General features: G+C 67.5%; 54 protein-coding genes and 1 pseudogene (1 of these 55 cut by a window edge). 36 read left to right on the forward strand and 19 right to left on the reverse strand.

The window, feature by feature from the left end:
• The 4 genes and pseudogenes from VSO01S_RS27470 to VSO01S_RS02740 all read left to right on the forward strand — a co-directional run.
• A pseudogene (locus VSO01S_RS27470) lies at positions 1-417 on the forward strand (hypothetical protein); the annotation flags it as partial.
• A 104-nt stretch (positions 418-521) separates the two neighbouring features.
• Positions 522-848, forward strand: coding sequence for a hypothetical protein (locus VSO01S_RS02730; protein WP_068640265.1), 327 nt, complete (start codon positions 522-524; stop codon positions 846-848).
• A 26-nt stretch (positions 849-874) separates the two neighbouring features.
• Positions 875-1,741 carry a polyphosphate kinase 2 gene (gene ppk2 / locus VSO01S_RS02735; protein WP_084241642.1) on the forward strand — a complete coding sequence of 289 codons (867 nt, stop codon included), beginning with the start codon at positions 875-877 and terminating at the stop codon, positions 1,739-1,741.
• A 43-nt stretch (positions 1,742-1,784) separates the two neighbouring features.
• Positions 1,785-2,351 carry a BPSL1445 family SYLF domain-containing lipoprotein gene (locus tag VSO01S_RS02740; protein ID WP_068640266.1) on the forward strand — a complete coding sequence of 189 codons (567 nt, stop codon included), beginning with the start codon at positions 1,785-1,787 and terminating at the stop codon, positions 2,349-2,351.
• A 51-nt stretch (positions 2,352-2,402) separates the two neighbouring features.
• Here VSO01S_RS02740 and VSO01S_RS02745 read toward each other — a convergent pair whose 3' ends face one another.
• Positions 2,403-2,795 (reverse strand): c-type cytochrome, encoded by a 393-nt coding sequence (locus tag VSO01S_RS02745; RefSeq protein WP_174544702.1) that lies wholly within the window; start codon positions 2,793-2,795, stop codon positions 2,403-2,405.
• Between the two features lie 205 nt (positions 2,796-3,000).
• On the opposite strand from VSO01S_RS02745, the gene VSO01S_RS02750 reads away from it, so the two are divergent.
• From VSO01S_RS02750 to VSO01S_RS02760, 3 genes are read left to right on the forward strand one after another with little or no spacing between them, the layout of a single operon-like run.
• On the forward strand, positions 3,001-3,654 hold the full coding sequence (locus VSO01S_RS02750) for a BON domain-containing protein (protein ID WP_068640267.1): 654 nt from the start codon (positions 3,001-3,003) through the stop codon (positions 3,652-3,654).
• Between the two features lie 51 nt (positions 3,655-3,705).
• Positions 3,706-4,227, forward strand: a complete 522-nt coding sequence (locus tag VSO01S_RS02755) for a universal stress protein (protein WP_068640268.1) — start codon at positions 3,706-3,708, stop codon at positions 4,225-4,227.
• A gap of 12 nt (positions 4,228-4,239) precedes the next feature.
• On the forward strand, positions 4,240-5,592 hold the full coding sequence (locus tag VSO01S_RS02760) for an MBL fold metallo-hydrolase (RefSeq protein ID WP_068640269.1): 1,353 nt from the start codon (positions 4,240-4,242) through the stop codon (positions 5,590-5,592).
• A 115-nt stretch (positions 5,593-5,707) separates the two neighbouring features.
• Here the strand turns inward: VSO01S_RS02760 and VSO01S_RS02765 are convergent, their stop codons facing one another.
• Positions 5,708-6,424 (reverse strand): Rossmann-fold NAD(P)-binding domain-containing protein, encoded by a 717-nt coding sequence (locus tag VSO01S_RS02765; protein WP_153305110.1) that lies wholly within the window; start codon positions 6,422-6,424, stop codon positions 5,708-5,710.
• Between the two features lie 189 nt (positions 6,425-6,613).
• On the opposite strand from VSO01S_RS02765, the gene VSO01S_RS02770 reads away from it, so the two are divergent.
• Positions 6,614-7,342, forward strand: a complete 729-nt coding sequence (locus VSO01S_RS02770) for a Crp/Fnr family transcriptional regulator (protein WP_068640271.1) — start codon at positions 6,614-6,616, stop codon at positions 7,340-7,342.
• Here the strand turns inward: VSO01S_RS02770 and VSO01S_RS02775 are convergent.
• Positions 7,332-9,371: a PAS domain S-box protein gene (locus VSO01S_RS02775; RefSeq protein ID WP_068640272.1), complete on the reverse strand. Its 2,040-nt coding sequence runs from the start codon at positions 9,369-9,371 to the stop codon at positions 7,332-7,334. The genes VSO01S_RS02770 and VSO01S_RS02775 overlap by 11 nt on opposite strands.
• Entirely contained in the window at positions 9,371-10,108 is a 738-nt protein-coding gene (locus VSO01S_RS02780) for a winged helix-turn-helix domain-containing protein (protein ID WP_245684087.1), read from the reverse strand. The genes VSO01S_RS02775 and VSO01S_RS02780 overlap by 1 nt, the downstream gene beginning before the upstream one ends.
• A gap of 157 nt (positions 10,109-10,265) precedes the next feature.
• Here VSO01S_RS02780 and VSO01S_RS02785 point away from each other — a divergent pair, with 157 nt between their 5' ends.
• The 3 genes from VSO01S_RS02785 (at position 10,266) to VSO01S_RS02795 (ending at position 12,579) form a co-directional block, all read left to right on the forward strand.
• Positions 10,266-10,463: a hypothetical protein gene (locus VSO01S_RS02785; protein WP_068640273.1), complete on the forward strand. Its 198-nt coding sequence runs from the start codon at positions 10,266-10,268 to the stop codon at positions 10,461-10,463.
• 45 nt (positions 10,464-10,508) lie between these two features.
• Positions 10,509-11,954 (forward strand): trypsin-like peptidase domain-containing protein, encoded by a 1,446-nt coding sequence (locus tag VSO01S_RS02790; protein WP_245684088.1) that lies wholly within the window; start codon positions 10,509-10,511, stop codon positions 11,952-11,954.
• A 97-nt stretch (positions 11,955-12,051) separates the two neighbouring features.
• Complete coding sequence (locus VSO01S_RS02795) at positions 12,052-12,579, forward strand: universal stress protein (protein ID WP_306301702.1); 528 nt, start codon at positions 12,052-12,054, stop codon at positions 12,577-12,579.
• 61 nt (positions 12,580-12,640) lie between these two features.
• Here VSO01S_RS02795 and VSO01S_RS02800 read toward each other — a convergent pair whose 3' ends face one another.
• The 5 genes from VSO01S_RS02800 to VSO01S_RS02820 form a co-directional block, all read right to left on the reverse strand.
• Positions 12,641-13,093, reverse strand: a complete 453-nt coding sequence (locus VSO01S_RS02800) for a universal stress protein (RefSeq protein ID WP_068640274.1) — start codon at positions 13,091-13,093, stop codon at positions 12,641-12,643.
• 18 nt (positions 13,094-13,111) lie between these two features.
• The gene (gene acs / locus VSO01S_RS02805) at positions 13,112-15,088 is read right to left on the reverse strand and encodes an acetate--CoA ligase (RefSeq protein WP_068640275.1); all 1,977 of its coding nucleotides are present in this window, start codon (positions 15,086-15,088) and stop codon (positions 13,112-13,114) included.
• A 147-nt stretch (positions 15,089-15,235) separates the two neighbouring features.
• Positions 15,236-17,803 carry a branched-chain amino acid ABC transporter ATP-binding protein/permease gene (locus VSO01S_RS02810; RefSeq protein WP_068640276.1) on the reverse strand — a complete coding sequence of 856 codons (2,568 nt, stop codon included), beginning with the start codon at positions 17,801-17,803 and terminating at the stop codon, positions 15,236-15,238.
• Between the two features lie 29 nt (positions 17,804-17,832).
• On the reverse strand, positions 17,833-18,711 hold the full coding sequence (locus VSO01S_RS02815) for a branched-chain amino acid ABC transporter permease (RefSeq protein ID WP_068640277.1): 879 nt from the start codon (positions 18,709-18,711) through the stop codon (positions 17,833-17,835).
• 43 nt (positions 18,712-18,754) lie between these two features.
• Positions 18,755-19,945: an ABC transporter substrate-binding protein gene (locus tag VSO01S_RS02820; RefSeq protein ID WP_068640278.1), complete on the reverse strand. Its 1,191-nt coding sequence runs from the start codon at positions 19,943-19,945 to the stop codon at positions 18,755-18,757.
• Between the two features lie 271 nt (positions 19,946-20,216).
• On the opposite strand from VSO01S_RS02820, the gene VSO01S_RS02825 reads away from it, so the two are divergent.
• The 3 genes from VSO01S_RS02825 (at position 20,217) to VSO01S_RS02835 (ending at position 21,960) form a co-directional block, all read left to right on the forward strand.
• Positions 20,217-20,981 (forward strand): GntR family transcriptional regulator, encoded by a 765-nt coding sequence (locus tag VSO01S_RS02825; RefSeq protein ID WP_068640279.1) that lies wholly within the window; start codon positions 20,217-20,219, stop codon positions 20,979-20,981.
• A 57-nt stretch (positions 20,982-21,038) separates the two neighbouring features.
• Positions 21,039-21,443, forward strand: coding sequence for a VOC family protein (locus VSO01S_RS02830; protein ID WP_068640280.1), 405 nt, complete (start codon positions 21,039-21,041; stop codon positions 21,441-21,443).
• Positions 21,444-21,537: 94 nt separating this feature from the next.
• Positions 21,538-21,960 carry a hypothetical protein gene (locus tag VSO01S_RS02835; RefSeq protein ID WP_153305112.1) on the forward strand — a complete coding sequence of 141 codons (423 nt, stop codon included), beginning with the start codon at positions 21,538-21,540 and terminating at the stop codon, positions 21,958-21,960.
• Between the two features lie 709 nt (positions 21,961-22,669).
• Here VSO01S_RS02835 and VSO01S_RS02840 read toward each other — a convergent pair.
• Both VSO01S_RS02840 and VSO01S_RS02845 read right to left on the reverse strand, forming a co-directional pair.
• Positions 22,670-23,371 carry a VOC family protein gene (locus VSO01S_RS02840; RefSeq protein ID WP_068640282.1) on the reverse strand — a complete coding sequence of 234 codons (702 nt, stop codon included), beginning with the start codon at positions 23,369-23,371 and terminating at the stop codon, positions 22,670-22,672.
• A gap of 39 nt (positions 23,372-23,410) precedes the next feature.
• Positions 23,411-24,751, reverse strand: coding sequence for an MFS transporter (locus VSO01S_RS02845; protein WP_084241643.1), 1,341 nt, complete (start codon positions 24,749-24,751; stop codon positions 23,411-23,413).
• A gap of 180 nt (positions 24,752-24,931) precedes the next feature.
• Here VSO01S_RS02845 and VSO01S_RS02850 point away from each other — a divergent pair, with 180 nt between their 5' ends.
• A complete protein-coding gene (locus tag VSO01S_RS02850) occupies positions 24,932-25,825 on the forward strand; it encodes a LysR family transcriptional regulator (RefSeq protein ID WP_068640284.1) in 894 nt (297 codons plus the stop codon).
• Between the two features lie 13 nt (positions 25,826-25,838).
• Here VSO01S_RS02850 and VSO01S_RS02855 read toward each other — a convergent pair whose 3' ends face one another.
• Positions 25,839-26,573 (reverse strand): TetR/AcrR family transcriptional regulator, encoded by a 735-nt coding sequence (locus VSO01S_RS02855; protein ID WP_153305113.1) that lies wholly within the window; start codon positions 26,571-26,573, stop codon positions 25,839-25,841.
• Between the two features lie 230 nt (positions 26,574-26,803).
• On the opposite strand from VSO01S_RS02855, the gene VSO01S_RS02860 reads away from it, so the two are divergent.
• From VSO01S_RS02860 to VSO01S_RS02915, 12 genes are all read left to right on the forward strand, one after another.
• Positions 26,804-28,054: an ABC transporter substrate-binding protein gene (locus VSO01S_RS02860; RefSeq protein WP_068640286.1), complete on the forward strand. Its 1,251-nt coding sequence runs from the start codon at positions 26,804-26,806 to the stop codon at positions 28,052-28,054.
• A gap of 5 nt (positions 28,055-28,059) precedes the next feature.
• Positions 28,060-28,977, forward strand: coding sequence for a branched-chain amino acid ABC transporter permease (locus VSO01S_RS02865; protein ID WP_245684089.1), 918 nt, complete (start codon positions 28,060-28,062; stop codon positions 28,975-28,977).
• Positions 28,974-29,915 (forward strand): branched-chain amino acid ABC transporter permease, encoded by a 942-nt coding sequence (locus VSO01S_RS02870; protein ID WP_068640287.1) that lies wholly within the window; start codon positions 28,974-28,976, stop codon positions 29,913-29,915. Before VSO01S_RS02865 ends, VSO01S_RS02870 begins: the two co-directional genes overlap by 4 nt.
• Positions 29,912-30,652 (forward strand): ABC transporter ATP-binding protein, encoded by a 741-nt coding sequence (locus VSO01S_RS02875; RefSeq protein ID WP_068640288.1) that lies wholly within the window; start codon positions 29,912-29,914, stop codon positions 30,650-30,652. Before VSO01S_RS02870 ends, VSO01S_RS02875 begins: the two co-directional genes overlap by 4 nt.
• Positions 30,642-31,364, forward strand: coding sequence for an ABC transporter ATP-binding protein (locus tag VSO01S_RS02880; protein WP_068640289.1), 723 nt, complete (start codon positions 30,642-30,644; stop codon positions 31,362-31,364). Before VSO01S_RS02875 ends, VSO01S_RS02880 begins: the two co-directional genes overlap by 11 nt.
• A 131-nt stretch (positions 31,365-31,495) precedes the next feature.
• A complete protein-coding gene (locus VSO01S_RS02885) occupies positions 31,496-32,548 on the forward strand; it encodes an amidohydrolase family protein (RefSeq protein WP_068640290.1) in 1,053 nt (350 codons plus the stop codon).
• Between the two features lie 17 nt (positions 32,549-32,565).
• The gene (locus VSO01S_RS02890) at positions 32,566-33,699 is read left to right on the forward strand and encodes an NADH:flavin oxidoreductase/NADH oxidase (protein WP_068640291.1); all 1,134 of its coding nucleotides are present in this window, start codon (positions 32,566-32,568) and stop codon (positions 33,697-33,699) included.
• The gene (locus VSO01S_RS02895) at positions 33,696-34,178 is read left to right on the forward strand and encodes a (2Fe-2S)-binding protein (RefSeq protein WP_068640292.1); all 483 of its coding nucleotides are present in this window, start codon (positions 33,696-33,698) and stop codon (positions 34,176-34,178) included. Before VSO01S_RS02890 ends, VSO01S_RS02895 begins: the two co-directional genes overlap by 4 nt.
• The gene (locus VSO01S_RS02900) at positions 34,175-36,289 is read left to right on the forward strand and encodes a xanthine dehydrogenase family protein molybdopterin-binding subunit (RefSeq protein ID WP_068640293.1); all 2,115 of its coding nucleotides are present in this window, start codon (positions 34,175-34,177) and stop codon (positions 36,287-36,289) included. Before VSO01S_RS02895 ends, VSO01S_RS02900 begins: the two co-directional genes overlap by 4 nt.
• 50 nt (positions 36,290-36,339) lie before the next feature.
• Entirely contained in the window at positions 36,340-36,792 is a 453-nt protein-coding gene (locus VSO01S_RS02905) for a VOC family protein (RefSeq protein WP_068640294.1), read from the forward strand.
• Complete coding sequence (locus VSO01S_RS02910; protein ID WP_068640295.1) at positions 36,789-38,024, forward strand: FAD binding domain-containing protein; 1,236 nt, start codon at positions 36,789-36,791, stop codon at positions 38,022-38,024. Before VSO01S_RS02905 ends, VSO01S_RS02910 begins: the two co-directional genes overlap by 4 nt.
• A gap of 44 nt (positions 38,025-38,068) precedes the next feature.
• A complete protein-coding gene (locus VSO01S_RS02915) occupies positions 38,069-39,058 on the forward strand; it encodes a Bug family tripartite tricarboxylate transporter substrate binding protein (RefSeq protein ID WP_068640296.1) in 990 nt (329 codons plus the stop codon).
• 487 nt (positions 39,059-39,545) lie between these two features.
• Here the strand turns inward: VSO01S_RS02915 and VSO01S_RS02920 are convergent, their stop codons facing one another.
• From VSO01S_RS02920 to VSO01S_RS02950, 7 genes are all read right to left on the reverse strand, one after another.
• A complete protein-coding gene (locus VSO01S_RS02920; protein ID WP_068640297.1) occupies positions 39,546-40,295 on the reverse strand; it encodes a FadR/GntR family transcriptional regulator in 750 nt (249 codons plus the stop codon).
• 7 nt (positions 40,296-40,302) lie between these two features.
• The gene (gene garD, locus VSO01S_RS02925) at positions 40,303-41,892 is read right to left on the reverse strand and encodes a galactarate dehydratase (protein ID WP_068640298.1); all 1,590 of its coding nucleotides are present in this window, start codon (positions 41,890-41,892) and stop codon (positions 40,303-40,305) included.
• 29 nt (positions 41,893-41,921) lie between these two features.
• Positions 41,922-42,899 carry a Bug family tripartite tricarboxylate transporter substrate binding protein gene (locus VSO01S_RS02930; RefSeq protein WP_068640299.1) on the reverse strand — a complete coding sequence of 326 codons (978 nt, stop codon included), beginning with the start codon at positions 42,897-42,899 and terminating at the stop codon, positions 41,922-41,924.
• An 80-nt stretch (positions 42,900-42,979) separates the two neighbouring features.
• Complete coding sequence (locus VSO01S_RS02935) at positions 42,980-43,747, reverse strand: SDR family oxidoreductase (protein WP_068640300.1); 768 nt, start codon at positions 43,745-43,747, stop codon at positions 42,980-42,982.
• Positions 43,748-43,749: 2 nt separating this feature from the next.
• Entirely contained in the window at positions 43,750-44,484 is a 735-nt protein-coding gene (locus VSO01S_RS02940) for a fumarylacetoacetate hydrolase family protein (protein ID WP_068640301.1), read from the reverse strand.
• A gap of 13 nt (positions 44,485-44,497) precedes the next feature.
• Positions 44,498-45,472, reverse strand: a complete 975-nt coding sequence (locus VSO01S_RS02945) for a Bug family tripartite tricarboxylate transporter substrate binding protein (protein WP_084241644.1) — start codon at positions 45,470-45,472, stop codon at positions 44,498-44,500.
• A gap of 58 nt (positions 45,473-45,530) precedes the next feature.
• A complete protein-coding gene (locus tag VSO01S_RS02950; protein WP_068640302.1) occupies positions 45,531-46,484 on the reverse strand; it encodes a 2-hydroxyacid dehydrogenase in 954 nt (317 codons plus the stop codon).
• A 106-nt stretch (positions 46,485-46,590) separates the two neighbouring features.
• Between VSO01S_RS02950 and VSO01S_RS02955 the strand changes: the two genes are divergently transcribed.
• From VSO01S_RS02955 to VSO01S_RS02995, 9 genes are all read left to right on the forward strand, one after another.
• A complete protein-coding gene (locus VSO01S_RS02955; RefSeq protein WP_068640303.1) occupies positions 46,591-47,754 on the forward strand; it encodes a citrate synthase family protein in 1,164 nt (387 codons plus the stop codon).
• A gap of 787 nt (positions 47,755-48,541) precedes the next feature.
• A complete protein-coding gene (locus VSO01S_RS02960; RefSeq protein WP_068640351.1) occupies positions 48,542-49,291 on the forward strand; it encodes a TetR/AcrR family transcriptional regulator in 750 nt (249 codons plus the stop codon).
• A 124-nt stretch (positions 49,292-49,415) separates the two neighbouring features.
• Complete coding sequence (locus VSO01S_RS02965; RefSeq protein ID WP_068640304.1) at positions 49,416-50,699, forward strand: alpha/beta fold hydrolase; 1,284 nt, start codon at positions 49,416-49,418, stop codon at positions 50,697-50,699.
• An 86-nt stretch (positions 50,700-50,785) separates the two neighbouring features.
• Entirely contained in the window at positions 50,786-51,679 is an 894-nt protein-coding gene (locus VSO01S_RS02970) for a VOC family protein (RefSeq protein ID WP_068640305.1), read from the forward strand.
• A 23-nt stretch (positions 51,680-51,702) separates the two neighbouring features.
• The gene (locus VSO01S_RS02975; RefSeq protein WP_068640306.1) at positions 51,703-53,370 is read left to right on the forward strand and encodes an AMP-binding protein; all 1,668 of its coding nucleotides are present in this window, start codon (positions 51,703-51,705) and stop codon (positions 53,368-53,370) included.
• A complete protein-coding gene (locus VSO01S_RS02980) occupies positions 53,367-53,864 on the forward strand; it encodes an acyl-CoA thioesterase (protein WP_068640307.1) in 498 nt (165 codons plus the stop codon). The genes VSO01S_RS02975 and VSO01S_RS02980 overlap by 4 nt, the downstream gene beginning before the upstream one ends.
• Positions 53,861-54,997, forward strand: a complete 1,137-nt coding sequence (locus VSO01S_RS02985; RefSeq protein WP_068640308.1) for an FAD-dependent monooxygenase — start codon at positions 53,861-53,863, stop codon at positions 54,995-54,997. Before VSO01S_RS02980 ends, VSO01S_RS02985 begins: the two co-directional genes overlap by 4 nt.
• A gap of 32 nt (positions 54,998-55,029) precedes the next feature.
• Positions 55,030-56,031, forward strand: coding sequence for a Bug family tripartite tricarboxylate transporter substrate binding protein (locus VSO01S_RS02990; protein ID WP_068640309.1), 1,002 nt, complete (start codon positions 55,030-55,032; stop codon positions 56,029-56,031).
• Positions 56,032-56,054: 23 nt separating this feature from the next.
• On the forward strand, positions 56,055-56,098 hold the beginning of the coding sequence (locus VSO01S_RS02995) for a maleate cis-trans isomerase family protein (protein ID WP_068640310.1). 703 nt of this gene lie beyond the right edge of the window; 44 of the gene's 747 nt are visible here — the first part of the coding sequence; its start codon is at positions 56,055-56,057; its stop codon lies off the right edge, out of view.

A 56,098-nucleotide genomic window follows, 5' to 3' on the forward strand; every position in this document is an offset into this window, starting at 1 on the left:
AAGGCCGCCGCAGCCGCCGCCGCGGCTGCTGAACGCAGCAAGGTCGCCGCCGGGAAGGTCTCGCAGGCCCTGGCCGAAGCCATCCGGCGTGCGGCGAAACAGGCGGCCGACGCAGCCAGGCGCGTCGAGGCATGGGCCACCCTGTCGGCCGCCAAGGCGCTCGACGCCGGGCGGGACACGGCCAATGCCGCCCTGGCAGAAGCAAGGACGGCCTCCGAGGCCAGCCAGGAGGCCTTGCAGCGCGCCAACGAAGCCGTCGAGCAGGCCGCCAAGGCAAGCCGGGAAGACGCCCAGGCGGCCGCCCGCGCCGCGCAGGACGCGCTGGAGAAGGCCGCCGAAGCGGCGCACAAGGCCGCACGAGCGGCACGCGATGCCGTTTCGCAGGCACCGGCAGGCGCCGCCGGGCAGAACAGATGACGACGGCTTGGGCCAAGCACCCGCCGCTTGCTTGATTTGCATCAAGCCCCATCGGCATCCGATGCGATGGAATGGCCTTTTCGAATCGCCGGGGGGCAAGGAATATGAACGACAAGCTCGAAAGCCTGAAGACGTGGACGCATCAGATCGACGACGTGATGCTCGAGATCGTGCGCGAGGCCGCGATCTGCGACGTGAAGCTGCTCGATGCGGGTGTCATCGAAGCCGTGCTGAACAACAACGATTCCGTCTGCGGCCATCAGAACCCCAGGGCGTTCAAGAAGCTGCGGGACCTGCTGATGCTGGGCTTCATCATGCGCGGCAAGGCGTACGAGAAGCTTGGCGTCATCGAGGCGGAAGAACTGATCGCCTGCATACGCGAGAAGCTGCGCACGCGCGTTGGAGGAAAGCTGGGCGGAACCGCCAGCTGAGCAAGGATGAACGAGGAGCAACAGACATGAAATCCAGCCGCAAGAGCGACATCCCCGACGACACCGCCGCCCTGCCCGCCGAAGCGGACACGGCGCCCGCCTTGCACGACGGCAAGCCCGCGCCGTTTTCCAACAAGGACTATGAAAAGGCCCTGCGCAAGCTCCATGTCGAGCTGGTCAAGATGCAGGAATGGGTCGTGCACAAGGGACTGAAGGTCTGCATCGTTTTCGAAGGACGCGACGGGGCCGGCAAGGGGGGCACGATCAAGGCCCTGACCGAACGCGTGAGCCCGCGGATCTTTCGCGTGGTGGCACTGCCCGCCCCCACGGAGCGCGAGAAGACCCAGATGTACCTGCAGCGCTATGTGCCCCACCTGCCCGCGGCCGGCGAAGTCGTCATCTTCGACCGCAGCTGGTACAACCGCGCCGGCGTGGAGCGGGTGATGGGCTTTTGCACCGATGAGCAGGCCGAGAAGTTCCTGGATGCCGTGCCGCTGGTGGAGCAGGCCATCGTGAACTCGGGCGTCATCCTCCTCAAATACTGGCTGGAGGTGAGCCCGGACGAGCAGACAAGCCGCCTGAAGTCGCGCATCCACGATGGCCGCAAGATCTGGAAGCTCTCGCCGATGGACCTGAAGTCCTACGCACGCTGGTACGACTACTCGCGCGCCCGCGATGCCATGTTCGCCGCCACCGACACGAGCTTTGCGCCCTGGTACGTCGCGCCCTCCGACACCAAGAAGAAGGTGCGGCTCAACATCATCAGCCACATCCTCGCCCAGGTGCCCTACAAGGAAGTGCCGCGCGACAGGATCGTTCTTCCCAAGCGCCAGAAGCGCGGCGGCTACCGCGAATCGGCCCATCCCTTCAAGGTCATTCCCCAGAGGTACTGAAGTTTCCAACCAACCAACAACCAATCAACCAAGGAGAAGTGTCATGAGAAAGCGTGAGTTCCTCGCCACCGGTCTTGCCACCGTGTTCGCCGTGGCCTGCACCACCACCGGCTCTTCCGCCAGCGGCGACAGCAGCGCAAAGCGCAGCAGCGTCGACGCGTCCGTCGACAGCGCCCTGTCCAAGCTCTACGGGCAGGTGCCCGGTTCGCGCGAGCTGGCGGCACGGGCCAAGGGCGTGCTGGTGTTTCCCAGTGTGGTGTCGGCCGGGCTGGGCATCGGGGGCTCCTACGGGCAAGGCGCGCTTCGCGTGGGCGGGCGCACCGACGGCTACTACAGCACCACCGCGGCATCCGTCGGCCTGCTGGCCGGCGCGGACTCAAAGGCGGTCTACATCCTGTTCCTGACGCAGGACGCCCTGGACAAGTTCCGCGCAAGCCGCGGATGGACGGCCGGCGCGGACGCATCGGTGACCATGCTCAAGAGCGGCGCATCGGCGGCCATGGACACGCAGACGGCGCAACAGGCGGTCGTCGGCTATGCCCTCAGCAATGCGGGGCTGATGGCCAACCTGAGCCTGGACGGCACCAAGGTCAGCAAGCTCGATCTCTGATTGGCGGCGAAGTACCACTCTTGGCGGGCGCAAGGAAGGCCGCCGGCAGGCTCAACGCGAAGCCGTGGATGACCGGCGCTGGGCCTGCGGCGCCATCACCGGCGTCACGGTCACTTCGGTCGGGGGCCAGAAGTCGTAGTACCGCGTATTCAGATAGCGGGTGACGTTCAGGATGTCCTCCTCGCTCCAGTTCAGGTTGGCCACGGCCTGCCAGCGCCGCACCTGGACGTTCAGGCTCTTCCAGTCGCTGGCCAGCCGCCCGTCGCGCCAATGGACCTGCGCGGTGTGGCATTCGATGCAGTACTGGTTGTAGAGCATGTAGCCGCGCGCCTGTGCACCGGCCACGCCGCTGGCCAACGCGCAGGCCACGAACGCGCACAGCGGCGCCAGGCGGTTGGCAGACCCGATGCCAGCGCGCCGGCGGGACTTGTTGAAGGGGAACATGTGCGACTCCCGTATGGGCTGTAAAGCGATCAAGGAGCCTGCATCCTGCGCCGCTGCGCCTCCTGAACGCTTGCGCTGCATCAAAGCTCGCGTCGCACTGGCAGCCGCCATGCAACGGCACAGGCCGCTTCCTTGATCCAGCGCAACGCCGGGCCGGCGCCGGCTTCCTACAGTGGTGCCACGGTCAACCAACGCGAGGTACATCATGAAGACGGACGCTCAACTTCAGAACGACGTCGAGGCCGAACTGGCCTGGGATCCGCAGGTCACCCACACGAACGTGGGCGTGCTGGTCAAGGACGGCGTGGTCACGCTCACCGGCTATCCGGCGAGCCACTCGGAGAAATACGCCATTGAGCGCGCGACCCAGCGGGTGGCCGGCGTGCGGGCCATTGCGGTGGAGCTGGAGGTCAGGCTGCCGCAGGATGACGTGCGCCCCGATGGCGACATTGCATTGGCAGCCAAGCGGGCTCTCACCTGGAACGCCCTGCTGGCCGACCAGAACATCGGCGTCATGGTGGAGAAAGGCGACGTCATCCTGTCCGGCGAAGTCGAATGGCAGTTCCAGCGGCGCGCCGCCGAAGCCGCCGTGCGTCCCCTGCTGGGCGTGACGGCGGTCACCAACCAGATCGTGGTCAACCCCAGGATCAGCGCGGACAACATCGCCGCGAAGATCGACCACGCCCTCGCCCGCCAGGCGCATCGCGAGGCGCACAACATCCAGGTCATCGTGGACGGCGCATCGGTCACGCTGCGCGGCCAGGTGCATTCGTGGGCGGAGTGGCGGGCGGCACAAGGGGTGGCCTGGTCCGCGCCGGGCATCGCCACCGTCAACAACGACCTGCTGGTGGTGGTCTGACCTGCTGCGCCCACGCATGCAAGGCGGCGAGCGGCATTCGAAGGGGCGGACATGTACCAACGAATTCTCGTTCCGGTCGACGGAAGCGAAACATCCTTCCTGGGCGTGGACGAGGCCATCCGGCTGGCCGGCGTAACCGGCGGCCGCGTGCGCTTCGTGCATGCCATCGACGAGTTGTCCGTGGGGCTCGCCATGGACGCCTATGCCGGCTACATGGGCGACTTGCGCGCCTGCCTTCATGAAAACGCCACCGAGATGCTGGCGGGCGCCAAGGCCGCTGCCGGTGCCGCGGGCGCCGAGGCCGATGCGGTGCTGCACGACAGTTACAACGACAGGATCGCCGACGTCGTTGGGGCGCAGGCACGCCAATGGCCCGCCGACCTCATCGTGGTGGGCACGCACGGACGGCGCGGCGTGCGCCGGCTGGTGCTGGGCAGCGGCGCAGAGAGCATCCTGCGCACGGCGCCCGTGCCGGTCCTGCTGGTGCGGGCGCGACCGCAGCCCGGCACGGACGCATCCGCGCAGGAGCCTGCGCATGTGAGCCTTCCTTCGGCGGCGCTTTCCATGGAATAGGCGCGCACGATCATGCAGATTCAGTTTCTCGGCGCATCGGGCACGGTCACCGGCTCGCGCTACCTGCTCACGCACGACGGACACCGGCTGCTCGTCGACTGCGGCCTCTTCCAGGGCCTGAAGGAGCTGCGGCTTCGCAACTGGCAGCCGCTGCCCGTGGATGCCGCCGATATCGATGCCGTGCTCCTGACTCATGCGCACCTGGACCACAGCGGCTTCGTGCCGCGCCTGGTGTCGCTGGGGTTCAAGGGCCCCGTCTACTGCACGGAAGGCACGCGCCAGCTGTGCGGGCTGCTGCTGCCCGATTCGGGCCATCTGCTCGAGGAGGAGGCGGACTTTGCCAACCGGCATGGGTTCAGCAAGCACAACCCGGCCCTGCCGCTGTACACCGAGGAGGATGCGAAGGCCGCGCTGCGCTCCTTCGAGACCTGCGCTTTCGACGAGCCCTTTTCTCCCTGGACCGGATGGCGCATCCGGCTCACCCGCGCCGGCCACATCATCGGCGCCGCCAGTGCGCGCATCGAATGGGCGGGCGGCAGCATCCTGTTCTCGGGCGACATCGGTCGAAGCGACGACCTGGTGATGCGCCCGCCCCAGGCCTGCGAGCCTGCCAGCCACGTGGTGGTCGAGTCGACCTACGGCGACCGGCTCCACCCCCGGTCCGACGTGCTCGACGAGGTGGCCCAGATCGTCAGCCGCACCGCGGCGCGCGGGGGCATCGTGGTCATACCGTCGTTCGCCGTGGGGCGTGCTCAAACCCTCCTGCACTGCCTGCGCCTGCTCAAGGAGGGCGGCCGCATTCCCGACGTTCGCATCTACCTCAACAGCCCAATGGCGGCAGACACCACCGCCCTGTACCGCCGCCACCTCGACGAGCACCGGCTTGCCGCCCAGGACTGCGCGGCCCTGGGCAAGACGGCGACCATCGTCAACACGGTGGACGAGTCCAAGCGCCTGAACGAGCTGCGCTTCCCGTCCATCATCGTCTCGGCCAGCGGCATGGCCACCGGCGGGCGGGTGCTGCATCACCTGAAGGCCTACGCGCCCGACGAGCGCAACACCATCCTCTTCACGGGCTTCCAGGCGGCGGGCACGCGCGGCGCGGCACTGGTGGCCGGCGCGGCAAGCGTCAAGATCCACGGCAGCTACATCCCCGTGCGGGCCGAGGTCGTGCAGCTGCAGAGCCTGTCGGCGCACGCCGACCGGGAGCAGCTGCTGGCCTGGCTGGCCCCGCTTGCAGGCGCGCGGCGCATCTTCGTGACGCATGGCGAGCCGGTGGCATCCGACGCGCTGCGCCTGGCCATCCAGGAGCGTTACGCAACGCCGGTGACCGTGCCCGGGTACCGGGACACCTACGAGCTATGAGGTGGCGCACCATGAAGCACTCGTACCTGGTCGCATCGATCGTCCTTCTTGTCGCGGCCGTGGCCTGGATCGCCTTCAAGGTCATCCTGGCCATCGTGACCCGCGACTGACTGCTTCAGCGCCCCAGGATCTCCCGCAGCAGCAGCGCCTGGATCAGGCAGGTGCGGTTGTTCAGCCGCAGGGCCTCGCCCACGGGTGTCGAGCCCTTGCGCAGGGTCCAGCGGCAGGGGTCGCTCGCGTCCACGGTGAAGGGCACGGCCGGGGCCTGGGCGCCCTGCCCGTCCGCCTCGATGCCAAAGCCCAGGCGGTCGGCCGCGGCCACGAAAGTGCGGGCCGGCTCGGCCTGTGTGTTGCCGATGAAGCGGATTCGCCGGCCGGCATCGTCCACTGCCTTCTCGATCGTCCAGAGTTCGCCGTATGCCTTGACCGGGTGCTGCTCGCCTCCCAGGTCGCAGAAAACCGGGACACCTGCCTCCTGCGCGATGGACTGCACGGTGGCCCGCTCCAGGTTGGCGCAGTCCACCGCGTCGTAGAGCCGGCCCAGCACCCGGGCCATCGCCGCCACGCCGCGGGTGCCGCGCTGGTCGTCGTGGGCGAATTCGATCGAGACGGCATTCGCCCCCAGGTCGTCGATGGCCTTGTGCAGCAGCGTCTTGCGCCCGCCGGCGCCCGGCGGATGCAGAAGGGCCACGTTGACGCCGCGCAGACGCCCCGCCGCATGCGAAGGCGCCTGGCACAGTGCGGCGCGGCGAAACCAGTCCCGCAGTCCCGCTGCGTGCGGAACCGAGGGGCCCGCCACGGGCGAATCGCAAGGGCATGGATCGATGAGCACGGGCCCAAGGTACTCCGGCCCCGTCGCACGGCATTTGACGCCCGTCAACATTCGGACCGGGCCCGCACGCGCGTCACGATTCATTTACACGCGGTTGACCAAGGGACACCAATCCACCAGCGATGTTGAATCAAATGTCACACGCCCGCGCCTACCCTTGCGCCCACAAGCCAACCCCAGGAGCAGGCGATGACCGGCGAACGCATCCACCCTTCGTGCGACGAATCTTTCGGGCAGCGCATTGCGCAGACGCTGCAGCTGCTTCAGGCCAGCCTGCCGGTTCAGCGGCGCATGGTGCATGCCGGCGACAAGATCTATCGGGTCGGGCAGGAATTTGGATCGCTCCATGTGGTGAGCACCGGCATGGTCAAGGTGGTCAACCTGTCGGCCGACGGGCGCGAACAGGTGGTGGCCCTGCACTTTCGGGGCGACTGGCTCGGGCTGGAGGCCATCGCCACCGGCTCCTACGCCTGCGACGCCGTGGCCATGGACACCGGCGAAGTCTGGTCGGTGCCGTATGCGCAGCTGCTGACCGCCGCCCTGAGCCAACCCCAGTTGCTGCGCGCCCTGCACGACGCCATGAGCCGCCAGCTCGCGCGCGACCATGACTCGCTGCAGTCGCTGTGCGCGCTGCCCACCGACGCGCGGGTGGCCAGCTTCCTGCACTACTGGGCCGATGCCATGGCCAAGCGCGGGCTGCGCACCGACCAGATCTCGCTTCACATGACCCGTGCCGAGATCGGCAACTACCTGGGCATGACGCTGGAGTCCGTCAGCCGTGCGCTGTCGCGCCTGGCGCGCTGCGACATCATCCGCTTCCTGGAAAAGGGGCGGCGCGAGATCCACATCCCGCGCGTGGAGGCGCTCGACAGCTTCGTGCGGCAGGCGGCCGCGCTGCCGGCTGCGATCAGCGATTAGCGGCCAGAACCCGCTGCATGGCCGCTTCCAGCTCTGCGCGCGTGTAGGGCTTGTGCAGCACCAGCCAGTCGCCGCCTTCGCCGGGCAGGTCGCCCGAATAGCCGGAGACCAGCAGCACGGGCAATCCGGGGCTGCGCCGCAGCGCCTCGGCGGCCAGTTCGTTGCCCCGCATGCCGGGGCCCAGCAGCACATCGCTGACGAGCAGGTCGAAAGCTTCCTCGCCCAGCAGGTGCAGCGCGTCCTGCGCATTCGCGCACGGGCGGACCTCGCATTGCAGCGAAGCCAGGAAGCTTCGCGCCACCTCCATGACTTCCGGATCGTCCTCCACCAGCAGCACGCGCAGCCCTGCCGGAATGCCGCCCGACGCCTTGCCGCTGCCCTGCGCGGCGGCGGCATCGGCGCGCACCCGCGGCAGGTACAGGGTCAGGGTCGTGCCCGCACCGGCAGCGCTTTGCAGCCGCACCGCACCGCGCGACTGGCGGGCGAATCCATAGACGGTGGAAAGGCCGAGGCCAGTGCCCCGGCCGCTTTCCTTGGTGGTGAAGAAGGGCTCGAAGGCACGTTCGCACACCGCCTGCGACATGCCGGCACCGGTGTCGGCCATCGAGATCGCCACATAGCCCTGCGCGCCCGATTGGCCGGCCAGCTCCGGCGGCAGGTCGGCGGCGTCGGCAGCGCGGCACTCGAAAACCAGGGTCCCGCCCGCCGGCATCGCGTCCCGCGCATTGATGGCTCCGTTGAGCAGCGACGATTCCAACTGCACCGGGTCGGCCAGGCAATGCAGGCCCGCTTCGAGCTTGAGCTGGATGACGATGCGCGGATCGATAGTGCGTTGCAGCATGCCCGCGAGCGACTGCAGCAGCGCGCCCACATCGATCACCTCCGGCTGCAGCACCTGCCTGCGCGAGAAGGCCAGCAGCTTGGCCGTCAGCTCGGCGCCGCGCTGGGTGGCCCGCAGCGCGGCGCCGATCATCGGGGCCGCCACGGCATCGGCGTTCGCAGCGGCGTTTTCCTGCAGGATCTGCAGGTTGCCTGAAATGACGGTGAGGAGGTTGTTGAAGTCGTGGGCGATGCCCCCGGTAAGCTGGCCCACCGAATCCAGGCGCTGTGCATGCTTGAGCGCTTCTTCGCTGCCCGAGCGCTGCAGCACGGTGGCCACCATGCTCGAGATGGATTCCAGGAACCGCGTCTCGTCATCGGCGAAACGCGCGCGGCCTGTCGCAAACGCGCAGATCATCCCGAGCGTGCGCTCCCGGTCGGTCAGCGGAACGAGCAGTTCGCATGTCGCGCCGGCGTCCAGGTAGCGCGCCGGAATGGCCAGCGCCGCGCCGCCCGCATCCCGATCGATCAGCACCGGCCTGGCTTCGCGCAGCACCTGCTCGGCCCCACCGCCCGGCACGATGTCGACCACCTGGCCGACCGGCTCCTGCGCCAGGCCCAGCGCCGCCGCGATGCGCATCTGCGTGCCGTTGGGCTCCAGCAGGCGCACCTGCACCATCTCGATCTGCAGCGCCTCGGCCACCATGGTGGCCAGCTGCGAAAGCAGCACCTCCAGGTCGCGCGCATCCACCGCCAGGCGGCCGAACCGGGCCAGGCATTCGGCATACCGGGCGCGCTGCAGCGCCTGCTTGACCCGCGGGTACTCGGCCACGCCGCGGATGGCCGCCACCACGTAGGGCAGGCCGTGCTCCTGCAGCGGGCTGAGCGCAATCTCCACCAGCACCTCGCTGCCGTCGCGGCGCTTGGCCACCAGGTCCATCTGCGTTCCCATGGGGCGGCTGCGCGGATGCGCCGCATAGGCTGCGCGGTACGCCGCATGCCGCGGGCGGATGGCATCGGGCACCAGGACGTCCACCGGCAGCCCCTCCAGTTCGTCGGGCGCGTAGCCGAGCAGATCGCAGGCCGCCGGATTGGCAAGGCAGATCGTGCCCTTGAGGTCCACCACCACCAGCGCGTCGGGGTTGGCGGCGAAAAGCGAGCGGAAGACGGCACCGTCGTCGAAGCCCGGCGCACCGGTGGTGGCGGACATCAGCGCCGCTCCACCGGCGAGGCCAGCATGTACCCGGCCCCGCGCACCGACTTGATGAGCTGCGGATTGGCCGGGTCCGCCTCGAGCTTGCGACGCAGCCGGCCGATCTGCACGTCGATGGTCCGGTCGAACGGGCCGGCTTCGCGCCCGCGCGTGAGCTCGAGCAGGAAGTCGCGCGACAGCACGCGCCCCGGATGGGTGGCCAGTGCGCTGAGCAGGTCGAACTCGCCGGCGGTCAGCGGCACTTCCCTGCGCTGCGGGTCGAGCAGGCAGCGCGCCGCGCTGTCGAGCTGCCAGCCCGCGAAGCTCAGCAGGGTGCGGGGTGCAGCGCTGCCCGAGGGTGCCGGCTCCTGCACCTGCGGCGCCACGATGCGGCGCAGGACGGCCTTGATCCGGGCGGCCAGCTCGCGCAGCTCGAAGGGCTTGGTGACGTAGTCGTCGGCGCCCACCTCCAGGCCCGCCACCTTGTCCACCGCGTCGCCCCGCCCCGTGACGATGACCAGCCCGCAGCGCCAGTGCTCGCGCAGCCGGCGCGCAATGGCAAAGCCGTCTTCACCCGGCAGGCCCAGGTCCAGCAGCACGAGGGCGGGTGCGTCGCGGGCCATCAGCTCCATCAAGGCCGGGCCGGAGTGCACCTGGGTCACGCGAAAGCCATGCCCGGCAAGATAGGTCGCGAGCAACTCGGTGATGTCGGGCTCGTCGTCGAGGACGGCCAGGTGGGTGGGCACAGGAATCACGCGCCCGATGGTAGTGCGCGCCCGACGACGCACACAAGGTATTCACCCGGATACGAGTGCGCCCGGCGCGACGGCCCCGCCGGCCATGTCCCTTGAGCCACATCAAGGTGCGGGCCGCCAGGCGCCCCTAGCATTCGAGCGGACAGGAGACACAGCCATGCATGCACATTCCAAATCCCCGCAGCATCCGCCCCGCCTGCCCCATCCGCTGGCGCTGCAGATGTCCCTGGTCCAGTTTCAGCTGAACCAGGCGCTGGCACTCACCCGATGGGCCGCGACCCTGTGGCTGGCCGGGCACAAGCAGTGCTCGCGCTTGTCTGCGCTGCTGGCCGGCGGTGCTCCCATCGACGCTTGACGCCGTGCGCCCGGGCCCCGCGGCCCGGCCGGCAGGTGCCACGCCATGTCTGCCTTCGATCCCTGGACATCGCTGGCGCCGCTCGGCAAGGGCCTTGCGCAGCTGCTGCTTGCATCGCTCGTCGCAGCGCCGCTGCCGGCCGCCGCCGTGTGCCGCCAGCCCCTCACGGAGCCCGGGCCCGCGGCCGTGGTCAGCCGCATCCCCAGCGTGGTGGACATCCGCACGCTGCGCGTTGGCAGAACCGTGGGCGACACCGGCTTCGAGCCGGAGATCCAGCCCGAGGCCGATTTCAGCGACCGCCTCTCCTGGCCCCTGCCCGCCGCCATGCCGCTCGGCCAGCAGCGCGATCTCGCCTCGGGCGTCATCGTGGGCAGCGACGGCCTCGTCATGTCCAGCGCGCATGTCGTATCGGACGTGGACGAAATCCAGGTGCACCTGGCCGACGGGCGCCGCTTTCCCGGCCGGCTGGTGGGCAGCGACCGGCTCACCGACATCGCCCTGGTGAAGATCGAGGCGCACGGCCTGCCGGTGGCCCCGGTGGGCGACTCGTCCGCGTTGCGGCCCGGCGACTGGGTGGCCGCCGTGGGCTCGCCGTTCGGCTTCAGCGGCAGCCTGACCAGCGGCGTGGTCAGCGCCGTCGACCGGTTCATCGGCGGCGCCGGGCAGGTGCCCTTCATACAGACCGACGTGGCCATCAACCCGGGCAGCTCGGGCAGCCCGCTGTTCAATCGCTGCGGCGAAGTCGTGGCAATCAACTCGCTCATCTTTTCAGGCACGGGCGGGTACATGGGGCTTTCCTTTGCAGTGCCCAGCAGCCTGGCCATGCAGACATTGGCGCGGCTGCAGCAGGACGGCGCCGTTCATCGCGCGCGGCTGGGTGCGCAGCTGCAGCAGCTCACACCCGCGCTGGCCGAATCCTTCGGCTTTGCGCAAGCAGGCGGCGCCTTGGTGGCGCATGTCGAACCCGGCACGCCCGCGGCGGCCGCGGGCCTGCAGGTCGGCGACGTGCTCGCCGCCCTGGACAACCACCCTGTGGCCGGGCTGCCGGAACTGCTGCAGCAGATCTCCGGAAGAAGTGCCGGAAGCCTGAGCCGCCTGACCGTCTGGCGACGGGGACAGGCCGCCAACCTCTGGATCACCTGGGCCGATGAGCCGCAGGGCGTTCGCCCTGCCCTCGCGGCAGCGCCAGGCGCCAACGAGTGGAACGACGGGCTCGGATTGCGCCTTGCCGAGCTGGACGCCAAGCTGCAGCGGCAGCTGAAGCTGCAGGACGGCCTGCTGGTGCGCGAGGCCAGCGGCGCCGCGCGCAGCGAGGGCATCCGCCCGGGCGACCTGGTGATGGCGGTGAACGACCAGCGCGTGGCGCGCGTAAAAGAGTTCCGCGCGGCGGTGCAGGGGCTGCCGCGCGACCGGTCGGCCGCCCTGCTGATCATGCGCAACCTGCGCCTGATCTACGTGCCCGTGGCCACCGTCGGCGCGCCCAGGCCGTAGCCGGCCCGGCGCGCCGGCGTGCACACGGCTTGCGCCATATCAAGATGCACGCACGCCGCCTTCTCCATACTGAAGCCATTACTCCAAGGAGCATCCGATGACCATCTATCAGCGCATCCTGGTTCCGATCGACGGCAGCGAAACGTCCGGCCTGGGGCAGGCGGAAGCCATCCGCCTGGCCAGCGTCACGGGCGGCACGCTGCGCTTCTTCCATGTGGTGGACGACCTGTCCTTCGCCCTGGCGCTGGACGCCTACGCCGGCCACCCGGGCGAGTGGCTGGCCTCGCTGCGCCGAGATGGCCGCCGCCTCCTGGACGAGGCCGTCAAGGCGGCCGAAGCCAGCGGCGTCAAGGCCGAGGGCGTGCTGCACGAAAGCCTCAAGGACAAGTTCGCGCAGGCCGTGGCCAACGAGGCGGACCGCTGGGCCGCCGACCTGGTCGTGGTGGGCACGCACGGGCGCCACGGCGTGAGCCGGCTCGTGATGGGCAGCGGCGCGCAGGCGATCCTTGCCGCCGCGCATTCTCCGGTGCTGCTGGTGCGCCCTCCGGCCCCCGCCAAGGCGGAGGATGAAGCGCCCGAGAGCTTCCGCGCGAGCCTGGTGAGCGGCGCCCTCGCCGTCGAATAGCTGCACGCCTGCTGCGCGCCTGCCTCGAGGCATCGGCGCGCGGGCGCTGCGTGGCGCGCGCTCAGTTGGGCTCGCCGCGCACCAGCAAGACCGGCACCGGAGCGGTGCGCAGCACCTGTTCCGCGTCGCTGCCCAGCAGCATCCGGTTCACGCCCTTGCGGCCATGGGTGCCGATGACGATCAGGTCGGCGCCCCAGGCTTCGGCCTGCGCCCGCAGCACGTCGCACAGGCGGTCGGCCGAGGCCATGCACAGCCTTTCCTCGGCTTCGACCCCGGCGCGGCGGGCCTGCTCGTGGGCCTGCTCGAGCACCCGCTCGCCCGCCGCCTTCAGGCGCGGCAGCACGTCGTGGGCATAGGCCTCGAAGGTCTCGAAGCCTGTGATGTGCAGAATCTCGTCCACCATGTGCAGCAGGCACAGCTTGGCCTGGGTCAGCCGGGCAAGGCGCAGTGCCTCCTGCAGGCCCTTGGTTGCAGTCGGGCTGCCGTCGATGGCCACCAGGATTCGCCGGTACATCGCCGCCCCCTTTTTCCTTCAATGCGTCTCGAACAGCTGGTGCAGGATCGCCGGGTTCTCCAGCGTGGAGATGTCCTGCGTCACCGCCTCGCCCTTGGCCACCGAGCGCAGCAGCCGCCGCATGATCTTGCCGCTGCGCGTCTTGGGCAGGTTGTCTGCGAAGCGGATGTCCTTGGGCTTGGCGATCGGGCCGATCTCCTTGCCCACCCAGGTCCTCAGCTGCGCGGCCAGCGCGGCGGCGGCCTCGCCCTGCGGCCTGGCGCCCTTGAGCACCACGAAGGCGCAGATCGCCTCCCCGCTGGTCTCGTCGGGCCGGCCGACCACGGCCGCTTCGGCCACCAGTTCGGTGCAGGCGACCAGTGCCGACTCGATCTCCATCGTCCCCATGCGGTGGCCGCTGACGTTGAGCACGTCGTCGATGCGCCCGCCGATGGTGAAGTAGCCGGTCTCGCGGTCGCGCGAGGCGCCGTCCCCGGCCAGGTAGTAGCCGCGCAGCTCGGCCGGAAAGTAGCTGGCGCGGTAGCGCGCGTCGTCGCCCCAGATCGTGCGGATCATGCCGGGCCAGGGCTTCTTGATGACCAGCAGGCCGCTCTGGCCGTTGGGCACGTCGCCGCCCAGCTCGTCGACGATGGCCGCCGCGATGCCCGGAAACGGCAGCGCGCACGAGCCGGGCACGAGGCTGGTCGCGCCGGGCAGCGGCGTGATCATGTGCGCGCCGGTCTCGGTCTGCCACCAGGTGTCGACGATGGGGCACCGGCCGCCGCCCACATGCCGGTGGTACCACTCCCACGCCGCGGGGTTGATGGGCTCGCCCACCGAGCCGAGCACGCGCAGGCTCTGCAGGTCGTAGCGCTGCGGGTGGACCTGCGGGTTGGCTTCGGCCGCCTTGATGAGCGAACGGATGGCCGTGGGGGCGGTATAGAACACCGTGACCCGGTGCCGCCCGATCATCTGCCAGAAGCGCCCGGCGTTGGGCCAGGTGGGCACGCCCTCGAACATCAGCTGCGTCGCGCCGATGGCCAGCGGGCCGTAGGCGATGTAGCTGTGCCCGGTCACCCAGCCGATGTCGGCGGTGCACCAGAAGACGTCCTGGGGGTGCATGTCGAAGGTCCACTTCATCGTGACCGCGGCCTGCACCAGGTAGCCCCCGCTGCTGTGCTGCACGCCCTTGGGCTTGCCGGTGGAGCCGGAGGTGTAGAGCAGGAAGAGCGGGTGCTCGGCCTCCACCCACACCGGCTCGCAGCGCTCGGGTTGCGCGGCCGTCAGCTCATGCATCCAATGGTCGCGGTCGGTCCATGGAATCTGCCCGCCCGTGCGGCGATAGACGATGACGGCGCGCACCGCATCGCAACCGCCCAGCGCCAGCGCCTCGTCCACCACGCCCTTGAGCGACAGCGCCTTGCCGCCGCGCATCTGTTCGTCGGCCGTCAGCACCAGCACGGCGCCCGTGTCCGCGATGCGGTCGCGCAGCGAGTGCGCCGAGAAGCCGCCGAACACCACCGTGTGAATGGCGCCGATGCGCGCGCAGGCCTGCATGCAGGCCACGGCCTCCACCGACATGGGCATGTAGATGGCGACGCGGTCGCCCTTCTTCACGCCCTGGGCCTTGAGCATGTTGGCCAGCCGGCACACCATGGCCAGCAACTGGGCGTAGGTGGTGTGCGTGACGTGGCCGTCGTCAGCCTCGAAGATGATCGCCACCTTCTCGCCCCGGCCCTCGGCCACCTGGCGGTCCAGGCAGTTCCACGACACATTGAGGGTGCCGTCCTCGAACCAGGTGTAGTGCGGCGCGTTCTGCGTGCCCAGCAGCTTCCGGAAGGGCCGCTTCCAGTGCACGAACTCGCGCGCCAGGCGGGCCCAGTAGGCCTCGTGGTCTTCCTCGGCCTCGGCCGCCAGGCTCGCATAGCCGGCCCGGCCCGCCACATGGGCCTGGGCCGCCAGCGCAGGGGGCGGCGGATATTCCTGGGGTTCGACAAGATGGTCCAGCGGATTCATGCACGGCTCCTGGTTCCCGACGATCGGATGGATGTGCATGGTGGGCCAGCGGGCAGCGGCAAACCTTGCGCTGGCGCAAGGTTGTGTGCCGGCTGGATGGCATGCCCGGCCGTCCGCCGTTGCACGGGCCGGGCTGCAGCCTGCAGGCTAGGCCGCCTGCTCGCTCGCTCCCAGGTACGCCTTCGCCAGCGCTCCGTCACTCGCAATCTGCGCAGCAGTCCCCTCTGCCACGATGCGCCCGCCTTCGATCACATAGGCGCGATCGGCCAGCGCCAGCGCCAGGCCCGCCATCTGGTCGACCAGCAGGATGGTCATGCCCTCGGCGCGCAGCGCGTCGAGCGCCGCGAACAGCTCGGCCATGATCTTCGGCGCCAGGCCGAGCGAAGGCTCGTCCAGCAGCAGGATGCGCGGCCTGGACATGAGGCCCCGCGCAATGGCCAGCATCTGCTGCTCGCCACCCGAGAGCAGGCCCGCGCGCTGGTGCAGCCGCTCGCGCAGACGCGGGAAACGGTCCAGCATCTGCTGCACGCGCTCTTCGCGGTCATGCTGCGCTTGCCGGAATGCGCCCAACCGGATGTTGTCCAGCACGCTCAGTTCCGCAAACACCTGCCTGCCCTCCGGCACCAGCACCAGGCCGCGCTGCACGATCTGCTCGGCGCCCAGGCGGTTGAGGTCCTTGCCGTCCAGATGAATGCCGCCACTGACGATCGGCCGATGCAGGCCCGCCAGCGAACGCATCAAGGTCGACTTGCCGCTGCCGTTGGCGCCCAGCAGCGCCACCACCTGGCCTTGCCGCACTTGCAGGTCGATGCCGTGCAGCACCGGCTCGGCGCCGTAGCCTGCCACCAGCGCACCCACGCCCAGAAGCTCCGGTGCGTCGGCATGGTCCGCACGGCCCGCGGACTGCACGCCGTCGAGCATGCCCGCTTCGCCCAGATAGGCCTGCCGCACACGCGGATCGGCCTGCACCTGGGCCGGTGTGCCCGCGGCCAGATGAGCGCCGGCATCGAGCACCACCACCTGCTGCGAGATGCCCATGACCAGTTCCATGTCGTGCTCGACCACCAGCACGCCGATGCCTGCCGCACCCGCAATCTGCCTGAGCAGCGCGGCCAGGCTGTTCTTGTCCTCGCGCGACAGGCCCGCCGCCGGCTCGTCGAGCAGCAGCATGTGCGGGTCGGTGGCCAGCGCACGGGCGATTTCGACCAGGCGGCGGTCCACGTGCGGCAGGTCCGACGCCAGTGTTTCGAGCGCACCGCCATAGCCGCAGAAGGCCAGCAGCGCCCTCGCCTGCCCGCGCAGTTGCGCCGTGCCGTGCCGGCTGGCGCCGAAGAGCCAGCCCAGCGCGCCGCGGCTGAGCGCCAGGGCCACGTTGTCCTGCACGCTCAGGCTTGCGAAGAGCTGCGAGCTTTGATAGGTGCGTGCCACGCCGCGCCGCGCAATGGCGTAGGCGGGCAGGCCCTGCAAGGCGTCCTGCCCAAGGGTGAATGCGCCGCCGGTGGGCACATAGAAGCCGCTGAGCATGTTCAGCGCCGTGGACTTGCCCGCCCCGTTCGGGCCGATGAGGCTGGTGATGCGGCCGGCAGGCGCACTGAAGCTCAACGCGCTCACCGCGCGCACCCCGCCGAACTGCATCGACAGCCCTTGCGCCGACAGCGCAGCACGAACGCGCTCGCGCAGAAGGAATGACGGAATGCCGGCGCCTGCCTGCTGCGGCTCTTCCTCAACCTGCGCAGCCGACGCCGGCGATGTGGGCGCCCCGCCCCCGCGCCAACGCGCCCACAGGCCCATGGCGCCTTCCGGCGCAGCCCACAGCACCACCAGGAGCAAGGCGCCGAAGAAAAGCAGCCGGTATTCCTCCAGCCCCGCCAGCAGTTCGGGCAGCAGTGCCACCACCAGGGCGCCGATGAGCGGCCCGGCCACCGAGCCCGCACCGCCCACGACCACCACCAGCACGAACAGGATCGACTGGCCGAAGCCGAAGCTGGACGGCGCCACGAAGCCCGACAGCGGCGCGAACAATCCGCCGGCCAGCCCCGCCGCCACGGCCGAGAGGGCAAAGGCCATGGTCTTGACCACCAGCGGGTTGATGCCGATGGATTCGGCAGCGGTCTCGCTGTCTTTCACGGCCCGCATCGCCGCGCCCCAGGTGCCGCGGGACAACCATGCGTACAAGGCCAGCACCACGCCCGCGCCCACGATGGCCAGCATGGCCACCGCGCGTTCGCCGCGCGCCAGCGCGCCCAGCGACGGCCCGGCAATGCCCATGATGCCGTTCTGCCCGCCGGTGAGCGCGCCCATCTCGATCACGCCGTGCTCGACGATGAAGCCGAAGGCAATGGTCACCATCGCGAGGTACGGCCCCTTGACCCGAAGCGCCGGCAGCGCCAGCAGCCAGCCCACCGCGCCCGACAGCACCGCCGCCACCGGCCAAGCGGCCCAGAAGCTCCAGCCGGCCTTGGTGCACAGGATGCTGACGGTGTAGGCACCGATGGCATAAAAGCCCACATGGCCGAACGACACCTGGCCCGTGAGGCCCTGCAGCACGTTCAGGCCGATGCCCACGATGGCCAGCAGCGCCACGTTGGCCAGCACGAACACGTAGTAGCCGTTGACGGTGGCGGCGGCGAGCACGCCTGCCAGCATCAGCGCGAGCACCGCGGCGATCTGCGGCAGGCTGCCCAGGCCGAACCTCGCCGCCGGGCCGGTGCGCATCGGTACCTGCGCCAAGGGCAACACCGCACTCATACCTTCTTCACCTCCGCACGCCCGAACAAGCCGTTGGGCCGCATGGCCAGCAGCACGATCACCACGCTGAAGCTCACGATCTGCGTGTAGCTCGAGCCCAGCGTGGCGGTGATCAGCGCCTCGAGCACGCCGAACAGCAGCCCCGCCACCATCACCCCCCATGCGCTGCCGATGCCGCCCAGGATGGCCACGGCAAAGGCCTTCAGGCCCAACACGGTGCCCATGTCGGCATTCACGTTGAACAGCGGCGCGATCAGCACGCCGGCCACGCCCGCGAACAGGGCCGACAGCGCAAAGGCCAGCGCCACCACCCGCTTGATCGGAATGCCCATGAGCCGCGAGGCATCGCGGTTCTGCACCACCGCCAGCATGGCCACGCCCCAGCGCGTGCGGCGCTGCACGGCATGCAGCGCAGCGGCCAGCAGCAGGCCTACCACGGGAATCAGCACCTGCAGCGGGTACACGCTCAGCCCCACGCCGCCCACCGACAGCGGCGACACGGCGAGCGGAGAAGCCAAGCTGCGCGGCTCCTTGCCGAAGGTGAACAGCACCACGTTGTCCAGCACGATGCCTAACGCCACGGTGGCGATCAGCCATGCATTCGAATTGCGCCTGGCAAAGGGCCGCACCGCCAGGAACTCCACCAGCAACCCGTAGAGCGCGCACGCCAGCAGCGCCAGTACCACGGCCGGGAACATCGGCCAGCCGAAAGTCTGCGCCAAGGCAAAGGTGAGCACCGCCCCCAGCATCATCGAGCTGCCCTGGGCGAAGTTCACCGTGCCCGACACCGCATAGGTGATGTGAAAGCCAAGGGCCATCAGCCCGTACATGCTGCCCAGGCCGATGCCGGCAAGGAACAACGAAATCGAATGCATGGTGATCCTCAGCTGAGCGACGGCGTTGGAACGGTCACGTCGCCTAGTTCTCTACGGGCACGATGCGGTTGTCGATGAACTGCGCCCACACGTAGTCGTCGGGGCCGATGGCGTCGTGGTTGGTGGGCGTGAAGGGCTTGTCGTACTTCTTGATCAGGCCGTCGTAGGTCTTGATCTTGTAGAAGCCCTGGCGCACGGCGTCGCCGTCGGTGGAGCCGGCGGCCGCAATGGCCAGCGCCGACAGGTGCATGGCGTCGTAGGCGTTGGCTACGCCCACGGCCGGCGTGATGTCGCCCGGGCCCTTGATGCCCGGGTACTTGGCCATCAGCGCCTTGGTCACCTGCTCGCCCTTGGGCGACTGCTTGCCGAAGAAGCTGTAGGTCTGCACGAAGTGCACGTCCTTGCCGTTGGGGCCGGCCAGCTCGGTGAAGCGGCCGCCCGCCGGGCCCCAGTGCGACACCACCGGCACCTTCCAGCCCATGCGGTCGAGCGACTTCACCACCTGCGCCGAGGGGCCGACATTGCCCACCAGGAACAGGGTGTCGGCGCCCGCGGCCTTCAGGCGCGTGAGCTGCGGAATCATGTCCAGGTCGTTGGCCTCGTACTTCTCGATGCCGGCGGCCGTCACGCCCTTGGCGGCGAGCGCGGCCTTCAGGCCCTTCTCGTTCGATTCACCCCAGGGGTTGTTCACCAGGATCATGCCGGGCTTGACCGACTTGAAGTTCTTCTGCGCGTACTGGAGCATGGCCACGTCCACGATGTCGTCCATGGCCGAGACGCGGAAGGCGAAGTTGGGGTTGGCGCCGTTGCGCGTGATGCCGGTGCCCGCCGCCCAGGGCCCCATGAAAGGCACCTTCTCCTGGTTGGCAAGCGGCACGATCGCCATCGACACCGGCGTATCCAGGCCGCCGAACAGCACCGTCACCTTCTCCTTGAAGATGAGCTCGCGCGCGGCAGTCACGCCCTTGGCGGGGTTGGCCTCGTCATCGCGGCGCACCAGCTCGAGCTGGCGCCCGCCCAGCAGGCCGCCCTTGGCGTTGATCTCGTCGATGGCCAGCTGCATGCCGCGCGTGATCGCCTCGCCGGCCAGCGCCGACTGGCCCGACATGGCCGTAACCAGGCCGATCTTGATCGTCTCGGCAGCCAGCGCGCTGCCGGCGAAGCCGGCCGACAGGGCCAGTGCCGCCGCACCGGAAAGAAAGCTGCGGCGGGCCACGGAGGAAGAGAAGGACATGGGCGTTGCTCCGGAGTTGGGTGAACAGCCCATGGCAATGCAAGCGCCATGCCAATGTCATCAAACCGCACAGTTGTTGGTGAACATTGCGCTATTTGGATTGTTGACAATCGGCCTTGCGCTTGCGAACTCCGGCGCCCCCCGTGATGCACCCTTGTGCTTCACGCCATGCACCAAGCTGGCGCTTCGCCGGCGTGGTCCAGGCGCGCCGGCACTGTGGCAAGCTAGCGGCCATCCACCGCTTGTTTTCTTTTTCTTTCGCCGCCGCGCCATGGCCCGCTCTTTTGCCACTGCTGCCCGTTCCGACATCGAGTCCAACGAAGCGCTGACGCATCCCGGCGGCGCCCTGTCGTCCGTCGACCCGGGCGACGACGGCATCGAGTCGCGCATCTACCGCGCGGTGTTCGAAAGCGTGATGAACCAGCGCCTGACGCCCGGCACCAAGCTGCCCGAAGCCCAGCTGTGCGAGCTCTTCGGCGCCAGCCGCGGCACGGTGCGCAAGGTGCTGCAGCGCCTGGCACACGACCACATCGTGCAGCTGCGGCCCAACCGCGGCGCGATCATTGCCGTGCCCTCGCCCGAGGAAATCCGCCAGATCTTCGAGGCACGCCGCGGGCTGGAGGCGATCATCGTCAACCTCGCCACGCAGAACGCCAAGGCGGCCGACATCGCGGACCTGCGCCGGCTGCTCAAGGCCGAGCACGATGCCATGCATCGCTTCGAGCAGCCCGACTGGGCACGGCTGGCCAGCGGCTTTCACCTGCGGCTGGGGGCCCTGTCGCGCAACCCGATCCTGGAGCGCTACCTGGTGGAGATGGTTTCGCGCTGCTCGCTCATCGTCGCCCTGTACGAGCCGCCCGGCAATGCATCGTGCGAGCACGACGAGCATGAACGCATCGTCGAGCGCATGGCCAAGGGCGATGCGGCCGGCGCGGTGCAGCTCATGGACGAACACCTGCGGCAACTGGAGCGCAACGTGTCGCTCAAGCGCTCGGAGCCCGAACGCACGCTGGCACACCTGCTGGGCATGGCCTGAGCCTGGTGGGCGGCCCGCGATGCACAAGTTCACAGAACCAATGCGTGAGGAGCCGACATGTATTCCCATGTTTTCGTCAGCGTCAGCGATTTCGAGCGCGCCTTGCGCTTCTACGGCGCCGTGATGGACAGCCTGGGTGTCGAACTGCGCTTCTGCGAGCGAGAGAGGCCCTGGGCTGGCTGGCACAGCGCAGGTGCGGCGCGTCCCTTCTTCGTCATCTGCAAGCCTTTTGACGGACAGCCTCACCACCCCGGAAATGGGCAGATGGTTGCCTTCGCAGCGGCATCGAGGGAAGTCGTCGGCGCAACGTACCAGGCGGCCTTGGAGAATGGCGGCACCTGCGAAGGCCCGCCCGGGCTGCGCCCGCAGTACCACGACAACTACTACGGCGCGTACTTTCGTGACCCGGATGGGAACAAGCTCTGCGTCGCCTGTCACGCCCCACCGCTGGCCGGCGCTTGAGGGATCATGAGGGACGGCAGAATGCGGCCATGAGCGGTCACTCGGACGTATGGCGGGATTGCTGGACTACAAATTCAAGTGGACGGAGCGAGGAATGATCATCAGCTTTGCCGTTGTCGCCCTGGTGCTAACCATCGCAGCCAGCATCATGGTGTTCATGGTGCATATAAGGAGGTGGCTGACCGAGCCAACCTTGTCGGACAAGGAAGCCGCGAGGCGCTTTGCCAAACGACACAGCCTCGGGCTCTGGCTCGCTGTTGTGCCTGGGATTGGCTTCTTTATTGCAGGGTTTCTGCCAACGAAGCTCACCGCTTCAGGTGTCCCCGCTTGGATCGTCGTCGGGGTGCTGTGCTTTGTTCCGTTGTTCTTTTACGTGACTGTCATATTCCGTTGCCCAAAATGCGGCGCGCACCCAACGAGTAGCACCCCTGGTACGACCGGCCTTCTCATCCTTCCGAAGCGATGTGCAAAGTGCAAGGCACCTTTGCTACCCGAGCATCGCTGGGGACAGGACTGAGATCGGCCACGAGCGGAATCTCCCAGAGCCACTCGTGGATGTCGGCTCTCGGAACTGCAAGCAGGCAAAAGTCGAACACAACCATGAGGACCGGACACGCTGCGGAACGGTATTCTCAGGGCTGCCTTTCGACGGCAATTCTGGGCCCTTTGCCTCAAGCGGTACTAGCCGCCTATTTGTTGACAAAGCAGCGAAATGCGTTCTCCGAAGGTGGTCATAGAGCGCCGCGGCTAGGCCGCTGACGAATTACTGCTTGCTCGTCATCTCCAGATGGCGCGTGGCCATCTCAATCGACAGGTCCAGAATTGGCCCGTTGTCTCCGAGCGAACGACAGGCGGGGTAACCATGCCTCGATGGGGCGAATTTCGACCTCAAGAACATCGCCGTGTTCTCCAGATCCGACGATCTCCACCAACGCTTCGAGGGGCACCACCCGATCCATCTCATCTAGGAATTTGCGCTTGGGTGTCTTCTAAGTCTCGACCCGCTCCAGTTTTTCAGTCTGCGGCGACGAATGCGCCGGTGCCGGGCAGGTCCTGTCAATGGAGGCCCGCGCAATGCAAGAGTGTCCACTTAGTCAGAGCTTCGTGGCCATTCTGGGAAGCGCGCGAATTCGATGCTGCGGCACCATGGAACGATCTAAGAGGCTTCGGCGGAAGACTCAGTTCAGCTCGCGACGTTCGCTCCGCATAAACCCCGGCCAAGACGGTCAGCCAATATCGACGGGTGATCGGCGGATCTGCACCACGCCGCGGTCGGTCTGTACGCCCATCGCATACAGTCCCGAAGAGCCGCCGTTGTAGCGGATCTCGAAAGGGAAGTCCGATGGTGATGCCACATCGCCGAGCCAGCCTTTCAGATCGGAATAGGTCCCACCGATCTCGATCCACGCCAAGCCCTGCCCCTGTACCTCTCCAGATCCCGGCACCACCGGCAGGCTCGCCGCATGAACGCCGCCGCCCGGCTTGAAGTACAGGTTGGGCTTGCCGATTGGCCAGGCCACGGTCGCGCTCGGCGCCTGCAGTGCGAAGCCGCGCGAGCCGTTCATCATCTGGCGTCCGGCCTCATGACCCGTGGTGTTCGGATCGATCGTGGTGCCGTGATGCGCGGCGAAAGCCTCGAGCTCTTCGAGCGTGTCCGAGCGCAGACACCAACCGATGAAACGATCTCCTTCGCGCGTCTGGCGTTCCATGAAGACGGTCAGCGGCTCGCCGTGCGCAAGCGGCCGGCGGTCGATCACGCTTTCGACCTCGATATAGATGTCTGGCGCGAGCGGCACCACCCGATGGCCGATGCCATAGAGCGGAAAGAAGCCGCCGTCGTAGTTGCCGAGGCCGGTCTCCTGACTGAGGCGGAAAGTCGACTCGTAGACGTTGGGAGCTGCGAGGCAGACATGGTCGAAGTGAATCACTGCTGTTCCTTGGAATGATGTGTTGACGAAGGTGTGCGACTAGCGCGTGACCGCCCTGTAGCGGCCCACCTGAGCGGACCGTGGGCTGATGAGCGCCCTTTGCCTCATGAGCCGGCTCGCGAGATAGATCAGGACGGCGCCGAGCAGCGCGGCAATCGCGAGAAACAGAAGTCCAGCGTCATAAGACCCCGTGCGGTCCTTCAGCAGGCCAATGAAGTAGGGACTGGCGATCGAGCCGACGATGCCGAAGCAGTTGACATAGGCGAACACCACTGCCGCGGTCTTGCCCCTGACCCCAATGCCGGTCAGTTGCCAGATACAGATCGGCCCGCTGACCAGACCAGCAGTCAGCAGCGCCAGTCCCGCGATCGACGCGTAGAGGCTATGAATGCTCAACAGGATGCCGATGCCCAGTGCAGCGGTCGCGAAGGAGGCGATCGCGTGCCACACGCGTTCGTTCGTCCGGTCGGAATGCGCGACCCAGAACCAGTACATGACCATACCGAACACACTAGGGATCGCCGACAGCAGTCCGACCTGGACGGTCGACAGCGTGACACCGAAGAGGCGACCGAACTCCTGGACGATCTGCGGCGTGAAGATCAGGCTCGCATAGAAGCCCATCTGGGCCATCGCATAGGCGAGGGACAGAAGGATCAAGTGCGGCTGCAACAAGGTGACGCGCAACGGCGGCTCATCTGCCGACGCCGGAGCGTCCGCGATGTCCCGCGCCGCAAGGACCTGCCGCTTCTCTTCGTCAGTCAGCCAGTCGGCCTCTTCCGGCTTCGAGGTCAGGAAGCGGATGGAGTAGAAGCCCAGCAACACCGGAAGCAGGCCCTCGACGAAAAGCATGATCCGCCAGCCGGAGAAGCCGAAGAGGCCATCGGCATACTGCACGATCGCCGCCGACATCGGCGTGCCCACGATGACCGCCCAGGGCAGCACCGCGATCACAAGCATGCGCCCGCGAAGGTTTGGCGGAAACCACAGCGCCAGGCAATAGATCAAGCCCGGGAACAATCCGGCTTCGGCGACACCGAGCAGCATGCGGATCGCGATCAGCTGCCATCCGTTTTGCACGAACGCAGTGCACGCGGAGATCAGGCCCCAGGTCACCATGATCCGCGTGAGCCAGATTCGCGCGCCGACCCGGTGCAGGATGATGTTGCTCGGGATCTCCATTGCCAGGTAGCCGATGAAGAACAGTCCGGCGGCGAGTCCGAATACCTGCTGGCTGATGCCCAGCTCCGCATTCATGCGCAATGCGGCGGTCCCGATGTTGATGCGGTCGAGGTACGCCATGGTGTACATCAGCATCAGGATCGGAATGATCCGCCTGATCACTTTGCGCTGTACTGACGCGGGAAGTGCTTGAGTCATACGGAGTCCTAGGAGCTTGAGAAGTTGACGGGCGAGGCCCGGCCGGGCGGTAGCACGCCATCAGCGTTGATCAAATGATCGCCAACAGGACGATGACTGAAAAGGACAATCTTTCTCACGGTTTCGGACATTGGCGGTCCGATCCCCCTAAACTGCGCCTTTCGCCCGGAGCACAAGCCCATGAGCCTCATCGATCTGCGGACGCTGAAGCACTTCGTCTGCGTAGCGGAGAGCGAAAGCATTTCGAAGGCGGCGGAACTGCTGCATATCTCGGCGTCGCCGTTGAGCCGCACCATCCTCAACCTCGAAGAGAAGGTCGGCTTCGCGCTTTTCGATAGAGTCGGGCGGAACTTGCGGCTCAACAATGCGGGGCGCGAACTGCTGCTCAACGCGCGACAGCTCTTGTTGAGTAACGAGCGGCTCATGCTCGACCTGCAGCGCAGGGCCGCCGGCGATGGCGGCACGGTGGTCATCGGTCACATGCCAGGCGCGCTCTACAACGGCATCATTCCCGACACAGCCAAGAGCGTGCAGGCGGCGCATCCCGCGATCCGGTTCCAGTTCGAGAGCGCGCTCGAGAGCCTGCAGCTCGAAGAGCTACGCCGCGGTCGATTCGATTTCGCGGTGCAGACCCAGGAGCTCACCGACCCGGCACTCGCCTCGGCGGTCTACAGCTCGGAGCCCTACGTGTTACTGATGCCGCGCGACCATCCGCTGGTGAAGGTGCCTGAGATCTCGGTCGGCCAGTTGAGGGATGTCGAGTGGGTGGTGACACCCGAGCGCAGCGGGCCCTCTCTGCGAGCCAGATTCATGCTGGCCTGCAACCGACTTGGCTTCGAGCCGCGCGTCGCCTGCGTCGCGGGCGACATCATGTCGGCGCTCGCGCTGGTCTCGAGCGGCTTCGGCTTGTGTGCTGCGCAGGAGAGCCTGGTGCAGTTCTCGGGCGGCAACATCGTCGTGCGCGATCTCCCGCTGCTCGAGATGCGGACCGACTACCGCATCGTCTGGCGGCCGGACGCGCTCAGCCCTGCGGCGACCCGGTTCCTCGATGCCTTGCTGGGTCGTCCGGCCTGAGGAACGCAAGACATCAAGCCAACGGCTTGCGGCCCTTCCTGCTCGTCTTTGCTGTTGCCGGCGATGCCGCCGCAGCCCGGTGGGCCAGCAGGACTTGCGGCGCGCCGTTCAGGAATGATTCGACCCTCATATCAATCAGTCGATCAATATTCCGCGGGGCTGAGAGGTCGTAGACCCACTTGCGCACGCCGATATAGAAGACGCTCGAGTGCATGGCCCAGATGAGTTCGACTTCTTCATCCTCGGCCTCGGCGCTCTCGGGTTCCGGAATGCCGTAGGCAAAGCGCAGCTCGCGCGCGATCAGCAGGAAGTGGCGCTCGCGAAGTCGCGTGAGATAGCGCTGGTTCACGCCGGCGCGACTCAGGCCCGCATACATGAAGATGCGCACCCATTCGCCGCGGAGCACGAAGTGCGCGTAGTCCTTCAGATAGCGCTTGAGACGGCTTTCGAGCGAATGCGTGCGGTCCGCGAGCCACTCCTCCCACTCGGGGTTCCAGCGCCGCACGAACACCTCGTCGTAGACGCGATCGACCAGCGCTTCCTTGGTCGGGAAGTAGCGATACAGCAAAGGCTGCGATACGCCCAGCCGCTGCGCGAGATCGCGCGTGCTGCCTTCGAAGCCATGCTTCGCGAAAAAACTGATCGCCGACTGAACGATCTCGTGCTCGCGGTCCTCTGGGGCGAGGCGGCGGCGGCGCTGCCCGGCGCCGGTGGTGCTTTCGTCCGAAGTCTCGTCGGTCTTGGCCATGCGTTGGGTCATCGGCAATGTGTATGGAACGTTGGCTGGTCCGCCACAGCGCAAATAACGCTTCGCGGACCGATCGCTTGATTATTAGGCCGTCCAACCCCGTGCTCGCACCTGCTGCGGGTAAACCCCGACACACCTATGTCAAACCGCACTTGCTCAGGAAATTCCGCCCAATTATTATTTATCACCCGATCACCTAGTATCGAAACCTCAAGACGAACGGAGACTCCATGACAATCGATCGCAGGAATTTCATTGCAGCAGCCGCGACTGCAGGCGCTGCACTGGCAGCACCTTCGCTGGTGCGCAGCCAGGGCGCACCCGAGCCGTTGCGCCTGGGCCTGCTCACAGCCAAGACAGGGCCCTTCGCTTCCGGCGGCCTCGACATGGAGCGCGGGTTGCAGAGCTACCTCGCAGCCAACGACCAGATGCTCGGTGGGCGCAAGGTCGAACTCATCGTGGCCGACACGGGGGGCGTGCCGTCCACCGCGCGCACCAAGACGCAGGAACTGGTCGAGCGCGAGCGCGCGCAGGTGCTCATGGGTCCGCTGGCCGCCTTCGAGGCACTGGCGACCGACGACTACATGCGGGCCCGCAAAATCCCGGTGTTTCCGGTCGCCGCGGCGGAAGACATGACCCAGCGTAAGGCCAACCCATGGCTTTTCCGGGCGAGTTCGACCTCGGCCCAGTGCGCCCATCCACTGGCGGACTACTGCGCGAAAAAGCTCAAGTACAAGCGTATGGTGCTGGTGGCAGACGACATCGCCTACGGCCACGAGATGACAGCCGGCTTCCAGCGCGTGTTCGAGGAAGCCGGGGGCAAGGTGGTGCAGAAGTTGTTCCCGCCGCTCACCGCTCCCGACTACGGCAGCTTCCTGGCCCAGCTCAACCGCGATGCCGACGCGGTGTTCCTCGGGTTCGCGGGCTCCAACGGTTTTCGCTTCATCCGCCAATTCAACGAGTACGGCCTGCGCGGCAAGCTGGCGCTCGTCGGCGGCATGACGGCTCTGGACGAAGCAGTGCTACGCAACATGGGCGACGAAGCGCTCGGGATCGTCACGGTGAACTGGTATTCGGCGGAGCTCGCGAACCCGGTCAACGCGAAGTTTGCCGGTGCCTTTCGGAAGGCGCATGGCTACGACCCCGGCTTCTATGCCGCCTGCACCCATGTCAGCGCTTCGGTACTCGACGCCGCGCTGCAGCCGTTGAAGGGGCAGGCATTCGATCGTGAAGCGCTTCGCGCATCGCTGCAGAAGACGAACGCATCGACCGCACGCGGCCCGGTGCGGTTCGACGCCTGGGGCAATGTGGTCGGCAATGTCTACGTACGTACTGTCGAACGCAAGGACGGACGCCTGGTCAACACGATCATCGAAACCTATCCGGACGTGAGCCAGTTCTGGACATACGACCCGAAGAAGTTCCTTGCCGAACCGGTGTACTCGCGCGACTGGCCGCCCGCCAGGAATCTCGTCGGCTGACGCCCTTGCGGAGCTTCAAGGCTCGCGGCCGCTTCGGCGCGACGGGCCCTGACGTCAAGAACATGCAATTCTGGTTGACTCAGACACTCAACAGCCTGGCCCTCGGCGGCCTGCTGCTGCTGCTCTCCTCGGGCTTCGCGCTCATCTTCGGGCTGATGCGCATCGCCAACCTCACGCATGGCGCGCTCTTCATGATCGGCGCCTACGTGGCCGCGAGCGCGGCGCGCGCCGGCTGGGGCTTTACACCCGCAGTGATACTCGCCGCGCTGTCGACTGCAGTGATCGGCGGCCTGTTCGAGCGCCTCGTGCTGCGCCGCCTTTCGGGGAATGCGCAGGCGCAAGTGCTGGCCACGCTCGGCCTCTCTTTCATCGCCGCCGACCTCTGCCTCGTGCTGTGGGGTGGCGACCCGATCCCGGTCTCGCCACCGCCTTTCCTAAGCGGCCCGGCCACGCTGTTCGGATTCGCCTTTCCGAGTTATCGGCTGGCCGTGATCGTCGTAGCGGTGGCGACGGCCCTGGTGCTGTACCTGCTGCTGGAGCGCACGCGGCTTGGCGCCCGCATCCGGGCCGGAGTCGACGACATGCCGATGGCGCGTGCGGTTGGGATTCGCGCCTCGGCACTGTTCACCACCGTGTTCTGCCTCGGCGCGATGCTGGCCGGTGTCGGCGGTGCGTTCGGCGGGCCGATGCTCTCGGCCTATCCTGGACTCGATGCCGACATGCTGCCCCTTGCGCTGATCGTGGTGATCCTCGGCGGTGTCGGCAGTTTGCCCGGCACCTTCATCGCCAGTTTCATCATCGGGTTCATCTATACCTTCGGCACTGCGCTGATCCCGGATCTCGCCTACGTGATCCTGTTCCTGCCGATGATCCTGGTGCTGGCCTTCCGGCCCGCCGGCCTGCTCGGAGGTGCCCGCGCATGAACACCACCACCATCCGGGGCCTGCTGCTGCTCGTGGCACTGGCCTTGCTGCCGGCAGTGCTCGGCGAGTACTACGTCAATCTCGGCAGCCAGATGCTGATCGCCGTGATCTTCGCCTCAAGCCTGAACCTCCTCGTGGGCTATGCCGGGCTCACTTCTCTTGGCCATGCGGCCTACCTGGGCCTGTCGGCCTACATCTCGGCGTGGCTCGCGCTGCATGTGGGCATCGGTCATGCCATGGCAGCACCGCTGACGCTGCTGGCCACCACGGCAATCGGCGGCGTCTTCGGCTGGATCGCGCTGCGGGCCTCGGGCCTGAGCTTTCTGATGCTGACGCTCGCGCTCTCGCAAGTGGTGTGGGGCCTGGCCTACCGCTGGACCTCGGTCACCAACGGCGACAACGGCCTGTCGGGCATCACGCGCCCAGCGCCCTTCGGCATCGACCTGGAAAGCAGCAGCGCGTACTACTGGTTCGTCCTCTCGATCAGCGCTGTGGTGCTGCTGGTCATCGCTCGGCTAGTGAACTCGCCCTTCGGCGCTTCGCTGCAAGGCACGCGCGATCAGGCGCGCCGCATGAGTTCGCTCGGCTACAACGTCTGGGCGATCCGCTGGTGCGCCTTCGTCGGTGCGAGCTTCCTGGGTGCCGTGGCGGGCTTGCTCTACGTCTACTTCCACAAGTACGTGCATCCGAGCGTGCTGTCGGTCACCGCCTCGGCCGAGGTGCTGCTGAGCGTGATCGCGGGCGGCGCGGGCACGCTGGCCGGGCCGGCTGTCGGGGCCGTGCTGGTGGTGCTGCTCAAGAACTACGCATCGGGCTACATCGAGCGCTGGAACATTCTGCTGGGAGCCGTGTTCGTCTTCATCGTGCTGGTGATGCCGCACGGCATCGTGCCGGGCGTTCGCACGCTGCTTGCGGGACTGAAGGAGAAGCGCGCATGACCGCGGCGCTCGAAATCAAGGGCCTGCGCAAGTCGTTCGGCGGTATCGCCGTGACGCAGGATGTCTCGCTCACCATGCAGCGAGGAGAGCGGCGCCTGATCATCGGGCCCAACGGCGCTGGCAAGACCACGCTGTTCGGCCTGATCGCCGGCGAGATCCGGCCGGACAGCGGATCGATCCGCATCTTCGGCGAGGACGTGACGACTCTTCCGGTTCGCGCACGCGCACGCTACGGGCTCGCACGCACCTACCAGATCATCACGCTGTTCCCGAAGGACACGCTGGCCCACAACGTGGTCCTGGGGCTGATGGCCCTGCTTCCGCTGCGCCTCGACGTAAGCAGTGCGCTGTCGCGGCAAACGGCGCTGCACGATCGTGCCGTGGAGCTCCTCGATGGCGTCGGGCTGGCTTCCAAGGCGCTGCATCGCGTCTGCGACGTGTCCTACGGCGAACAGCGCCGGGTAGAGCTCGCGATCGGGCTGGCACAGCAGCCCCGCCTGCTGCTGCTCGACGAGCCGCTGGCAGGACTCTCGCAGGACGAGCGGGTGGTCGTGCAGCAGCTCATCGCACAAGTACCGCGCGAGACCGCCATCCTCATGATCGAGCACGACATGGACGTAGCGCTCGAATTCGCCGAACAGATCACGGTGCTGCATTACGGACAGGTGATCGTCGAGGGTGACCGCCGCACCGTTGTGAACCACCCAAGAACGAGGGAGATCTATCTTGGCCACTGATGCACTCAGCGTTAGCGGGCTTGACATCTACTACGGGCAGAGCCAGGTCGTGCACCAGCTGTCGATGGGCCTGCGCGATGGACGCGTGCTTGCGCTGCTCGGGCGTAACGGCGCCGGCAAGAGCACGACGCTCAACACCTTCGCCGGGCTGCACCGGGCGCGCAGTGGCGGCATCAAGCTGGCGGGTCGTCCCGTCGAGCGCATGTCGCCCGAAGGCATTGCGCGCGCCGGCATGCGGCTGGTGCCCCAGGGCCGCCGGATCTTTCCGAGCCTGAGCGTGCTGGAGAACCTTCAGGTCGCCGAACAGGCTGCCGCAAAGAGCGGCGGCAGGCAGGCGTGGAATCTCGAGCGCGTCTACGCGACTTTCGGCCGCCTCAAGGAGCGCGCCCGCCAACGCGCCGGAACGCTATCGGGTGGCGAGCAGCAGATGCTCGCCATCGGCCGCGCGCTGATGGGCAATCCGCGCGTGCTGCTGCTTGACGAACCTTCCGAGGGTCTCGCGCCGATGATCGTCGCCGAGGTGGCGCAAGCCATCAAGACGCTCAAGGCCGACCGGCTCTCGATCGTCCTGGTCGAACAGAACTTCAACCTGGCGCTCGAAGTGGCGGACGACGTCGTCGTGCTCAACACCGGCCGCGTCGTCCATGCCGGCAGTGCCGATTCGGTGCGCGCCGAACCCGAGCTTGCCACCCGGCACCTGGGCGTCTTCTAGGCGGCCGAATTCCTCCACCTCTCACACACAACGGATCCCACGTGCTCTATACCTGCTCTCCTCACTGCACCGACCCGACCCATCACCACTCGCGAACGTCCTCCGGGCGCGCACGCAGCGCGGCCCTCTCGATGGCGCAGACGGCCACTGCATCTGCGCCGGCCCGCAGCAGTCGCCCGCCAGTCGTCGATGTGCATTGCCACTACCTGAACCCGGATGTCGCCAAGGCGGCGAGCGATCTCGACGTCGCCCGCCACGACCCGAGCGTGATCTATGCGAATGCACTCACCCGCGAAACCAACGTCGCACAGATGCGGGATCGCGCGCCGAAGCTCACCGGAATCGATCAACGCCTCGATGACATGAACCGCATGGGGATCGACATCCAGGCGATCAGCCCGGCGCCGTTCCAGTTCTTCTACTTCGCGCCACCGGAACGCGGTGCCTCGCTCGCGCGACAGGTGAACGAAGGCATCGCGGCGCTTGTGGCGGAGACCCCGCAGCGCTTCGTCGGTCTCGGCTCGGTGCCGTTGCAGAACGCCGAGCTTGCGATTCAGGAACTGGACCACGCGATCGGCACGCTCGGCCTGCGCGGCATCGAGATCAACACCAACGTCAACGGGCTCGACCTCACCGATGCCCGGCTCGGGCTGGAGCCATTCTTCGCACGCGCCGATGCGCTCGGCGCGGTGATCTTCCTGCATCCCGTGGGCTTCTCGGACGGTGCCCGACTGACAGATCACTACTTCAACAACGTGATCGGCAATCCGCTGGACACGACGGTGGCGGTGAGCCACCTGATCTTTGATGGCGTGGTGGCGCGCTATCCGAACATCAGGTTCATTGCCGCGCATGGCGGCGGCTATGTGTCGCACTACTGGGCGCGCATGGATCACGCCTGGCGCGCGCGCAAGGATTGCCGGACGGTGATCGACCGCGCGCCCTCGAGCTACCTCAAGACCTTCTACGTCGACACCATGGTGTTCGATCCCGAGATGCTGCGCCATCTGGTCGATCTGGTCGGCGCCGATCGTGTGCTGCTCGGTACCGACTATCCGTACGACATGGGAGAGGAGAACCCCCGCGCACTGATTGCTTCGGTGCGAGGCCTGTCGAGCGATGAAGTGGCGCAGATCGAAGGGCTCAATGCCATGAAGCTCCTCGACATCGCGCCCATGCGTTGAGCACTCGGGAGTCTTCCATGTCGGCCTCGCCAACTTCCTTGTCCCTGTTCAGCGAACTCGCCATCGGGCCGCTTCGCTTCCCCAATCGCATCGTCGTCTCGCCGATGTGCCAGTACTCGGCCCGCGAGGGTGTCGCAAATGACTGGCACCTGCAGCACCTCATGCAACTGGCCATGTCCGGTGCTGGACTGGTCATGGTCGAAGCCACTGCTGTCGAAGCACGCGGGCGCATCACGCACGGCTGCCTCGGCCTCTACAGCGACGAAGCCGAAGCTGCGTTGGCGCGCGTGCTCCAGGCGGCCCGGGCGGTGGCCGCGCCGGGCACGCGCTTCGGAATCCAGCTCGGCCATGCGGGCCGCAAGGGCTCTGCCGACGTCCCGTGGCATGGCGGCGCGCCGCTCAAGGCCGGCAGCGACGCCGGCGCACCCTGGCGCTGCTCGGCGCCCAGCGCCCTGCCTTTCGCGCCGGACTGGGACACGCCCGAGGCACTCGACGAAGCCGGCATCGGCCGGCTGGTCGACGCATACGTCGATGCCGCGCGGCGCGCGGTGCGCCTGGGCTTCGATGTCATCGAGCTGCATTGCGCGCACGGCTACCTGTTGCACCAATTCCAGTCGCCGCTTGCGAACCGGCGCGACGACGCCTGGGGTGGTGACGCGGCCCGGCGCGACCGGTTGGCGCTTCATATTGCGCAGACCCTGAAAAAGCACGTGCCGAGCGACCGCGTGCTCGGCGCGCGTATCACCGGCACCGACTGGGCCGAGGGAGGTCTCGGGCCCGACGACGCGGTTCGCCTCGCGCGGCGGCTCAGGGACCTCGGCTTTGGCTACGTCTGCGTGAGCAGCGGCTTTGTCGTTCGCGGCGAGCGCATTCCCTTCGGCCCCGGGTTCCAGGTCGCGCTGGCGGCGCAGGTGCGGCGGCAGAGCGGCATCACCACGCGCGCCGTCGGCGGCATCAGTGAGCCGATGCAAGCGGCCGAGATCATCGCGTCCGGCCAGGCCGACCAGGTCGCTCTGGCGCGCCCGTTCCTCGCTGATCCGCGTTGGGTCTGGCGGGCCGCGGAAACGCTCGGCGTCACACCCTACTATCCGGCGCCCTATCGCCGCGCGGCTGGCTTGCGCAAGCCAGCCACTTTCGATCGAACCCAATGACCAACTCGTTCGAACTCAGGGTCAATGGCAGCACGCAGACAGTGCAGGCCGACGAGAACGACCTTCTGCTTTACGTGCTGCGCAACGACCTCGACTGCAAGGGCGTTCGCTTCGGCTGCGGTGCAGGCCACTGCGGTGCCTGCACGGTCTGGATGGACGGTCGCCCGGTCCAGTCCTGCGACATGCCGCTGTGGGGTACCGCCGGACGCGAACTCACTACCATCGAGCACCTGCGAGACGACCCGGTGGGCGCAGTCGTGCTCGACGCGTTCGTCACGCTGCAGGCGGCGCAGTGCGGCTACTGCATCAACGGCATCCTGATGTCGGTGACGGCATTGCTTCGTCGCACCACCGCGCCGACCGAAGCCGACCTGCATGAGACGATGCACAGGCATCTGTGCCGCTGCGGCGCGCACGCGCGCATCCTGAAAGCGATTGACGCGGCCGCCGCGCGGCTGCGCACGGAAGGCCAATCATGAGCGCCGCTCTTGCCACGCCGACCGCCATCCAGGCCCATCCGCGACTGCGCCAATGGTTGCGCATCGGACCGGCGCGCCAGGTCAGCGTGTTCACCGGCAAGGTCGAACTGGGCCAGGGCATCGAGACTGCGCTGGTGCAGATCGCCTGCGACGCGCTCGGACTGGCCCCGGCGCAGGTGCTGCTCGTCGCAGGCCGCACCGACCGATCGCCCGACGAAGGCTACACAGCCGGAAGTCTCTCTGTGCAGTACGGCGGGGCGGCGCTACGCTGGGCCTGCACGCACGCCTATGCCCTGTTCAATACGGAAGCGGCGCGTCGACTCGGCGTGGAACCGTCCGGGTTGCAGGTTGAGGACGGCTGCTTCACCGATCCCGAGGGCCGGCGGCGTATCGACTACTGGGAGCTCGCAGGCTCGGTCGACCTCGATGTCCCGATCGTCGAGCCGGCCGCTCTGACCCGCAACGCCGCCAGACCCTACGTGGGCCGCTCGCTGCCGCGCGTGGATCTTCCCGCCAAGCTGACAGGTGCCGGCTACCTGCAGGACATGGTCATTCCGGGGATGCTGCATGCGCGCATGCTGCGGGGGCGCCATCCGTCGCAGCGACTGGCGTCGGTGCCGTTGTCGCAACTGCAGGCCCTGCCCGGCGTCTCCCACGTGGTGCACAGCGGACGGTTTCTTGCGCTGGTGGGCCCGCACGAAGGTGCGTTGGTCCGTGCGTTGCCCAAGGCGCGCAAGCTGCTCGACTTCGAATCCATGCCCGATCCGCACGCGGGCCGTGACACCGTCTCGCTGCTGCAGGGCCTGCCCGACAGCCCACAGCGCGTTCATGATTCGGGCACGCCGGGCACGGATCTGCAGACGTACAGCGCCACCTACTCGCGGCCCTACCTGGCACATGCTTCGATCGGGCCTGCCTGTGCGCTGGCCGATCCACGTGGCGACCGGCTGCGCGTGTGGTCGCACACGCAGGGCGTCTATCCATTGCGCGACCAGATCGCCATGGCGCTGGGCCGCGGGTCCGACACCGTGGAGGTCATTCATGCGCCGGGCGCCGGCTGCTACGGCCACAACGGCGCCGACGATGCCGCGTTCGACGCTGCCTTCATCGCGATCCGCATCGGCCTTCCAGTGCGCGTGCAATGGATGCGCGAAGACGAGATGTCGATGTCGCCGTTCGGTTCGGCCAGCGCGGTGCGACTCACGGCCGGTCTGGACGCAGCAGGTCGCATCGGAAGCTGGACCTTGCGCCTGTGGAGTCACACCCACATGAACCGGCCCGGCTGGGGCGATGGCGTCAACCTGCTCGGCGCTTGGGAAGTAGAGCCGCCACTCCCGCGGCCAGCAGCGCGCGACCTGCCGCTGCCCATGGGTGGCGGCGACCGCAACGCAATCGCGCTTTATGACCTGCCGCATCAGCAGGTCGACTACTACTTCATCGCGGAGTCACCGGTGCGCGTGTCGGCACTCCGATCGCTGGGTTCCTACTGCAACCTGTACGCGATCGAGAGCTTCATGGACGAGTTGGCGCGGATCGCGGATTGCGACCCGGTCGAATTCAGGCTGCGTCACCTAGGCGATGTGCGCGCACGCGAGGTGCTGGAGACCGCGGCCCGGATGGCCGGCTGGAGCCGGCGCGGCGAAAGCGGTACCGGCAGCGGCCTGGGCATCGCCGTCGGCCGCTACAAGAACCAGGCCGCGTATTGCGCTATCGCGTTGCAGGTCGGCGTCGAAGAGAGAGTCCGGGTCGAGAAGGCCTGGGTCGTTGTCGACGCTGGCGCGGCGGTCAATCCCGACGGGCTGGTCAACCAGATCGAAGGCGGCCTTCTTCAATCATTGAGCTGGACGCTGAAGGAAAGCGTGACCTGGGACCACACAGGCATCACGTCGTGCGACTGGGAGCACTATCCGATCCTCGGCTTCGACGAGATCCCGGAAATCGCGGTGCACTTGATCGAACGGCCCGACCAGCCCAGCCTCGGCGTGGGCGAAGCAGCCGCCGGGCCGGCCGCCGCCGCTGTCGCCAACGCAGTGGCCCATGCCCTCGACCTGCGCGCGAGGCAACTGCCTTTGTCCGCCGAGCGCCTGGCCCAACTCATCACCGAGGGCTGATCGCACGCCCCTCGAATCCGACCCGAATCCAACATTCAAGGACTCTCACCATGGCCATCCAGACCCTTGCCCACTACTCGGTGCGCACCACCCGCCTCGAGGCTTCCCGCCACTTCTATGTAGATGTGCTCGGCTTCCGTGAAGGCTTCAGGCCGCCTTTCGACTTTCCGGGCCTCTGGCTCTACAAGGGCGACGATGAGGCGCAGTACGGTGTCGTGCACATCATCGGCATCGACCCGGACTCGCCGCAGGGCCTCGTCGAGTACCTCGGCGACAAGAGCGTGGATTCCCTTCACGGCAGTGCCGCAATCGACCATGTGGCCTTCCTCGCAACGGATCTTCCCGACATGCACAGGCGTCTGCGAGGCGCAGGCCTCGCCTTCCGCGAACGCACCGTGCCGAGCATCGGCCTGCACCAGGTGTTCGTCGAGGACCCCTCGGGCGTCACGATCGAGTTGAACTACCCTGCCCACGAGGCGCTCGAAAGCGGAGCGCAGGCATGAGCGCCGCGCAATCGACCAAACCGGCGCGCAAGGCGCTGGTCATCGGCGGCTCGCTCGGCGGACTGTTCGCGGGCAATCTGCTGCTACGCGCCGGCTGGGATGTCCACATCCACGAGCGCGTGGCCGACGAACTCGAGAGCCGGGGCGCCGGCGTGGTGACGCATCCCGAGCTGATGGATGTGCTGAGCGCTGCAGGGGTCGACTTGTCGGACGGGATCGGCGTCGAGGTCCGCGAGCGCATCACGCTGGCGCGCGATGGCCATGTCGAGAGCTCCCGCCCGCTGCCGCAACTGCTCACCGCCTGGGGACGCCTGTACCAGGTGCTGCGTCGAGCATTTCCTTCGGAGCGCTATCACAGCGGACGTCAGTTGGTCTCGTTCGAGCAGGATGCCGGCGCTGTACGCGCGACGTTCGCCGACGGAGAGGTGATGTCCGCCGATCTTCTAGTGGCGGCTGATGGCTTGCGCTCGACCGTGCGCCAATCGCTCGCGCCCGACGCGCGTCCGCACTACGCGGGCTATGTCGCATGGCGCGGGCTCGTCGAGGAAGCGAGCCTTTCGCCGCGGGCGCTCTCCGAGCTCTTTCCATATTTCGCATTCGGCCTGCCGCCGCGCGAGCAGATGATCGCCTACCCGGTCGCAGGCGCGGGCAACAGCGTGGAGCCCGGTCATAGACGCTACAACTTCGTCTGGTACCGGCCGGCCGACCGCGACACGACGCTGCGCGAGATGCTCACCGATGCGACCGGCAAGACCTGGCCCGACGGCATTCCGCCGCCGCTGATCCGCCCCGAGGTGCTCGCCGAAGCGCGCCGGGCGGCGCACGAGGTGCTGGCACCGCAGTTCGCCGAGGTGGTGGAGAAGACTCCCAACCTGTTCTTCCAGCCAATCTTCGATCTCGAAAGCCCGGCGATTGCGTTCGGCCGCGTGGCCTTGCTGGGCGATGCCGCGTTCGTTGCGCGGCCCCATTGCGGGATGGGCGTCACGAAGGCTGGCAGCGATGCAGCGGCATTGGTTCGCGCGCTTGAAGCCGCACCTGACGTGCCACTCGCGCTCAAGGCCTACGAGGCTTCGCGCCTCCATGCCGGCAGCTTCATCGTGGGCCATGCGCGCGCTCTGGGCGCCTACATGCAGGCGCAGATCGCCACGCCCGCCGAGCGCGCGATGGCGGAACGCTACCGCAGCACCGAAGCGGTGATGCGGGAGACCGCCGTGCCGCCGGTGCCGCATTGACTCGCCCTGGCGTTCTGCTTTTCCCCGAATCACCGACCGACAGCATGTTTTCCTCCTTCTCCATCGCACGCCTGTTCGCAACTTCGCTCGCGCTTGCCTGCGCCTTCGCAGCGGCCCCTTCCGCGGCGGCGGAGCCGTCTTGGCCAAGCCGCCCCATCACGGTAGTGATCGGCTATCCACCCGGAGGCAGTGTCGACGCGGTGGGGCGCGCCGTGGTCGAGACGCTCGGCAAGAAGCTCGAAGCCACCGTCGTCGTCGACAACGCCGGCGGAGCAGCGGGCGCGATCGGCGTACAGAAAGTGGTGAACGCCGCACCCGATGGCTATACGCTGATTCTCGGATCGAGCAGCGAATTCGTGGCCACGCGCTTGCTGAATCCGGCACAGAAGTACGACGCCGCGAAGGACCTGGCGCCGATCGGCTATGTCGGTTCCATCCCGTTGGTGCTGGTCGCATCGAGGCAGAGCGGTGTGACTTCGCTCGCGCAGTTCGTCGACGTTGCTCGAAAGAAGCCCGGCCAGATGAGCTACGGCACCTCGGGAATCGGGTCAATGCTGCATTTTTCGGGCGAGCTCGTGAAGAAGCAGGCTGGCCTCTCCATCATTCACATCCCCTATCGCGGCGCGGGCAACATCGGCGCGGACCTCGCCGGAGGTGCGATCGAGTTTGCCTTCCTTGGGCCTGGTGCGGCCAAGCCTTTGGTCGATGCGGGACGCATCGTCCCGATTGCAGTGACCAGTGCACAGCGCATCGCATTGATGCCCGAGGTACCTGCGCTGGGTGAGCATCCGGCACTCAAGGGGTACAACCTCGTTGCGTGGTATGCGCTGATGGCACCACGCGGGTTGACGCCGGACACTCAAATTCAGCTGCAACGCGCCTTGCGCGAGACGCTGCGCGACACGACTGTGCAGCAGAAGCTCGAACGCGTAGGCGTCGTGGTCGGCCGCGGTGACGAGGACCTTTCGGAGCGGATGGCAAACGATGCCATTGAATACCAACGCATCGTCGACTTCGCAGGCATGAAGCAATAGCGCATCGGGAACCCTGAAGACACCGAATTCGGCGCGGGTCTGCACTACCATGGCCATGCGGCGGCATGCCACGAGGGATGAGATTGCAGCCATGGCGGCCCACCATGACCGCCGGGAGGCGCCGTTGGTCACCGCCGCCGAACTTCTGATCGACGGCGGGTTTGCAGCCTAGCCAATCTTCAATGCAACAGTGCTCGCCCAATCGTTCGGCGCCAGCCATCCGAGCCGATCACAGAACTTTAGCGATGCCGTCGCAAGAGTTCTGTTCATAGACTTCCGCTCTTGGGCGGTTGCTCGAGCTCAAGAAGCATAGGGAGATGTCTGCAACGGGCACGAACGAGCAGTTCCGCCCTGCCCTCCCAGCCGGCTGCTCTCGCTGCAGTGCGGGTTGTCCTTGGCAGAAAGAAGCGGCTCGGATGAGGTCTAGATGTGTGCAGCGCGAGGGAGAAAGGATTCTGCGCGGATGAAGTCGATCCGAACGGGAATATTAGGTCGATGCTGCGCGCCGCCGTCCGCGGCTTTTTGCAAGATGCAGCCGCATGGCTGCGCCTGCTGCCTCGGGGTCCTTGAGTCGGATCGCGGCAAGGATATTTCCGTGCTCCTCCAGCACTTCGAGCTCCCAGACCCCGTTCACATGCGAGGCGTGGGCGCGCTCGAAAATCGAGGAGGAGACGGCAGACGGCCCCAAGGCTTCGAGCACTGACGCGAAGTGCGGGCTGTGCGCGGCATGTGCAATGGCAAGGTGAAATCTCAGGTCTGCATGCGCGGTGTCGGCTTCTTCCGCCAGTGCGGTCCGCAGCGCTTCATAGGCATGGCAGATGGCCGCGAGGTCTTCCGCCGTGCGGCGTTGGGCGGCCAGCACGGCTGCTTCCGACTCCACGCCAAGACGCAGTTCGAGGGCCGCAAGGGCGTGCCCCGGGCCTTCGGCGTCGTCCACACAAAAGGGCTTCGATCGCAAGGTGCTGGCCACGAAGGTTCCGACACCCTGGTGCGACTGCACGAGGCCGGCCGCTTTCATTCTGGCGAGCGCATCGCGCACCACGGTGCGGCTCACGCCGAAGTGGGCCATGAGCATGGCTTCCGTGGGGAGCTTGTCTCCGGCTTTAAGCAAGTCCTCGCGGATGCGACGCTCAAGTTCTTCAACCAAGCTCACGGCAAGGTCGCGCCGCCGCGGGTAGCCTTCGCGCGATGCCTCCCTCAAGGGGGCAGGCACCATGGTGTCGCTGTCCTTGGCCAATGGGCGCTCAGGTCACGGGAGCCGGATTGAAAAGTACCAGCGCGTTGTGAAGCTTCCATTGCTCGGCCCAGGTCTTCTGGCGGCCGCTGGCCACGTCGAGCATCAGGCGGAACAGCTCCCAGCCCACGTCCTCGATGCTGGCCTCGCCGTCGGCGATGCGCCCGGCGTTCACGTCCATCAGGTCGTGCCAGCGCCGTGCCAGGTCGCTGCGCGTGGCCACCTTGATCACCGGCACTTCGGCCAGCCCGTAGGGCGTGCCCCGGCCCGTGGTGAACACGTGCAGGTTCATGCCGGCGGCCACCTGCAGCGTGCCGCAGATGAAGTCGGACGCTGGCGTGGCCGCATACAGCAAGCCCTTTTGCCGCGCCTTCTCGCCCGGCGACACCACGCCCGAGATGGGCGAGGAGCCGCTCTTGATGATCGAGCCCATCGCCTTCTCGACGATGTTGGACAGCCCGCCCTTCTTGTTGCCCGGCGTGGTGTTGGCGCTGCGGTCCACGCGGCCCTTGTCCAGGTAGGCGTCGTACCAGGCCATCTCGCGGATCATGGCCTGCGCCACCTCCGGCGTGGTGGCGCGCGAGGTGAGCTGGTCGATGCCGTCGCGCACCTCGGTCACTTCGGAGAACATCACGGTGGCGCCCGCGCGTATCAGCAGGTCGGTGCAAAAGCCCACGGCCGGATTGGCGGTGACGCCGGAGAAGGCATCGCTGCCGCCGCACTGCACGCCCACCACCAGTTCGCTGGCGGGCACGGTTTCGCGCTGGCGTGCGTTCAGGCGCTCCAGGTGTTCCTCGGCCTGGCGCATCACCGAGTCGATCATGGACATGAAGCCCACGTGCGCATCGTCCTGCAGGCAGACCACGTCCAGCTTGTTCTCGGCCGAGGCGCCGATGTCGGCCACGTTGCGCTCGTCCACCAGCGGGATGGTGCCCGGCGGCAGCAGGCGCTCGGGCTGCAGCTTTTCGCAGCCCAGGCTCACCACCATCACCTCGCCGCCGAAGTTGGGGTTGAGGCTGATGTTGCGCAGCGTGCGGATGGGCACGATGGCGTCGGGCGCATCGATGGCCACGCCGCAGCCGTAGGTGTGCTCCAGCGCCACCACGTCGTCGACGTTGGGGTACTTGGGCAGCAGTTCCTTCTTGATGCGCTGCACCGCGAAGTCGGTGACGCCGGCCACGCATTGCACGGTCTGCGTGATGGCCAGGATGTTGCGCGTGCCCACCGAGCCGTCCGGGTTGCGGTAGCCCTCGAAGGTGAAGCCTTCCAGCGGCGCTGCAGCCGGCGGCTTGACGGTGGCAATGGGCAGCCCGTCGAGTTCGCGCGCCGTGGGCATCTGCAACAGGCGCTCGTGCACCCAGCTGCCGCGGGCAATGGGCTTGAGTGCATAGCCGATCACCACGTTGTAGCGCAGGACCGGAGCGCCCTCGGCCAGGTCCACCAGCGCAACCTTGTGCCCCTGTGGCACCTTCTCGCGCAACTCGAGGCCCGAGGGAAAGACGGTGCCCGCCGGCAGGCCGCCGTCGTTGGCCACGATCGCAACGTTATCGCGTTCGTGCATGGCGATGTACAGCGGGGGACGATCGGCTCGTTGGTCCATGTCGGTTGTGCAGACGTGGCGCGTTGGCGCTATTCGGCTTCGATTCCCGCTGCCTTAACCACCTTGCCCCATTTGGCAAGGTCGGACTTGATCAGCGCCGCGTAATCCTGCGGCGTACCGCCTTGCACCTCGATGCCTGCGGCTTCGAGCTTGGAGCGCACCTCGGGCAGCTTCAGCGCTGCGTTGATCTCGGCGTTGAGCTTGGTGATGATCGCCTTGGGCGTGCCGGCGGGCGCGAGGAAGCCGCCGTTGGTGTTGGCGTCATAGCCCTTCAGGCCTTGTTCGTCCGCGGTCGGCACGTCCGGCAGGGCAGATGTCCGGTGAAGCGTCGACACCGCAACCGCCCGCACGTTGCCGCCCTTCACCTGCGGCAGGATCGCGCTGATGGTGTCGATGTACAGCGCGGTGCGCCCGCCCAGCAGGTCCGGGTGCGCGGCCGACGATCCCTTGTAGGGCACCAGAAGAATGTCGGTCTTACTGGCCATGCGGAACATCTCTGCAGCCATCTCCTGCGCACTGCCGCGGCCCGATGTCGCGACCTTGGCCTTGTCGGGGTTGGCTTTCATCCAGGCCACCAGTTCGGGCAGCGTCTTGGACGGAATCTGCGGATTGATGGCGAACACCAGCGGCACCACGTGCGTGTAGACGATGGGCTCGAAGCTCTTCTCCGGGTCCCAGCCGAGGTTCTTGAACAGGTATTTGTTGATGTTGTGGCTGCCGCCCACGATGCCGATCGTGTAGCCATCGGCCGGGGACTTGGCCAGCACGTCCGTTCCCAGGTTGTTGGAGGCTCCTGGCCGGTTGTCCACCACCACCGGCTGCCCCATCGACGTGGCCAGCTTGTCGCCGACCACGCGGGCGATGAGGTCGATCGCACCGCCTGGAGGGGCCGGCACGATGATCTTGATGGGACGGCTCGGGTAGGCCTGCTGCGCCGGCGCAAGCGCTGGCAGCATGGCCATGCACGTCGATACGGCCAGAAGCCTGAACAGGGATTTGGGTTGCATGCTTGTCTCCTCTTGCTGATGTGGTGGGATTCGGCCGGGGTGCCGCAAGACGCCCGGCATGAATGGCTTGCCGCGCCGCTCTAGCCGCGGCCGACGTAAGGCATGGCGCTGGCCATGACGGTCATGTTCAGCACGTTCGCGCCCAGCGGCAGGGCGGCGATGTGGCGCACGGCATCGGCCACATGCCTTGCGTCCATCATGGGTTCGGGCGCGGTGCTGCCGTTGGCCTGCAGCACCCCGCGGGTCATGCGCTCTGAAAGCTCCGTCAGCGCGTTGCCGATGTCGATCTGGCTGGCCACGATGTTGAAGGCGCGGCCGTCCAGCGCGAGCGACTTGGTCAGGCCGCTCACCGCATGCTTGCTGGCGGTGTAGGGCGCTGTGAAGGGCCGCGGCGTGTGGGCCGAAACCGAGCCGTTGTTGATGATGCGCCCGCCCTGCGGCATCTGCCGCCGCATGAGCCCGAAAGCCGCGCGTGCGCACAGGTACACGCCGGTGACGTTGGTGTTGATCACGCTGAACCACTTGTCCAGCGGCAGCTCGTCCATCGGCACGGCCGGGGCGTTCACGCCGGCGTTGTTGAACAGCAGGTCCAGGCGGCCGAAGCGCTGTTCGATGGCGGAGAAGAGCGCTTGAACGCTCTCGGGGGAAGTGACGTCGGTGGGCACCGCCATCGCCGCCTGCCCGCGCGTCTCGGCTTGCGCAGCCAGGGCTTGCAGCGGTTCGGCACGTCGGCCCGCGAGCACGACGCTCCAGCCGTCGTCGAGCAATGCCAGTGCCACGGCACGGCCGATGCCGCTGCCCGCGCCGGTGACCGAGGCGATCTTCGCGGGGGAGGTTCTTGTGTTCACGGTCAGGCTCCTGCGAGTGATGTTGCGATGCCGTGCCGCGCCGGTTCCCGCGAAGCGCGCACGGTCATGGAGAAGCGGCCGATATCCGCCACCGCGCCGCTGACGACATCGCCAGGCTGCAGGGCGCCAACGCCAGAAGGTGTGCCGGTAAACACCAGATCGCCAGGCTGCAACGCGACCGAGCGCGAGAGCATCGCCACCAGCTCGGGTACCGGCCACAGGAGCTCCGAAAGGTCGGCGCGCTGTCGCTCGACACCGTTGACCGCCAGCCACACGGCGCCAGACTTCGGATGTCCGCACACCTCGGCGGGCACGAGCGGCGTGCAGGGCGCCGAATGATCGAAAGCCTTGGCGGCTTCCCACGGGTTGCCCGCGCGCTTGGCCTGCTGTTGCAGGTCGCGCCGCGTCAGGTCCAGGCCTGCGGCATAGCCCCAGATGTGCCGCTCTTGCACCTGCGCCGCATCGATGTTGCTGCCTCCGCGGCCGATGGCCACCACAAGTTCCACTTCATGGCAGAAGTCACTCGTGCCGGGCGGGTAGGGCAGTTCGCCCTGCGCTGGCACGACAGCGCGGGCGGGTTTCATGAACCATGGCGGCATGTCTGTCGGGGCCGCTTCGTGCCGGTCCCACTTGTAGTTGCGGCCGATGCAGAACACGCGGCCGACCGGAAAGGCGGCCGTCCTGCCCGCAACGGGCAGGCTGACCGGCACTGGCGGCGGAATCACGAACTCCGTCATTTGCTTGCCGGCTTCAGTCGACCGTGATGTTGCGGCTGCGGATGATCTGCGCGTAGCGCTGCCGGTCGTCCGAGATCAGCTTGCCGAATTCCTGCGGCGTGGTCGCGCGCGGCACGCCGCCCAGCGCAACGATGCGTGCCTTGACATCTTCGTCCGCAAGCACCGCGCGCACGTCGGCCGCGATCTTTTCGACAACGTCTTTCGGCGTTGCCGCCGGTGCCAGCATCCCGATCCATGAGATCGCGTTGAAGCCCGGAATCGCCGTCTCCGAAAGCGTGGGAACGTCAGGCAACGCCGGTACCCGCTTGTCGCCGGTCACGGCCAGCGCGCGCAGCTTGCCTGCCTTGATGTTGCCGGACGCCTCCAGCACTGTCATGAACGACAGCTGCACATGGCCCGCGACCAAATCCGCGATGGCCGGGCCGCCGCCGCGATAGGGCACGTGCACGACGAAGGTGCCGGTCTGGTCCTTGAAGACTTCCGCCGCAAGGTGCGGCGCGCCGCCGGCGCCGGAACTGCTGTAGGTAATCTGCCCGGGCTTCGACTTCGCAAGGGCAATGAACTCAGCCGGCGTCTTCGCCGGGACCGACGGGTTGACCATCATGGCCAGGGGCAACTCGGCGACCAGCGAAACGGGTGCAAACGCGGTGTCCGGGTTGTAGGGCAGACGGGCATAGAGGGAAGGGTTGATGGACTGCGTCCCGATGTTGCCAAGGAGCAGGGTGTAGCCATCCGGCTTGGCCTTGGCCACATAGTCCGCACCGATCTGGCCGGCGGCGCCGCCCTTGTTTTCCACAATGACGGACTGGCCCCAGCGCTTGCCGAGCTGGGCGGCGAGCACGCGCGCGCCGGTGTCGGTTCCGCCGCCGGGCGGGAAGGGAACCACCAGGGTCACCGGCCGCGCCGGGTAGGTTTGCGAGAAGCTCGGCGCAGGGGCCGCAGCGAGCAGGGCGATGGTTGCCGCAATGGCAAGGCGTTGGATGGGCAAGGCGTGTCTCCGTATGGCTTTTTGTCGAACGTGGTGAAGGCGCCGTAGCGCAGTGCACTCAGGTCGTGAGGCTCATGGCCGGACGCTGGCCAGCCAGCGCCTGTGCGACGCTGTCGAGCACCATCCGCCCCATGGCCGTACGGGTCTCCCAGGTGGCGCTGGCGCGATGGGCCTGCAGCGTGGCCCGTTCGGATTCGCGCAAGGCTTGCGGCACGCGGGGCTCGTCGACGAACACGTCCAGCCCCACGCCGGCAATGCGGCCAGCGACGAGTGCTTCCGTCAGGTCGTCTTCTCGCACCAGGCGGCCGCGAGCGACGTTGATGAGAAAGCCCTTCGGCCCAAGCGCCTCGATGACGGACGCATCCACAATGCCTTCGGCCTTGTCTGCCGCCGCGCAGAGCACCAGCGCATCGCATTCGCGGGCCAGGTCGATGAGCGCCGGCACGAAGCGATGAGGCACGTCCTCCATGTGGCGCAGGTCGGTGTAGCTGATCGGACATCCGAAGGCTTCGGCCCGCACCGCGACGGCGCGGCCGACACGGCCCATGCCGACGATGCCCACGCGCATGCCGCTGAAGCGCCGCGCCAGCGGAATGGCGCTCGGGTTGGGAAAGCGCTCCCACTGGCCTTCGCGCACGAAGCGGTCGCCCGCGCAGAGGTTGCGGCAGGCCGCGATGAGCAGCCCGATGGCCAGGTCGGCCACGTCCTCGGTGAGCGCGCCAAGCGTGGCGGTCACGGGCAGCGCGCGGGTTGCGCAGTAGGCCAGGTCGACTGCGTCGGTGCCGACGCCGTTGACTGCCACGACCTTGAGGCCGGGCAACTGCTCCAGCATGGACCGCGAGATGCCGGTGTGGCCGCCGGTGATCGCTGCGTCGATGGACGCGCCGTGTTCCCGGACCCAGCCCTGGGGGTCGGCCATTTCGAACAGCTTGTGGATTTCGTACAGGGATGCGAGCTCTTCGTTGATCTCGGGAATAAGGATCGGGTTGAGCTGCAGGACTCGGGGTTTCATGAGATCGGGAAATGTGCGTTTCAGGATGGGTTGATGGTAGATATAGGTTGATCCAATAGGCAATCTTGACGTATAAAATCAATATAAATAACGACTTTGACCGACCATGGCCTCCTGGATTTCGATGGAGGAGGCGTGCCGCCTCCTCGCCGTGCAAGCGCAAACCGTCTACGCGTACGTGAGCCGCGGCAAGCTGGAAGTCATGACCGATCCCGGCGATACGCGCCGCAGCCTCTACCGAGCCGAAGACGTCGCGGCCCTGGCCAGGCGAAAGCAGGCAGGCCGCAAGCACGAGACCTTGGCGACCAACACCCTGTTCGGCGCGCAGCCCAGCATTCCCACCGCCCTGTCGTCTTTCCTGCGCGGGCACCTGTACTACCGCGGCCAGGACGCTGTGTCCCTGGCCGGCTCCTATAGCCTGGAAGACGCGGCGCGGCTGCTGTGGGCAGCTGGGCAGCCGGTTGAGTTTTCGTCGCCCAAGCCGGCCCGCTCGCACAAGCCGGGGCGGGTTGCTGCGTTCACCGCGCTTGCCGCACTCGCAGCCAGCGGGCACTCCACGCACGGGCGCCTCACGCGCGTGTTGCACACCGAAGGCCAGGCGCTGGTCGGCCAGCTGGCCGCATCCTTCGGCGCGCAGGCCGGGCGCGAAGCGCTGCACCTGCGCTTTGCGCAAGGCTGGGGCTTGCCCCAGGAAGTGGCCGAGCTACTGCGAACCGCGATGGTGCTGCTGGCCGATCACGAGCTGACCAGTTCGGCGTTTGCCGCGCGCATTGCGGCTTCCACCGGGGCTTCGCTGCCGGCATGCCTGCTGGCTGGATTGACCACGCTCTCGGGCCCGCTGCATGGCGATGCATCCGGGCGCGTGCAGGCCCTGTTCGACGAGGTGGAGCGCCAGGGCGAGGAGCAGGTGGTGTCGCACTACCTTTCCACCGCCATGCCGCTGGCCGGCTTCGGTCACCACCTCTACCCCGACGGAGATCCGCGTGCGGCTGCCTTGCTGGCGTTGTTCGAGCCGCCCAAGGTCATCTCGCGCTTCATCCGCAAGGTGGCCGACCTCACCGGCTTGCAGCCGAACATCGACGTGGCCCTGGCGGCGTTGGTGGCGACCTACCAGCTTCCGGCCGACGCGGCATTCGGCCTCTTCGCGACTGCGCGCAGCGTCGGCCTGCTGGCGCATAGTCTTGAACAACTGGGCGTAACACAGGTCATCCGACCACGGGGCCGGTACGTGGGGCAGGCGCCCGATGTCGCGCAGGCCGCGCGCCCGTAGTTCACGGCAAGGTTCAGAAAGGCGGTCGAGCCAGCGCCCCTGCGATGAGAACCGGCCTCTTGGCCGGATCGGAGATTGCGAACTGTAGGCGCCCAGATGCTCGATGGCGCTGGTACCAGTCCTTGCCGTAACCTTGGTGCAGCATCACGTCGGCAGCGAGACTTCGCTCGGCGCTTAAGGCTCATCAAGGGCATTGCGGCAGCGAAATCAAAACGGTAGCGAAGCAGTCCGGAACTGCGGCTTCCTGTCGGCTTGCCGTCATTGCGGTCCGTCAAGTGAAAGGGCCGCTTTCGCTGCTGCGGAGCCGCCCCAGCCAACGAAATCGGAAGCTGACCTTGTTGAAGGCATGACGCCTTCGGTGCCCATTGCCGACCAATAGCCACTCAGCTGCGCTCTCCTGTTCGTCCGAGGACAGATCGAACAGGTAGTCGTGCCGTCGACGCGCAGGTACGTCCAGTCGCCTACCGCAGCGCGCTGGCCGCGGCAGTTCGTGCGCCAGCACCATGCCCTAGCCCGAATGACTTTACCCGAGACACGTGGCATCGCGCCGCTACCCGACTGCGGCTTCGAGCCGAGCGACATGGCTTCATTCTGGTCTCTCGCGGCGACGTGCCGCTAACGCCTGCCGCGGAGCACTTTGCCCATTGCGTGGTCGAGATAAGCCGTCAGACATTGGATGGCGCTGATTGAAGAGGCGGTTTGAGTTGAATGGCCGGCGCGGCGCCCTGTGCGCCCGCAGTCTTGAAACCAATCACGGCCATTGGACGGAATGGAGCATGATCGGGCCATGCCCGGCAAACTCCAACCATCCCGTCGCCCTCCCCGGAACGAGGCACAGCGCCAGACCATTCTCGATGCCGCCTCGCTGCTGTTCATCGAAAAAGGCTTCGGCGGCACCAACATCAATGACATCGCGGACGCAGTGGGCGTGACGCGCACTGCGCTCTACTACTACTTCCCCAGCAAGGAGGCGATGCTCGAAGCCCTTACCAAGGACGTCACTGAGCGCGCCAGCGAACTGACGGCGGAAGTCTCGCGGCGCGCGGAGCTGCCGGCGGACCAGGCGCTGCACGAGTTGATCCTGCGCCAGGCAGGGCTGGTGCTGGCGCATCCGCTGCAGTTCCGCGTTGCCGAACGCAGCGAAGGCAGCTTGCCCGAAGAGCAACGCCACGCCGCACAGGCAGCCAGGCGCGCGGTGCGCGATGGTTTCGTCAGCGTCATCCGGCGCGGCATCGCGGAAGGCGTTTTTCCGCCGGTGGACGCGGACGTCGCGGCGTTTTCGATCATCGGCATGTGCAATTGGTGCGCCTGGTGGTTCGACACCCGCCGCGGCGAACCCATGGAACCCGTGGCCGAGCTGATCGCCACCTTCGGCCTGCGCATGCTGCGGTCCCCGGAGGCGCCCGGCGCGACAAACGGGGAAAAGCGCGGCAAGGCACGCTCGGCCAAGGCAGACACCACCGACGTCGGCTATGCCCTGGCGCGGGCACGCGAGGCGCTGGACCTGCTGGAAAACAGCCTTGCATCCACCCCATGACATGAGCCGGTGACCGTGGCAGCACCATAGTATTAACACCTACGTCAAATATTTGACGTTACTGTCGAATCAACCTAGCATTGGCTCACGTCAATGCAAGGAGCGCCGCAGCGCGATTCGACCCATGAGCAACCCTTCCGCCCCCACCGCACTGTCCGCGCAGGCCACCGCGGGCTTCCTGAACACGGACTGGAATCCACGCGACATTCCGAGCGGCACGACCACCGCCAACGTGGTGCTGCGCACCGCCGACCAGGCGGCAACGGGCGGCTCGCTCTATCGCCCGGCGACACCCACCGACACCGTGGTGTGCGTCATGCATCCGCGCGAATTCATGGCCTGCCACTACCTGATCCCCGACATCGTGGGCGCAGGCTATGCGGCCTGGTCGCAGTCGCCTCGCTCGGTGGGCAACGACCTGCGGCTGGAACACGAGTTCGCGCTGCATGACGTGGCGACCGGCCTGCAATACCTGAGCGCGGCGGGCTTCAAGCGCATCGTGCTGCTGGGCAACTCCGGCGGCGCCGGGCTGTACGCGCTGTACGCGCAGCAGTCCGCGCTGCCCGGCGGGCAGCGCATCGCCCGCACGCCGGGCGGGCGCCCCACGCAGTTGGCCGACCTGGACATGCCGCTGGCCGACGGCTTCGTGCTGGTGGGCCCGCACCCCGGCCAGGGCGCACTGCTGCTCAACTGCATCGACCCGAGCGTGCTGGACGAGAACGACCCGCTGTCGGTCGATGCTTCGCTCGATCCGCTGTCGCCGGCCAACGGCTACGCGGGCAAGGGCCAGACGCGCTACAGCGCCGAATTCATCGAGCGCTACCGCGCCGCGCAGCGCGCACGCGTGGCCCGTATCGACGAGCACGCCCGCACCCTGATCGCGCGTCGCCAGGCGGCCCGCCAGCGCGTGAAGGAGGCCGCGGTAGACGGCGGCAAGCCCAGCCCCGAGGACCGCCGCCTGGCCGGCCACACGCCCATCTTCAACGTCTGGCGCACCGACGCCGACCTGCGCTGCTTCGACCTGACGCTGGACGCATCGGACCGCAGGTTCGGCTCGCTCTGGGGCGCCGACCCCTACGCCTCCAACTACGGCGCGGTCGGCTTCGCGCGGCAGTGCACGCCCGAGAGCTGGCTGTCCACCTGGTCGGCGCACTCGTCGAACGCCTCGCTGGCCAGGACGGCGGCCTCCATCACCCAGCCGGTGCTGGTGGTGGAGTACACCGGCGACCAGGCCTGCTTCCCTTCGGATGTGCAGCGCATCGTCGACGCCATCGGCTCGCGCGCCAAGCAGCACCTGCGCGTGCGCGGCGACCACCACGGCCGCGCACTTGGCGCGAGCGAAGAGCCCGGCCGGCTGGAGGCCGGACGCCTGCTCGCGCAATGGCTGCGCAACCAGTTTCCACAGTGACTTCGCCCTGACCCGGGCCTGATCCATCCGCTGGGCGCCGCAGGCGCCCGCCCAACGCCATCCTGTTTCCTCATGGAGGACCACCCATGTCTGCACGAGACCTTCCTTCCCTGGCCCTGCGCGGCGTCGACCACACGGCGCGCCCCACCTGGCGGCTGCGCGAGACCGTCGAGTTCTACCGCGACAAGCTCGGCCTGCCGCTGGTGCACGTGATCTCCGCGCGCGGCTGGGGCCCGGCCACGCACCCGGACTTCCTGCACTTCTTCTTCGACAGCGGCAACGGCAGCACCATCGCCTTCTTCTACTACCTGGGCACCAACGAACCGGCCGGCATGCGCGAGCGCGCCGCCAGCCGCCCGCTGCCGGACGACCATGTGGCCGACGCCACGCACACCGCCTGGCTGGTCAAGGGCCCCGACGAACTGCGCGCCTGGAAGCAGCGCCTCGAATCGCAAGGGCTGGAGGTGTCGGTGGAGACGCGCCACGAGGTGATCGAATCGATCTACGTGCGCGATCCCAACGGCTACTTCGTCGAGTTCACGCACAAGCTGCGCCCGCTCACGGCGCTGGACGCCACCGACGCGCAGCTCACGCTGGAAGCGGCCATGGCGCTGGAAGATCAAGCGCACGGCGCCGGCCGCCTTCTGGACACCGTGGACGCCATCTGGAACGGCAAAGCCGAGAAGGTGGCCGAGCACGACCTGGCGTCCAGCGCGCCGGTGTGGCTGTCGGTTCCCCGCGTGGAGGAATTCGCGCCGCTGGTGAGCGCAGCGCGCCAGCATCCGGAATGCCGGGTGCGCACCGGCAAGGACTACGACCTGATCGAGGCCGACGGTCCGCTCGAGTTCGGGCGCAAGGCGCTGGGCTTCAAGCCCGCGCTGTGGTACGGCATGCTGACCGGCGGCGTGCACGGGCGCATCGAGCGCTTCGACCGCGATGTGTTGCGTATTGCGCCGGCACAGGCACCGGCGCAGGCTTGACGCAGGCGCTGAAGGAAACAACGATGGCGACTCTCGTCCACCACAACATTCCCGGCGTCGTCTACCCGAGCGCCGAGCGCGCGGAAGCGGCGCTGGCCAGCGGCAGCTGGTTGGCCAACACCGTCGGCAACGCCCTGCGCGATACCGCCCGGCGCCACCCGCAGCGCCCGGCTTTCATCGGCGACGACCGCAGCCTCGACTTCGCGCAACTCGACGAGGCGACCGAACGCCTGGGCGCAGCGCTGCTCGAACTGGGACTGGCGCCGGGCGACCGGGCCATCTTCCAGCTGGGCACCACCGTGGAAACCACGGTCGCGCTGCTGGCCTGCTTCAAGGCCGGTATCGTGCCGGTGTGCTCGCTGCCGCAGCACCGCGAGATCGAGATCGGGCAACTCACCGAGCAATCGGGCGCGCGCGGCTACTTCGTGCAGGCCGACTTCAGCGCCAGCTTCGACCTGCCGGCCTTCGCCGAATCGATGATGGCGCGCCACGCCTCGCTCACGCATCTCATCGTCGTGCGCGGCGAGCGCGCCGGCGCTGCCGGGCTGCAGCAGCTCATCGACGCGATGCCGCTGGAGCAAGCCCGCAAGCGCCTGGCCGATGTCCAGCTGGGGCTGGCGGACGTGCTGAGCTTCCAGCTCTCGGGCGGCACCACCGGGGTGCCCAAGATCATCCCGCGCTTCCACGCCGAATACCTGGGCCACTCGGCCGGTTGGATGCGGCGCTGGCGCATCGATGGCGAAAGCCGCGTGATCTGGTCGCTGCCGCTGCTGCACAACGCCGGCCAGCTCTATGCGCTGATCCCGTCGGTGCTGGCGGGCGTGACGGTGGTGCTGATGTCGCGGGTGGACATTGCGCGCATGCTCGACCTGATCGGCGAGCACCGCGTCACGCATGCGTTGTCCATCGGCCCCATCGCGCCGCAACTGCTCGCCTATGCGGACATCGCGCGCCACGACCTGTCGTCGCTCAAGCTGTTCTCCACCATGAGCCGCGCCGACACGCTGGAGGCACACCTGGGCGTGCCCTGCTCCAACCTGTACGGCATCACCGAAGGCCTGCTGCTCGGCTCGCCGGCGGACTCGCCCGCGCAGGCGCGCCACATGACCCAGGGCTGCTCCGGCTGCCCGGACGACGAGATCCGCCTGCTCGACCCCGCGTCGGAACAGCTCGCGCCGGACGGCCAGCCCGGCGAGCTGTGCTTTCGCGGCCCCTCCAGCCTGACCGGCTACTTCGCCAATGCCGAGGCCAATGCCCAGTCCTTCACATCGGACGGCTTCTACCGCACCGGCGACATGGTGAGCGCGCACCGCATCGACGGCGTGCTGCACTACGCCTTCGAGGGACGGTTGCGCGACAACATCAACCGCGGCGGCGAGAAGATCGGCTGCGAAGAGGTGGAAGGCCATGTCAGCCAGCACCCCGCCGTGGCGGATGCCAAGCTGGTGGCCATGCCCGATCCGTTCTATGGCGAGAAGGGCTGCATCTTCATCATCGCGCGCCCCGGCATGGCGGCGCCGGACGTGAAGGCGCTCGGGCAGTTCCTGACCGCGCGCGGCCTGGCCAAGTACAAGTGCCCGGAGCGCGTGGAGGTGGTCGACGAATTTCCACTCACCCGCGTCGGCAAGGTGGACAAGCCGTCCATGAAGCGGCGCATTGCCGAACTCCTGGCGCAGGAGCGCAAGTCATGAGCGCGCTCGTGCCCATCGAGTACCTGCTCAGCGAACGGCCGCTGGTGGTGCGCCGCCGCGTGAAGTGGGGCGAATGCGACCCGGCCGGCGTGGTCTACACAGCCACTTTCGCCGATTACGTGATCTCAGCGGCCGAGCTGTTCTACGGCGCCCTGCTGGGCACCACGCCGCAGCGCGCCAAGAGCGAGCAGGGTTTCGGCACGCCCAGCAAGGCGCTCTCGTTCGAGTTCATCCGCTCCCTGCGCCCTGATGACGAGTTCGACATGACCGTGCGTGTGGTCGACGTGCGCCAGCGCACCTACGTGCTCGACGTGATCGCCACCACGCCGCAAGGCGAGGCGGTGTTCAACGCGCGCCTGACGCCGGTGTGCGTGGCGCGTCCCGAGCGCCGCTCCATCGACATCCCGCCGGCATTCCGCCAGGCCCTGCTGGACTACCAGCGTGACGGCGGCGGCCCCCTCACCCTCGCCACCTCACAGGAAGACGCATCATGAAGATCGACATCGTCGGCGCCGGCCCGGCCGGCCTGTATTTCGCGCTGCTGGCCAAGAAGCACGATCCGTCGCACCGGATCCGCGTCTTCGAGCAGAACGCCGAAGGCGCCACCTACGGCTGGGGCGTGGTCTTCTCCGACATCGGCCTGTCCTTCCTCAAGGAAGCCGATGCGGCCTTCTACGAGGAATTCATCGCCCACCACGAGCGCTGCGACTACATGGAGGTGGTGCACCGCGGCACCCATGTGCAGGTGCACGGCAACCACTTCTCGCGCACCTCGCGCATCGACATGCTGCGCGTGCTGCAGCACGCGTGCGAACGTGAAGGCATTCGCATCGAGTACGGCAAGCGCATCGAGAATGCTCGCGAACTCGCCGCCGACTGCGACCTGCTGGTGGCCGCCGACGGCGGCAACAGCGCGGTGCGCACGCAGCTGGCCGAGCACTTCCGTCCGCGCTTCACCAAGCGCCGCAACAAGTTCGCCTGGTACGGCACGCACCAGCGCTTCCATCCCGTCTCGCTGATCTTCCGCGAGACCGAGCACGGCGTGTTCATCGCGCACAGCTACCAGTACAGCCCGCAGCTGTCGACCTTCCTGGTCGAGGTGGACCCCGACACCTGGCAGCGCGCCGGCCTGGACACAGCCAGCGAGGACGAGAGCCGGCGCTTGTGCGCCGAGGTGTTCCGCCCCGAGTTGGGCAGCAACGAGCTGCTCACCAACCGCTCGCTCTGGTTCGAGGCCAACATTGTCAGCAACGAAGTCTGGAGCCACGGCAATATCGTGCTGCTGGGCGACGCGCTGCGCACGGTGCACTTCTCGCTCGGCTCGGGCACGCGCATGGCCATGCAGGATGCGATCGCGCTGCACAAGGGCGTAGCCGCCAACCCCGGCGACCTGCCGGCCGCCCTCGCCGCCTTCGAGGCCGCGCGGCGCGACTCGTCCAGCAGCTTCCAGCAGTCGGCCAGCCTCAGCCTGGACTGGTACGAGAACGTGGGCGACAAGATGCACCTGGACCCGGTGAGCTTCGCCTACGACTACATGCGCCGCACGGGCAAGGTCAGCCACGACGACCTCAAGCAGCGCGACCCGCTTTTCGCCCGCGCCTACGAAGCGCTCCAACCCGCCGCCTGAGCGCGGCACGTTCCACCCTCCAGGAGACCTCCATGTCCTCGCTCTCTCGCGCGCTGACGCGGCGCGCGGCGGTGCTGTGCACCTTCGCCGCCTGCACACTCGCCACTACCGCGCTGCATGCGCAGCCAGGCAGCTACCCGAGCCAGCTCGTCAAGGCGGTGCTGCCTTACTCCGCGGGCAGCGGCCCCGACTCCGTGATGCGCAATGTCAGCGAGCTGCTCACTTCCGACTGGAACCAGCCCGTGGTGATCGACAACAAGCCCGGAGCCAACGGCTGGCTGGCCATCGGCGAAGTCAACCGGGCCAAGCCGGACGGCCACACGCTGCTGGTGTTGGACAGCACCTACATGGCGCTGCAGCCGCATCTCTACAAGAAGCTGCCCTTCGACCCCGTGCGCGATTTCGAACCGGTGGCGGGCCTGTACAACACCGGCTTCTTCATCGTGGTCGGCGCCAACTCGCCCTGGAAGTCCGCCGCCGACCTCATCGCGGCCGCCAAGGCCAAGCCCGGCGGCGTGAGCTACGGCAGCTGGGGCGTGGGCAGCGTCGCCCAGGTGGGTACGGCGCAGCTGGAGGCGGCCTCGGGCATCCAGATGATGCATGTGCCCTTCAAGGAACTGCCGCAGCTCTACGCCGCGGTGTCCACCGGCGAGGTGGACTGGGCCTTCGGCTCCGCGGCGACCGTGGCCCCGTTGTTCAAGGGTGGCAAGGTCAGGCTGCTGGCCTACGCGGGCGCCAAGCGGCTGCCCGGCTACGAGAGTGTGCCGACCCTGGCCGAGTCTGGCGGGCCATCGGGCGTCGAGGTGGGCACCTGGGTGGGGGTGTACGCGCCCAAGAACACGCCCAAGGCCGCCATCGAGCGCATCCGCGCGGGCATTGGCAAGAGCCTGGAGCAGCCGAGCTTGCGCGAGCGCCTGGCGGTCTTCGGCTTCCAGGCGTGGAACGTCGGGCCCGCCGAACTGGCGCGCGCGCAGGCCACCGACACGCAGCGCTTTGCCCAGGTGGTGCAACGCGCACGCATCTCGCTCGACTGACCCTCCAGAAAAAGGACTTCTCCATGCCCAGAACATTCCGCATCGGCCAGATCGTGCCAAGTTCCAA

The sequence above is a fragment of the Variovorax soli NBRC 106424 genome (assembly GCF_001591385.1).
Classification (GTDB): Bacteria; Pseudomonadota; Gammaproteobacteria; order Burkholderiales; family Burkholderiaceae_C; genus Variovorax; species Variovorax soli.

Excerpts from the sequence above, each read along its gene's own strand:
- VSO01S_RS02730 (WP_068640265.1), top strand. The coding sequence starts at position 522 with ATGAACGACAAGCTCGAAAGCCTGAAGACGTGGACGCATCAGATCGAC.
- ppk2 (WP_084241642.1), top strand. The coding sequence starts at position 875 with ATGAAATCCAGCCGCAAGAGCGACATCCCCGACGACACCGCCGCCCTG.
- VSO01S_RS02740 (WP_068640266.1), top strand. The coding sequence starts at position 1,785 with ATGAGAAAGCGTGAGTTCCTCGCCACCGGTCTTGCCACCGTGTTCGCC.
- VSO01S_RS02745 (WP_174544702.1), bottom strand. The coding sequence starts at position 2,795 with ATGTTCCCCTTCAACAAGTCCCGCCGGCGCGCTGGCATCGGGTCTGCC.
- VSO01S_RS02750 (WP_068640267.1), top strand. The coding sequence starts at position 3,001 with ATGAAGACGGACGCTCAACTTCAGAACGACGTCGAGGCCGAACTGGCC.
- VSO01S_RS02755 (WP_068640268.1), top strand. The coding sequence starts at position 3,706 with ATGTACCAACGAATTCTCGTTCCGGTCGACGGAAGCGAAACATCCTTC.
- VSO01S_RS02760 (WP_068640269.1), top strand. The coding sequence starts at position 4,240 with ATGCAGATTCAGTTTCTCGGCGCATCGGGCACGGTCACCGGCTCGCGC.
- VSO01S_RS02770 (WP_068640271.1), top strand. The coding sequence starts at position 6,614 with ATGACCGGCGAACGCATCCACCCTTCGTGCGACGAATCTTTCGGGCAG.
- VSO01S_RS02775 (WP_068640272.1), bottom strand. The coding sequence starts at position 9,371 with ATGTCCGCCACCACCGGTGCGCCGGGCTTCGACGACGGTGCCGTCTTC.
- VSO01S_RS02785 (WP_068640273.1), top strand. The coding sequence starts at position 10,266 with ATGCATGCACATTCCAAATCCCCGCAGCATCCGCCCCGCCTGCCCCAT.
- VSO01S_RS02790 (WP_245684088.1), top strand. The coding sequence starts at position 10,509 with ATGTCTGCCTTCGATCCCTGGACATCGCTGGCGCCGCTCGGCAAGGGC.
- VSO01S_RS02795 (WP_306301702.1), top strand. The coding sequence starts at position 12,052 with ATGACCATCTATCAGCGCATCCTGGTTCCGATCGACGGCAGCGAAACG.
- VSO01S_RS02800 (WP_068640274.1), bottom strand. The coding sequence starts at position 13,093 with ATGTACCGGCGAATCCTGGTGGCCATCGACGGCAGCCCGACTGCAACC.
- acs (WP_068640275.1), bottom strand. The coding sequence starts at position 15,088 with ATGAATCCGCTGGACCATCTTGTCGAACCCCAGGAATATCCGCCGCCC.
- VSO01S_RS02810 (WP_068640276.1), bottom strand. The coding sequence starts at position 17,803 with ATGCGCACCGGCCCGGCGGCGAGGTTCGGCCTGGGCAGCCTGCCGCAG.
- VSO01S_RS02815 (WP_068640277.1), bottom strand. The coding sequence starts at position 18,711 with ATGCATTCGATTTCGTTGTTCCTTGCCGGCATCGGCCTGGGCAGCATG.
- VSO01S_RS02820 (WP_068640278.1), bottom strand. The coding sequence starts at position 19,945 with ATGTCCTTCTCTTCCTCCGTGGCCCGCCGCAGCTTTCTTTCCGGTGCG.
- VSO01S_RS02825 (WP_068640279.1), top strand. The coding sequence starts at position 20,217 with ATGGCCCGCTCTTTTGCCACTGCTGCCCGTTCCGACATCGAGTCCAAC.
- VSO01S_RS02830 (WP_068640280.1), top strand. The coding sequence starts at position 21,039 with ATGTATTCCCATGTTTTCGTCAGCGTCAGCGATTTCGAGCGCGCCTTG.
- VSO01S_RS02835 (WP_153305112.1), top strand. The coding sequence starts at position 21,538 with ATGATCATCAGCTTTGCCGTTGTCGCCCTGGTGCTAACCATCGCAGCC.
- VSO01S_RS02845 (WP_084241643.1), bottom strand. The coding sequence starts at position 24,751 with ATGACTCAAGCACTTCCCGCGTCAGTACAGCGCAAAGTGATCAGGCGG.
- VSO01S_RS02850 (WP_068640284.1), top strand. The coding sequence starts at position 24,932 with ATGAGCCTCATCGATCTGCGGACGCTGAAGCACTTCGTCTGCGTAGCG.
- VSO01S_RS02855 (WP_153305113.1), bottom strand. The coding sequence starts at position 26,573 with ATGGCCAAGACCGACGAGACTTCGGACGAAAGCACCACCGGCGCCGGG.
- VSO01S_RS02860 (WP_068640286.1), top strand. The coding sequence starts at position 26,804 with ATGACAATCGATCGCAGGAATTTCATTGCAGCAGCCGCGACTGCAGGC.
- VSO01S_RS02870 (WP_068640287.1), top strand. The coding sequence starts at position 28,974 with ATGAACACCACCACCATCCGGGGCCTGCTGCTGCTCGTGGCACTGGCC.
- VSO01S_RS02875 (WP_068640288.1), top strand. The coding sequence starts at position 29,912 with ATGACCGCGGCGCTCGAAATCAAGGGCCTGCGCAAGTCGTTCGGCGGT.
- VSO01S_RS02885 (WP_068640290.1), top strand. The coding sequence starts at position 31,496 with ATGGCGCAGACGGCCACTGCATCTGCGCCGGCCCGCAGCAGTCGCCCG.
- VSO01S_RS02890 (WP_068640291.1), top strand. The coding sequence starts at position 32,566 with ATGTCGGCCTCGCCAACTTCCTTGTCCCTGTTCAGCGAACTCGCCATC.
- VSO01S_RS02895 (WP_068640292.1), top strand. The coding sequence starts at position 33,696 with ATGACCAACTCGTTCGAACTCAGGGTCAATGGCAGCACGCAGACAGTG.
- VSO01S_RS02900 (WP_068640293.1), top strand. The coding sequence starts at position 34,175 with ATGAGCGCCGCTCTTGCCACGCCGACCGCCATCCAGGCCCATCCGCGA.
- VSO01S_RS02905 (WP_068640294.1), top strand. The coding sequence starts at position 36,340 with ATGGCCATCCAGACCCTTGCCCACTACTCGGTGCGCACCACCCGCCTC.
- VSO01S_RS02910 (WP_068640295.1), top strand. The coding sequence starts at position 36,789 with ATGAGCGCCGCGCAATCGACCAAACCGGCGCGCAAGGCGCTGGTCATC.
- VSO01S_RS02915 (WP_068640296.1), top strand. The coding sequence starts at position 38,069 with ATGTTTTCCTCCTTCTCCATCGCACGCCTGTTCGCAACTTCGCTCGCG.
- garD (WP_068640298.1), bottom strand. The coding sequence starts at position 41,892 with ATGGACCAACGAGCCGATCGTCCCCCGCTGTACATCGCCATGCACGAA.
- VSO01S_RS02930 (WP_068640299.1), bottom strand. The coding sequence starts at position 42,899 with ATGCAACCCAAATCCCTGTTCAGGCTTCTGGCCGTATCGACGTGCATG.
- VSO01S_RS02940 (WP_068640301.1), bottom strand. The coding sequence starts at position 44,484 with ATGACGGAGTTCGTGATTCCGCCGCCAGTGCCGGTCAGCCTGCCCGTT.
- VSO01S_RS02950 (WP_068640302.1), bottom strand. The coding sequence starts at position 46,484 with ATGAAACCCCGAGTCCTGCAGCTCAACCCGATCCTTATTCCCGAGATC.
- VSO01S_RS02955 (WP_068640303.1), top strand. The coding sequence starts at position 46,591 with ATGGCCTCCTGGATTTCGATGGAGGAGGCGTGCCGCCTCCTCGCCGTG.
- VSO01S_RS02960 (WP_068640351.1), top strand. The coding sequence starts at position 48,542 with ATGCCCGGCAAACTCCAACCATCCCGTCGCCCTCCCCGGAACGAGGCA.
- VSO01S_RS02965 (WP_068640304.1), top strand. The coding sequence starts at position 49,416 with ATGAGCAACCCTTCCGCCCCCACCGCACTGTCCGCGCAGGCCACCGCG.
- VSO01S_RS02970 (WP_068640305.1), top strand. The coding sequence starts at position 50,786 with ATGTCTGCACGAGACCTTCCTTCCCTGGCCCTGCGCGGCGTCGACCAC.
- VSO01S_RS02975 (WP_068640306.1), top strand. The coding sequence starts at position 51,703 with ATGGCGACTCTCGTCCACCACAACATTCCCGGCGTCGTCTACCCGAGC.
- VSO01S_RS02980 (WP_068640307.1), top strand. The coding sequence starts at position 53,367 with ATGAGCGCGCTCGTGCCCATCGAGTACCTGCTCAGCGAACGGCCGCTG.
- VSO01S_RS02985 (WP_068640308.1), top strand. The coding sequence starts at position 53,861 with ATGAAGATCGACATCGTCGGCGCCGGCCCGGCCGGCCTGTATTTCGCG.
- VSO01S_RS02990 (WP_068640309.1), top strand. The coding sequence starts at position 55,030 with ATGTCCTCGCTCTCTCGCGCGCTGACGCGGCGCGCGGCGGTGCTGTGC.